Raw genomic sequence first — 53,640 nt, forward strand, 5'->3', positions numbered from 1 at the left:
CCGTCACGAAGATCCAGTACGTCTCCACCGGTGCCCGGGGCGACCGGACGGCGGTCACCGGCACGGTCATCGTCCCCGACGCCGCGTGGAAGAAGGGCGGCGAGCGGCCGATCATCGCGGTCAGCCCCGGCACCCAGGGCCTCAACGACAAATGCGCGCCCAGCAAGCTGATCGAGACCGCGAACCTCTACGACGGCAACTGGATCCGCAAGTTCTACGAGGCCGGGTACGCCGTCGCCCTCACCGACTACGAGGGCCTCGGCACGCCGAGCACGCACCCCTACGCCAACAACGTGGCGCTCGGACAGAACGCGCTCGACGTCGTGCGGGCCGCGCAGAACCTCGGCTTCTCGAAGACGGCGCCGGTCTTCCTGCAGGGCTTCTCCGAGGGTGGCGGCGCCACCGCCGGTGCGCTCGAGCTGGCACCGACGTATGCGCCCGAGCTGAAGATCAAGGGCGCGCACGCGACGGCCCCCACGGCCGACCTCGCCGCCATCGGCAAGAACATCGAGAGCAGCATCTACCAGACGTTCCTGCTGTTCGCGGTCAAGATGCTCGACGTCACCTACCCCGAGCTGGGCATCCGCGACCTGGTCAACGACAAGGGCGCGGCCCTGCTCGACGAGGCCGACACGGCGTACGGCTGCCTCCCCGAGAGCCTGCCGAGCGGCTGGCTCGACACCCGCAAGCTCACCAAGGAGGGCAAGACCATCTCCTCCTACCTGACGCGGCCCGACATCGCGGCGCAGCTGGCTGAGCTCAAGCTCGGTCAGAGGAAGATCGGCGTGCCCTTCAAGGTCACGTCGTCCTGGGCCGACGACGTCGTCCCGAACGCCTCGGTCAAGCAGGCCGCGAAGGACTGGTGTGGCAAGGGCTCGGCGATCTCGTACAGCACCCTGTGGGCGCCGACGCACGTCGCCTCGGGCTACGAGGGCAGCGGTCAGGCCGTCGGCTTCTTCAACGACCTCGTCGCCGGCAAGGCCTTCACGTCCAACTGCGGCTGGCTGTTCTGATCTTCCCCCGAGGTGGTCGAGTGCCCGCCGCCCCCACTGGGCACTCGGCCACCGGGTGAGATCCACCGCCGCGGACGTGACCGGGTGCGGCACCATGGACGCATGACCCCGACCGCGCGCACGACGGACGCCGCCGCGCTCGCGCTCGAGTACAGCGACCGGCTGGTCCTGGGCACGGTCCGCGACGTCCACACGGCGATCGCGCGGCGCGGCTTCGCGGCCACCCGCCTGCTCGGCAGCCGTGTGCCCGAGGTCGTGCACGACGCCGTCGCCGGCACGGTCTACGGCTCGCTCTCGTCGGTCCTGCGGCACTCGGGGCGGGCCGCGAGGTCGCTGGCCGAGCGCGGGGTCGGCGCCCCCGTCGACAGCACCCGGCTCGGCCGCCAGGTGCGCTCGGCGGTGAACGGACTGGTCGGCGACGAGCTGCGGCTGCTCGGCGACCCGCACGCCATCACGATGTCGCTGCGGCACGAGGGCGCCGACGTGCCGGCCACCCCGTGGAAGCTCCGCCAGGCGTACCCGGGCGCCACCGGGCACCTGGTCGTCTTCGTCCACGGTCTGTGCGAGAACGAGGAGTCCTGGCTGCGCAGCCACCGGCAGCGGCCCACGTATGCCGACCGGATCGCCGCCGACACCGAGGCCACGCCGGTCATGCTGCGCTACAACACGGGCCTGCACGTCTCCGAGAACGGGCAGCACCTCGACGAGCTGCTCGAGCAGCTGGTCGAGCACTGGCCGGTGCCGGTGCACCGCATCACGCTGGTGGGGCACTCGATGGGCGGCCTCGTCGTCCGGGCCGCCACCAACCGCGCCACCGTCGCAGGCCACCTCTGGTCGCACCTGGTCGGCAACGTCGTGTGCCTCGGCACGCCGCACGCGGGCGCCAACCTCGAGAAGGCCGCGCACCTAGGCTCGCGCATGCTGCGGTTCTGGCCGCAGTCCACGCCGTTCGGCGCCATCCTCGACGCCCGGTCGGCGGGCATCGTCGACCTCCGCCACGGCTACATCACCGCCGACGAGTGGGAGGGCCAGGACCTCACCGCACGATGGGGCCTGGACCGGATCGCCGCCGCGCCGCTGGCCCACGCGGAGTACCACTTCGTCGCGGCCACGGTGGGTGCCAGCCGCCGCCACCCGGCGAGCGCGCTGCTGGGCGACCTGATCGTGCACTTCTCCTCGTCGTCCGGGATCGGGCGGCAGGGACCCGTGGTGTCGCACGCCCGGTTGGAGTACCTGCCGTCGGCGCACCACTTCGTGCTGCTGAACCACCCGCGGATCGGTGACTGGCTCGTGGCGTGGATCAACGCCCGGCCGCGGCACACGCGCCGCCTCGGCTCCTGACGCTCGGACGTGACCCGGGTCACCCCATGTGACACCCCGGGTGTCACGGTCGGTTACCCTCCGAAGTCCAGGACCGAACGAGGAGACGACTGTGGCCAACCGTGACGAGATCTCGGCGACGATCGACATTCAGGCGCCCCCGGAGCGCGTGTGGGAGCTGGTCAGCGACCCGGCCCAGATGCCCCGCTGGAGCCCCCAGTGCCGCAAGATGATCGTCCGCGGCAAGGGCCCGGTCGGCGTCGGCACGACGACGATCAACATCAACCGCCGCGGCCCGCTGTTCTGGCCCACGCGCTCCAAGGTCAAGGAGTTCGTGCCTGGCCGGCGGTTCGCCTTCAAGATCGCCGAGAACGGCACGATCTGGTCGTACGACCTGGAGCCGACGGCCACCGGCACGCGACTGACCGAGAGCCGCCACGCCCCGCACGGCGTCTCGGCCGTCTCGAACTTCCTCACCCGCACCGTGCTCGGCGGCACCGACAACTTCGAGGTCGAGCTCGAGGCCGGCATCCGCCAGACCCTCGAGCGCATCAAGGCCGCCGCCGAGAGCGGTGACCGCGCGGGAAAAGTCTGAGCGGGGGAGTCCCTCCGCTCGAGGCGTCGACGTTCCTGCCGGCGACACCGGAGCAGGTGTGGGACGTCCTCCAGGACCAGACCCGCATGCGGCGGTGGAGTCCCGAGACGTGGGCGCAGCTGTTCTACCCGCGCCGACTCAGCCACAACCAGGTGTCGCTCAACCTGAACAAGCGCGGCTGGTTCGTCTGGCCGACGGTGAGCCGGTACGTCGACGTCGCGCGACCCCAGCGGCTCGCGTTCCACGTCTACGGTCCGGCCGCGCGCTGGTCGTACCGGCTCGACCCCGAGGGAGACGGCACGCGCCTGACCCTGCGTCGTGACCTCGCCGGCGGGCGGCGCACCCTGCTCAGCCGCGTCGTGGCGACGCTGGCGCTCGGCGGGATCGCCGGCCACGACGAGGAGCTGCGCGAGGGCATGAGTCACACGCTCGCGGCGATCTCGGCCGAGGTCCGCGCGTCCGGTGACTGACGGACGGTCCCGGCACCCCTGTACGCCGATGGCGAACACGGGTGCCGGGCGCGTGTCTGCGTCGGTTCCGCGGTCTAGGGTCGGTGACGTGAACGCACCCATGAACCCCCAGATGGCCGTCGAGGCGGGTCCGTCCGACCTCGACGGGCACATCTACAACCGTCTGCTGAAGGAACGCATCGTCTTCCTCGGCTCGGAGGTCCGCGACCAGAACGCGAACGCGATCTGCGCGCAGCTGCTGCTGCTCAACGCCGAGGACCCCGAGGCCGACGTGTACTTCTACATCAACAGCCCCGGCGGCTCCGTCGACGCGGGCATGGCGATGTACGACACGATGCAGTTCATCTCGAACGACGTCGTCACCGTCGGCATGGGCCTGGCCGCCTCGATGGGCCAGTTCCTGCTCGCCGCGGGCACGGCCGGCAAGCGCTTCGCGCTGCCGCACACGCGCATCATGATGCACCAGCCCTCGGGCGGCATCGGTGGCTCGGCGTCGGACGTCCGCATCCAGGCCGAGCAGTCCATCCTGCTGAAGAAGCAGCTCAACGAGCTCCAGGCCCAGCACACCGGCCAGAGCGTCGAGCAGATCGAGGCCGACGCCGACCGCGACCGGTGGTTCACCCCGGCGCAGGCCAAGGCGTACGGACTGATCGACGAGATCGTCAACACGGCAGGAGACGTCCGATGAGCTACTACATGCCCCAGTGGGAAGAGCGCACGTCCTACGGCTTCCGTCGGATCGATCCCTACACGAAGCTGTTCGAGGACCGCATCATCTTCCTCGGCACGCCGATCAGCGACGACGTCGCCAACGCGGTCACGGCCCAGCTGCTGTGCCTGCAGTCGATGGACCCCGATCGCGACATCAGCATCTACATCAACAGCCCCGGCGGCTCGTTCACCGCGCTGACGGCGATCTACGACACGATGCGCTACATCAAGCCGGACGTGCAGACGTTCTGCCTGGGCCAGGCCGCCTCGGCCGCCGCGGTGCTGCTGGCCGCCGGCACGCCGGGCAAGCGCTTCGCGCTGCCGAACAGCCGGATCCTGATCCACCAGCCCTACACCGAGGGCACGGGCGGCCAGATCTCCGACCTGGAGATCCAGGCCAACGAGATCCTGCGCATGCGCGAGCTCCTCGAGAAGATGCTGGCCGAGGCCTCGAACAAGACGCCCGAGGAGGTCAGCCGCGACGTGGAGCGCGACAAGATCCTGACGGCCGCCGGCGCCGTCGAGTACGGGATCATCGACCAGGTGCTCGAGACGCTCAAGCTCCCGGTCTGAGCGACACGACCCGACGCAAACGCCGGTGACGGGTCCCCCACGGTGCGCACGTGTGGCATCGTGGGGGGACCGTTCGGAAACGACAGGAATACACACGCATGGCACGCATTGGTGAGACCGCCGACCTGCTGAAGTGCTCGTTCTGTGGCAAGAGCCAGAAGCAGGTCAAGAAGTTGATCGCCGGCCCCGGCGTCTACATCTGCGACGAGTGCATCGACCTGTGCAACGAGATCATCGAGGAAGAGCTCGCCGAGGGCGCCGAGGTCAGCCTCGGTGAGCTGCCCAAGCCCGCCGAGATCTACGAGTTCCTCAACACGTACGTCGTCGGCCAGGAGGGTGCGAAGAAGTCCCTCGCGGTCGCGGTGTACAACCACTACAAGCGTGTGCAGGCCCAGGCCTCGGGCCGGATCAACAAGGACGAGACGGTCGAGCTGGCCAAGTCCAACATCTTGATGGTCGGCCCCACCGGCTGCGGCAAGACCTACCTCGCCCAGACGCTGGCGCGCATGCTGAACGTGCCGTTCGCCATCGCCGACGCCACGGCCCTCACCGAGGCCGGCTACGTGGGCGAGGACGTCGAGAACATCCTGCTCAAGCTCATCCAGGCCGCCGACTACGACGTCAAGAAGGCCGAGACGGGCATCATCTACATCGACGAGATCGACAAGATCAGTCGCAAGAGCGAGAACCCCTCGATCACGCGCGACGTGTCGGGCGAGGGCGTGCAGCAGGCGCTGCTGAAGATCCTCGAGGGCACGACCGCCTCGGTCCCGCCGCAGGGCGGTCGCAAGCACCCGCACCAGGAGTTCATCCAGATCGACACCACCAACGTGCTGTTCATCGTCGGCGGCGCATTCGCGGGGCTGGACCAGATCATCGAGCAGCGCAGCGGCAAGAAGACCCTCGGCTTCAACTCCGACCTCGCGCAGGCCGAGGAGAAGGACACCGAGAAGCTGTCCAAGGTCGTGCCCACCGACCTGCTCAAGTTCGGCCTGATCCCCGAGTTCATCGGCCGCCTGCCGGTCATCGCGGCGGTCAACAAGCTCGACAAGCCGGCCCTGATCTCGATCCTCACCGAGCCGCGCAACGCGCTCACCAAGCAGTACGTGCGGCTGTTCGCGATCGACGACGTCGAGCTGGAGTTCACCGAGGACGCCTGCGAGGCCATGGCCGACCTGGCGCTCGAGCGCGACACCGGCGCGCGCGGCCTGCGCTCGATCGTCGAGGACGCGCTCCAGGACGTCATGTACGAGATCCCCAGCCGCGAGGACGTCGCCAAGGTGATCGTCACGGCCGACACCGTCCGCAACCACGCGGCGCCCACGGTGCTCACGCACGACGAGGCCGACAAGAAGGCCAGCTGACACCGCGGTAGCGTCGACCCATGGTCGACATCACGCTCTTCGGGGCCACCGGATTCACGGGTGGACTCACCGCCGACTACCTGTCGGTCCACCTGCCGGACGACGCGACCTGGGCGATCGCCGGGCGCACGCGCGCCAAGCTCGAGCAGGTGGCGGCCCGGATCGCCGCCACCGGCCGCGAGGTCCCCGAGATCGTCGTCGCCGACCTCGCCGATCCTGCGTCGATGGCCGCGATGGCGGCGGGCACGCGGGTGCTGATCAGCACGGTGGGCCCGTACCTCGAGCACGGCGAGCCGGCGGTCAAGGCCGCCGCGGAGGCCGGCATCGACTACGTCGACCTCACCGGTGAGCCGCAGTTCGTCGACGAGATGTGGCTGAAGTACCACGAGACGGCCGTCGCCACGGGCGCGCGGCTGGTGCACGCCTGTGGGTTCGACTCCATCCCGTACGACCTCGGCGTGCTCTATACGGTCGACCAGCTGCCCACCGGTGTCCCGCTCACCGTCCGGGGCTACATCCGCGCCAAGGCGACGTTCTCGGCCGGCACGTACCACTCGGCCCTGGGCCAGATGGCGCAGTTCCGCCAGTCCCAGGCGGCCGCCAAGCAACGACGTGCCCGCGAGGGACGTCCCACCGGTCGTCGGGTGCGTGGCGGGGCCAAGGTCGGTCGCGCGGTCGAGCCGGTGAAGGGCTTCGGCGTCCCGCTGCCCACGCTCGACCCGCAGATCGTGCTGCGCTCGGCCCGCGCCCTCGAGCGCTACGGACCCGACTTCACCTACGAGCACCACGCCCACTTCAAGACCCGCCGGATGCTGGCGCTCGCGGGGCCGGTGCTCGCGGCGGTCGCCGTGGGCGCGCAGGTCCCCCCGGTGCGGGCGGCGCTGCTGAGGTTCAAGGCCGCCGGCGACGGCCCGAGCGAGGAGCAGCGCGCGAAGTCGTGGTTCACGCTGACGCTCGTCGGCGAGGGCGGCGGCACGAAGGTCGTCACCACGGTCCGTGGCGGCGACCCGGGCTACACCGAGACCGCCAAGATGCTGTCGGAGTCGGCCATGTGCCTGGCGTACGACGAGCTCCCGGAGGTCAGCGGTCAGACCACCACGGCGGTCGCGATGGGCTCGGCCCTGATCAACCGGCTGCAGAACTCCGGCATCGACTTCTCCACCACCGTCGCCGACTGAGCCGGGCGGCGAGGGGGGTCAGGCGACGACGACCTCGACGCCCGCGTCCTCCAGCATCGCCCGATCGGCGGCGCGGACGCCGTCATCGGTGACGACGGCGGTCGCGTCCGTGAGATCGGCGAACGAGAACACCTGGTGGGGACCGAACTTCGTGGAGTCGGCCAGCACGACGCGGGTGCGGGCGGACTCGACGAGGGCGCGCTTCACGGCCGCCTCCTCGGAGTCGGGCGTGCTGAAGCCGTGGTCGGGAGTGACCCCGTTCGTGCCGAGGAAGGCCACGTCGACCCGGGTGGCGCGCAGGGCGTCCACGGTCGACTGCCCCACCGCCACGCCGGTCACCTCGCGGACGCGACCGCCCAGGAGGTGCAGCGCGATGGCCTCGTGGCCCAGGAGCACGTGCGCGATGGCCACGCTGTGGGTCAGCACCGTGAGCCGTCGGTCGCTCGGGAGGACCTCGGCGAGGTGGGCCACCGTGCTGCCGCCGTCGAGCAGGATGCTGCCGCCGGCGTCGGGCAGGAACCGCAGCGCGGCCTGGGCGATCCGCGCCTTGAGGTCAGGCCGCTCACCGGTGCGCTGGGCGAGGCTGGCCTCGATGCGTGCGTAGGTGGAGGAGAGCACCGCGCCGCCGTGCACGCGCGTGGCCGTCCCGGCGCGCTCGAGGACGTCGAGGTCGCGGCGGATCGTCTCGGTCGAGACCGAGAGCTCCCGCGCCAGTTCGTTGACCGACAGGCGGCCGTGACGGGTGAGCCGCTCGGCCAGCAGCACCTGACGTTCGGCGGCGTACACATGACCTCCCGGAGATGCGTGTGGAACTCTGTGGCATTCGGTGCGAGTTTACGCGGCCGGGCGCGCCGTGGGAGGTTTCCCGCGATGCGGTCAGGCGTCGGCGAGCGTGGCGTCGACGACGAGCGGGCCGTCGGCGGCCGTCGTGACGACGTCGCCCACGATGCGTCCCGCGGCGCGCACGTCCGGCAGCGCCGAGGTGAGGAGCTCGATCGTGCCCGCGTCGCCGGAGATCGCGACGTGCGTGACCTCCGTGCGCTGGCTGACCTTCGCCGTCGACTTCGCGCCGCGGATGCCGGCCAAGGCCTCACCGGCGATCGTCAGCAGGCGCCCGTCGAACTCGTCGACCGCGAGGTCGTCGTGCGTCGGCCAGGCGGCGCGGTGGATCGAGCCCTCCTGCCACCACGACCAGACCTCCTCGGTCACGTACGGCAGGAAGGGCGCCAGCAGCCGCAGCTGCACCGACAGGGCCAGCACGAACGTGGCCTTGGCCGACCGGCCGGCCGCGTCCTCGCCGCGGGCGCGCTCCTTGACCAGCTCGAGGTAGTCGTCGCAGAAGTCCCAGAAGAACTTCTCGGTGACCTCGAGGGCCGACGTGTAGTCGTAGGCCTCGAAGTGCGACGTGGCCGCCTCGACGACGCCTCGCAGGGCCGTCAGCAGCGCCCGGTCGAGCGGCTCGGTGACCAGCGCCGGGTCGAGCAGGGAGGCGTCGGCGCCCAGACCGTACTGGTCGACCGGCGCCACGACGAACTTGCTCGCGTTGAGCACCTTCATCGCGAGGCGGCGGCCGACCTTCATCTGGGTCTCGTCGAAGGGGGAGTCGGCACCCGCGCGGGCGCCGGCGGCCCGCCAGCGGACGGCGTCGGCGCCGAACTTCTCCAGCACCTCGTCGGGCACGACCACGTTGCCCTTGGACTTGCTCATCTTCTTGCGGTCGGGGTCGACCACGAAGCCGGAGATGGCCGTGTTGGTCCACGGCACCTGGCCGAACTCCTGGTGGGAGCGCACGACGGTGGAGAAGAGCCAGGTGCGGATGATGTCGTGCGCCTGGGGACGCAGGTCCATCGGGAAGGTCCGCTCGAACAGGTCGAGGTCGCGCTCCCAGCCGCAGGCCAGCTGCGGCGTCAGCGAGGACGTCGCCCAGGTGTCGAGCACGTCGGGGTCGGCCACGAAGCCGCCCGGCTTGCCGCGCTGCGACTCGTCGAAGCCGGCCGGCGCCTGCGAGGCGGGATCGACGGGCAGGTCGTACTCGGGCGCGAGGATCGGGTTCTCGTAGTCGGGCTCGCCGTCCTCGTCGAGCAGGTACCAGACCGGGAACGGGATGCCGAAGAACCGCTGGCGACTGACGAGCCAGTCGCCGTTGAGGCCCTCGATCCAGTTCGCGTACCGCGACTGCATGTAGCCGGGGTGCCAGTCGATCCGGTCGCCGAGGCCGACCAGCTCCTGGCGCAGCTCGGCGTCGCGGCCGCCGTTCTTGATGTACCACTGGCGCGTGGAGACGATCTCGAGCGGCTTGTCGCCCTTCTCGTAGAAGTTCGCCATGCGCTGGGTGGCCTTCGGCTCGCCGTCGAGGTCGCCGGAGGCCTGCAGCGCGGCGGCGATCGCCTCGCGGGCGCTGAAGGTGGTCTTGCCGGCCACCTCGGTGTAGAGGGCCTCGCCGGGTCCGCCCGCGATCCACTCGGGCGTCTCGCGCAGGATGCGGCCGTCGCGGCCGATCACGGTGCGGTTGGGCAGGTCGAACTCGCGCCACCACTGGACGTCGGTCAGGTCGCCGAAGGTGCAGCAGTGGACGATGCCCGAGCCCTTCTCGGGGTCGGCCAGGGTGTGCGCCAGCACGGGAACCTCGACGCCGAAGATCGGCGAGCGGGCGGTCGTTCCGAACAGGTGCTGGTAGCGCTCGTCGTCGGGGTGGGCGATCAGCGCCACCGCGGCGGGGGTGAGCTCGGGGCGTGTGGTCTCGATGAACACCTGCTGGCCGTCGGCCAGGTGGTAGGCGACGCGGTAGTAGTGGCCCGGGTAGTCACGCGCCTCGAGCTCGGCCTGGGCGACCGCGGTCTGGAACGTGACGTCCCACATGGTGGGGGCGTCCTGGCTGTACGCCTCGCCGCGCGAGAGGTTGCGCAGGAACGCGCGCTGGCTCGTGGTCTGCGCCTCGCGGCCGATCGTCGTGTAGGTCTGTGCCCAGTCGACCGACAGGCCGAGCGTGCGCCACAGCTTCTCGAAGACCTTCTCGTCCTCCTGCACCAGCTCGTTGCACAGCTCGATGAAGTTGCGCCGGCTGATCGGGATCTGCTTCTTGGCGTCGGGCTTCTGCGGCGGCGTGAAGTCGGGGTCGTACGGCAGCGACGGGTCGCAGCGCACGCCGTAGTAGTTCTGCACCCGGCGCTCGGTGGGCAGGCCGTTGTCGTCCCAGCCCATCGGGTAGAAGACCTCGAACCCGCGCATGCGCTTGTAGCGCGCCATGAGGTCGGTGTGCGTGTAGCTGAAGACGTGACCCACGTGGAGGGAGCCCGAGACGGTCGGCGGCGGGGTGTCGATCGAGTACACCTGGTCGCGCGTCCTGCTCCGGTCGAACTCGTACGTGCCCTGCTCGGCCCATACGCCCACCCACTTCTCCTCGAGACCTTCGAGGACGGGCTTCTCGGGAACGCGGTTCTGTGTGGTCACAAGCGTCGATTCTACGGGGGTCGCCGGGCTGTCGGTGGACCACGGGCCCGGGCAGGCAGGATGGCCCCGTGAGGACATCGCATGGGTGAGACCGAGCGGCCGACGATCCACGTGGTGGCGGCGTTCACGACCGACGCGGCGGGCCGGATCCTGATGGTGCGCAAGCAGGGGTCGGAGATCTTCATGCAGCCGGGCGGCAAGCCCGAGCCGGGGGAGGAGCCGGTCGCCGCGCTCGTGCGCGAGCTGGCCGAGGAGCTGCTGATCGCGGTCGATCCCGACGACCTCGTGTCGTGGGGCCGGTACGAGGCGGACGCCGCCAACGAGCCCGGCCACCACCTCGTGGCCGACGTGTTCGCCCTGCGGCTCGACGGCGACGTCACCGCCGCCGCGGAGATCGCCGAGGCGCGCTGGTTCACCCGCGCCGAGGCCCGCGCGCTGGGTGCGCGGTTGGCGCCGTTGGCGCGCCGGATGCTCGAGCTGCCCGAGGTGCGCACGCAGTTCCGGCCGTTCCGCTTCACCGAGCCGATCGAGACGGCGCGGCTGCGGCTGCGGCCGATCACGGTGGACGACGTGGACGCGTTCCACGCGTACCAGTCCCGCGAGGACGTCGCCCGCTACATGCTGTTCGAGCCGCGCAGCCGCGAGGAGATGGCCGCGAAGGTGGCGGAGTGGTCCTCCCACACCGTGCTGGAGCGCGACGGCGACTACCTGGAGATGCCCGTCGAGCTCCTCACCGACGGACGCATGATCGGACACCTCTACCTGAGCCTGCGCAGCGTCGACCACCTCACCGCCGAGATCGGCTGGGGCCTCCATCCGGACTTCCAGGGGCAGGGCTTCGCCGAGGAGGGCGCCCGAGCGCTCATCCGGCTCGCCTTCGAGCGGATGCACCTGCACCGGGTCGTCGCCGAGCTCGACCCGCGCAACACCGCGTCGGTCCAGCTCTGCCTGCGCCTCGGCATGCGCGAGGAGGCGCACTACCGCGAGGACCTGTGGTTCAAGGGCGCCTGGGCCGACACCGGGGTCTACGCGATGCTCGCCAGCGACTTCTCCTCGCGCTGAGCCTCCTGCGGCCGTGACAGGCGGCTCGGCCACCAGATCCGGCGGCCGATGTCGAGGTTGAGGGCGGTCACGAGCACCGAGCGGACGATGATCGTGTCGAGCAGCACGCCGATCGCCACGGTGAAGCCCAGCTCGGCCAGGAACACCACGGGCAGCGTCGCGAGCGCGGAGAACGTGCCGGCCAGCACCAGGCCGGCGGACGTGATGACGCCGCCGGTGGCCGCCAGCCCGATCAGAGCGCCGCGCCGGGTGCCGTGCACGATCGACTCCTCGCGCACGCGGGTCATCAGGAAGATGTTGTAGTCGATGCCCAGCGCCACGAGGAACACGAACGCGAACAGGGGGAACGACGAGTCGGCCCCCTCGAAGCCGAACACGTAGCGGAACACCAGGGCACTGATGCCCATCGCCGCGGCGAACGACAGCACCACGGTGACGAGCAGGATCAGCGGAGCCGCGATCGACCTCAGCAGGAGCATCAGCACGAGCAGGACGACCACCAGGATGATCGGGATGATCAGCCGGTTGTCGGCGGACGAGGCGTTCTGCACGTCGAGGTTGAGCGCGGTGTTGCCGCCCACCAGGGCGTCCGCACCGTCGACCGCGTCGACGGCGTCGCGGATCTCCCCGATGGCGGTCCGGGCCGCGGCCGAGTCGCTGGAAACGGTGAGGGTCGCCTCGAAGTAGGCCAGGTCGCCCTTGGTCTGGGGCGGGGTCACCGAGGCCGTGTCGACGCCCTCGAGGCCGGCCACCACCGACCGGACCTCGGCGGCGCCGTCGGCGTTCGCGATGACCTGGACCGGATCGCCCGCGCTCGCCGGGAAGTGCTCGGCGATGCGCTCCTCGGCCACGACCGACGGTTGGGTCGTCGTGAACGACTCGGCGTTGCTGAGGCCCGTCGCGTCGAGCTTGACCACGCCGAAGGACAGGGCGAGCAGGACGAGCGAGGTGACCACCCAGACCACGCGCGGGGCCTTCGCGATGCCCCGGCCGACGCGCGCCCAGATGCCGACGTCCGTCCGCTCGGGGTCGCCGAAGTGCGGGATGAACGGCCAGAACACCCACCGGCCGAAGATGACCAGCAGCACCGGCAGCAGGACGAGCATGAGCAGCAGCGCGACCGCGATGCCCGCCGCGCCGACGGGTCCCAGCCCGGCGGTCGAGTTCATCTGCGCGAACACCAGGCACAGCAGGCCGATGATCACGGTGCTGCCACTGGCGAAGATGGCTGGTGCGGCCCGGTGCAGGGCGTGGGCCATCGCCTCATGGCGGTCCTCGTAGTGGCGCAGCTCCTCGCGGTAGCGCGCCACCAGCAGCAGCGCGTAGTCGATCCCGGCGCCCAGGACCAGGACGCTGAGGATGCCCGCGCTCTGGCCGTTGACGGTGAGGTCGGCGTACTTCGCCAGCAGGTAGACCAGGCCTTGGGCGGCGAAGACGCTCATCAGCCCGCAGAACAGGGGGATGAGCCACAGCAGGGGGCTCCGGTAGGTCAGCAGCAGCATCACGACGACCACGCCGACGGCCGACAGCAGCAGGATGCCGTCGATGCCGGCGAACGACTCGGCCTGGTCGGCGCCGAGCGCCGCCGGACCGCCGAGGTCGACCCGCAGGTCGGTGTCCGCGACGGCGGACTTCGCGGCGTCCCTCACCTCGTCGATCCAGCCGGGCAGCTCCTCCCAGCCCTCCTCGTCCAAGGTCATCGGGACGATCAGCTGGAGCGCCTGCCCGTCCTCGCTCGGGATGGGCCCGACGACCTCGCCGACGGGGACGTCCTCGAGGGCGCCGATGTCCTGGACGGCGGACTTCGCGGCGGCCAGGTCCTGCGGGCCGACACGGTCCGGCGCCGTGAGCAGGACGATCGCCGGGGCGGTGTCCTCGTCGTAGAACGCGCCCGCCTTCTCGATCACCCGGGTCGACTCCGCGTCGTCGGGAAGCCACGACGCGATGTCGTTGTCCTGGACGCTCGCGAGCTTCCCGCCGAACGAGCCCAGGCCGGCGACGATCACCAGCATGAGGGCCAGCACGGCCCACTTGACCCACCGATGGGTGATCCACCCAGCCACCTGACGATTCATCCGTCCAGTTTCCGCCCGCGCCGCCGATCCTGGCCATGGGTGAGATCCCCCATCTTGCCGCCCATTGCGCCGCACGCTTCACGCCCGTCACCGCGCCCTCGTCGGTCACTCCCGTGGCGTGGCGGGCGGGTCGTCGCGCGGTGGGATACTGGAGGCGATGAGGCCCACGTACCCCGATGTCGAGCTCGCCCTGCTGTCCCGTTGGCCCGAGACCCGGCTCGAGCCCTCGCTCGACCGGATCCGCGCCGTCTGCGAGCTGATGGGCGACCCGCAGCACGCCCAGCCGGTCATCCAGCTGACCGGCACGAACGGCAAGACCTCCACCAGCCGGATGATCGACGCCCTGCTGCGCGCCCTGGACCTGCGCACGGGCCGGTTCACCAGCCCGCACCTGCAGCGGATCAACGAGCGCATCTGCATCGACGGCGAGCCATTGAGCGACGACCTGTTCGTCGACGCCTACGCCGACGTCGCGATCTACGCCGACCTCGTCGACCGCGACCAGCCGCACCCGCTGAGCTTCTTCGAGATGCTCGTGGCGATGGGGTACGCCGCCTTCGCCGACGCCCCGGTCGACGTCGCCGTGGTCGAGGTCGGGATGGGCGGCGCGTGGGACGCCACGAGCGTCGCCGACGCGTCGGTCGCGGTGATCACCCCGATCGACGTCGACCACGCCTCCTACCTCGGGGACACGCCCGCCGACATCGCGGTCGAGAAGTCGGGCATCATCAAGCCCGGCAGCCGCACGGTCCTGGCCTCCCAGCCCGAGGAGGTGCTGGAGGTCATGATGCGCCGCGCCAACGAGGTCGGCTCGATGCTCGTCCTCGAGGGGGCCGACTTCCGCGTCGAGTCGCGCACCGCGGCCGTCGGCGGCCAGCTGTTCACGATCGAGGGCGTCAAGGGCCGCTACGAGGACATCCTGCTTCCCCTGCACGGAGCGTTCCAGGCACGCAACGCCGCGCTGGCGCTGGCCGCCGTCGAGGTGTTCACCGGCGACGCCCAGCTCGACCCCGACCTGATCCGCGCGGGCTTCGGCGCGGTGACGTCGCCCGGCCGCCTCGAGGTCGTCCGGCGCAGCCCCACGGTCGTCCTCGACGCGGCGCACAACCCGCACGGCGTGCGCGCGATGGTCGAGTCGGTCAGCGAGGAGTTCGCCTTCAGCCCGCTCATCGGCGTCGTCGGCATCATGGCCGACAAGGACGCCGAGGAGATCCTGCGCGAGCTCGAGCCCGTCGTGGCCCACCTGATCTGCACGCAGAACAGCACCGAGCGGTCCCTGCCCGCCGCCGATCTGGCCCAGGTCGCGGCCGGGGTGTTCGGCCTCGACCGGATCGAGGTCGTGCCCCGCCTCGACGACGCACTCGAGCGCGCGATCTCGTTCGCCGACGCGCCCGGCGAGGAGTTCGGCGACTCGATCGGGTCCGCCGGCGTGCTCGTCACCGGCTCGGTCGTCACCGTCGGTGAGGCGCGCACGCTGCTGCGCGGCGCGGAGGGCGACCCCGCATGAGGCACATGTGCGCGGCGATGCTGACCCTCCAGGCGATCATCCTGGGCCTGTCGATCCCGGTCATGATCGCCGTCCAGGACGTCGACCCGCTCGTCGCCTCGCTGCTCGGCGGCGGCCTCGCGGTGCTGTGCCTCGTCACGACCGGCCTGCTGCGCCGGCCGTGGGCGTACTGGCTGGGCCACGCCATCCAGGCGGCCACGATCGCGCTGGGGCTCCTCGTGCCGATCATGTTCTTCATCGGGCTGATGTTCGCCGCCCTGTGGCTGGGCGCCTTCTTCCTCGGCCGCAGGATCGAGGCCGACAAGGCTCGCTGGGCCGCGGCGGGCGAGTAGGCGCGCCGCTTCGTCACCCGCTCCATCGCCGGGATGTGACCTGAGTCACCCCTGCCCCGGGTACGGTGGAGCCATGGCTCGGGTCCTCGTGGTCGCAGACGAGATCTCGCCGGTGATCCACGACGCCGGCGTGCGTCGGCTGCGCCCCGACGTGGTCCTGGCCGCCGGCGACCTGCCGTGGGACTACCTGGAGTTCCTGTCCTCGATGCTCGACGTCCCGGTGGTGTTCGTGCCGGGCAACCACGATCCCGAGGTCGAGGCGCCGTTGTCGGGCTTCCGCGGCTGGTTGACCAGCAACGGGATGCCCCAGGAGGACCCGCGGCCGCTCGGCGGCACCAACGCGGACGAGTCGATCGTCGACGTCGCCGGGCTGCGCATCGCCGGCCTCGGCGGCAGCATCCGCTACAACGACGGCCCCAACCAGTACACCCAGGACGAGTTCGCCAAACGCGCCAGGCGCCTGCTCAAGGTGGCCGCCAAGCGTGGGGGAGGGGTCGACGTCCTGCTGACCCACTCGCCTCCACGCGGCCTCGGCGACGGCGACGACCCGCCGCACCACGGCTTCGAGGCGCTGCACGAGGTCCTCGAGACCCTGCAGCCGCGCTGGCACCTCCACGGCCACATCCACCCGTACGGCCAGGCCCAGCCCGACCGCATGATCGGGGACACCACGATCCGCAACGTCGTGCCCTACAAGCTGATGGAGATCGCGACGGCCCTCGACCCGGACCCGGTGGGCGGTCATGGCTGATTCGGGATCCCCCCGGATCGACGCCGAGAGCGACTTCATGCGGGCTCGGCGCCTGCAGACGCTCTCCGCGCTCGCGGCCCGCCTGCGCGGCGAGGGCGGCGGCAGCACCCAGGCCCTCTCGTTCGACGAGGTCGTCGACGCGCTGGGCCGCCGCGGTGAGCGTCGCATCGGCCTGCACCTCATCCCGCTCGACGCGATCATCGGGTCGGTCGACAAGGTGCGCGACTTCGACCGCCGGTTCCGGCCCACGTCCGACAAGAGCCGGGCCCGCTGGGAGCGGATCGCGCGGGCCAGCCGCGTGGGCGAGGAGATCCCGCCCATCGACGTCTACAAGCTCGGCGACTACTACTTCGTGCGCGACGGGCACCACCGCGTCTCGGTGGCCCGCGCGCTGCGGCTGCGGCTCATCGAGGCCGAGGTCACCGAGGTGCAGACCCTCCTCGAGCCGCGCGACATCGGCCGCCGCGAGGATCTCGAGATCAAGCACTGGCGCAAGGTGTTCATCCAGCGGGTGCCGCTCACGCCGTCGGTGCGCGAGCGGGTGCGGGTGACGCGCCCCCACGCCTACGGGATGCTCGCCGAGATGGTCGAGGCCTGGGCGGCGCGCACGATGCAGTCCGAGGGCGAGCTGATGGACAAGAAGACCATGGCGCGCCGGTGGTACGACGAGGAGTTCCTGCCCGTCCTCGAGCTCGTCAACGAGGCGGGCCTCAAGGGCGAGGACGAGACCGACGGCGACGCGTACATGCGCGTCTCGGGCGAGCGGTACCGCCTCATCCGCGAGCACGCGTGGAACCGCGAGATCATGCGCGACGTCGCCGCCGGCAAGCGGCGGCGACGCAAGCCGCGCTGACCGTCAGGACGTCCGGCTGATGTTCTCGCCGCTCTGGGCGTCGAAGATCTGGACCTTGGCGGTGTCGATGTAGAGCTCGGCGGTGTCGCCGGCCTTGACCCGCGACTCGGCGCTGAGGCGCGCGTTGATCTGCGTGCCCTCGCCCGTCATGTCCTGCCCGGTGTCCTTGGCCAGGTCCTCCAGGTCGGCGTTCGCGGCACCGCCCTGCACGGTGAAGTACGCGTAGACGTCCGAGCCCATCTGCTCGACCAGGTCGACCGTCACGCTCGTCCGGGCCCCGTGGGCGTCGTCAGCCATGAGCGACGCGTCCTCGAAGTGCTCGGGACGGATGCCGACGATCACCTCGCGGTTGGCGCTGCCGGACCGCAGGGCCTCGCGGGCCGTGTCGGGCACGGGCAGGTCGCCCAGCGGGGTGTCGAGCGTGTCGCCGTTGATCGTGCCGGGCACGAAGTTCATCGACGGGCTGCCGATGAAGCCGGCCACGAAGAGGTTGTTCGGGTGGTCGTACAGGTCGGTGGGGGAGCCCACCTGCTGGATCTTGCCGGCGCGCATCACGACGACGCGGTCGCCGAGGGTCATGGCCTCGGTCTGGTCGTGCGTGACGTAGACGGTGGTCGTGCCGAGGGTCTTCTGGATCCGCGCCACCTGCGTGCGCATCTGCACGCGCAGCTTCGCGTCGAGGTTCGACAGCGGCTCGTCCATGAGGAACGCCTTGGGGCTGCGGACGATCGCGCGACCCATCGCGACGCGCTGGCGCTGACCACCGGAGAGGTTCGAGGGCTTGCGGTCGAGGTGCGCCTCGAGCTCGAGCATCTTCGCGGCTTCCTGGACCTTCTGGTCGATCGTCGCCTTGTCGGTGCCGGCCAGCCGCAGCGGGAACGCCATGTTCTCGTAGACGGTCATGTGCGGGTACAGCGCATAGGACTGGAACACCATCGCGATGTCGCGGTCCTTCGGGGCCTTGTCGTTGACCACCGAGCCGTCGATCCTCAGGTCGCCGGTGGTGATGTCCTCCAGCCCCGCGATCATGTTCAGGGTCGTCGACTTCCCGCAGCCGGACGGGCCCACGAGGATGATGAACTCCCCGTCCTCGATGTGGAGGTTGAAGTCCTCCACCGCCACCGCGCCGTCGGGGTACCGCTTGACCACGTGGTCCAGAACGATTTCAGCCATGATGAGTTCCTTTCAGCCCTTGACGGCGCCGCTGGTGAGGCCGGCAACGATCCGGCGCTGGAAGAAGAGGACGAAGATGACGATCGGGATGGTGATGACCACCGCGGCGGCGGCCACCGTCTGGGTCGGTTTCTCGAACGTCGTGGCGCCGGTGAAGTAGCTCAGGGCGGCGGGCACGGTGCGGGAGCGCTCACTGGAGGTCAGCGACAGCGCGAAGAGGAAGTCGTTCCAGCAGGTGATGAAGACCAGGATGGCCGTGGTGAACACGCCCGGCATGGCCAGCGGGGCGATGACCTTGCGGAACGCCTGGTACGGCGTGGCGCCGTCCATCTTGGCGGCCTTCTCGAGCTCCCACGGGATCTCGCGGAAGAAGGCGCTCAGGGTGTAGATCGCCAGCGGCAGCGCGAAGGTGATGTACGGGATGATCAGGCCGAGCCAGGTGTCGAACAGGCCGATCCCGGTGAGGATCTTGAACAGCGGCGTGACCAGGGCGATCTGCGGAAACATGGCGATCATCAGCGAGACGCCGACCACGAGCGACTTGCCCGGGAAGTCCAGGCGGGCCACCGCGTACGCGGCCATGGTGCCCACGATCAGCGCGATGAACGTCGCGATCAGGCAGATGCCGATCGAGTTGATCAGGGCCCGGGTGAAGCTGTCGTTGGCGAAGATCGCCTCGTAGTGCTCGCTGGTGACCTTGGTGGGCAGGAACGAGCCGTCGTTGAGGGTCGCGTCCGGCTTGAGAGACAGCGAGATGATCCACACCACCGGGATGAACGCGTACAGCAGGACGATCGCGTTCACCACCCACCAGATCGACTTGGTCTTCGTCGTCTCCGTCGTGGTGCTCATCGTCACCGCCTCCCTTCGTCGGAGCCCGGAGCCGCGGCCCCGAACAGCTTGATGAAGATGAACGCGATGATCGCGATCGCCAGGAAGATCAGCACCGACATCGTCGAGCCGATGCCGAGGTTGAGGCCTCGCATCAGGTTGTTGTAGGCGACGATCGAGACGCTGGACGTCTCGTTGGCGCCGCTGGTCAGCACGTAGATGTTGTCGAAGACGCGGAAGGCGTCGAGGGTGCGGAACAGGACGGCGACCAGGATCGACGGCTTGATCAGCGGGACGGTGACCTTCCAGAACCGCTGCCACGCCGACGCGCCGTCGATGGAGGCGGCCTTCAGCAGGTCCTCGGGCACGAGCGCGAGTCCGGCCATCAGCAGCAGCGCCATGAACGGGATGGTCTTCCAGACCTCGGCCAGCACGATGATCCAGAAGGAGCTCCACTGCCCGGTCAGCGGTGCACTGTCGCCGGCCAGCCAGCCGATGCCTTGGCTCCAGGCGAAGCGCCAGCTGAAGGCGGCGACCACGGTGACGATCGCGTACGGCACGAGGGCCGAGGTGCGGACCAGGCCGCGACCGACGATGGTGCGGTGCATCACGATCGCCAGCGCCATGCCGAGGATGAGCTCGAAGACGACGCTCACGACGGTCAGCAGCAGGGTGAACCCGAAGGCCTTCCACCAGATGTCGCTGGACAGGACCGTGATGTAGTTGTCCAGGCCGACGAACTCGTTGTCGTCGGGCGTGCGCAGGTCGGCACGGAAGAACGACAGCCACAGGGCGTAGCCGATCGGGTAGGCCGTGACGGCCACCATCAAGATGGCGGCGGGTGCGACCAGCATCAGGCCCAGGCGGCGCTCGGCCTTCTTGCCCTCGCTGTGCCGCTGGCGGGCGATCGCGGCGCTTTCGTCCTCCGTGCGCTCGTCGACGGGAGCGGTGACGCTCATGGCAGGATCCCCTTCCCCTCGATGGCGTCGTTGATGGCGCCCTCCAACTCCTTGGTCGTCGCCTCGGGATCGATGCTCGTGGGCGGCGAGAGCGTCGACGAGATGATCGTCGAGATGTTCTGGTAGACCGGCGAGATCGGTCGCGAGCTGGCGGCCTCGAGGGACTCCAGCAGGACCGGGCCCTGCGGGTAGACCTTCTTGAACTCCGGCTCGTCGAAGACCGTCTCGTTGACCGGCGGCTCACCGGCGGTGATCGCGTGCTTGAGCTGGTTCTCGGGGGAGCGCAGGCACATGGCCGCGTCGAACGCCTCCTCCGGGTGCTCGCTGAACTTGCTGATCGCGAAGTTCATGCCGCCGACCGTGACCTTCGACGGTTGACCCTCGACCGCGCTCGGGAACGTGGCGAAGCCGAGGTCGTCGGCGATGTCGGGGGCCGCCTCGCGCATCGCACTGCCGACGTAGGGCCAGTTGAGGCTGAAGGCCGACTCGCCGTTCTGCAGCTGCGCGAAGACCTCGGGCTCCTGGGAGTTCGAGAGCGAGCGGCTGGCCAACCCGGACTCGGCGAGGCGGCTCAGCAGGCCGAGGGCCTCGGTGGTCTTGTCGTCGATCGTGGACTTGGTGCTGTCGTCGTTGACGATGGTGCCGCCGAAGGAGGACAGGATCGTGTTGAAGCCGACCACCAGGCCCTCGTAGCGGGCTCCGGTGAACCCGATCTGGTACGGGTCGCCGTCGGCCTTGAGCTTCTCGGCCATGTCGAACATCTCGTCCCACGTGGCGGGCGGCTTGCCGTTGCCGGCCTTCTCGACCAGGGACTTGCGGTACCAGAGGATCTGGGCGTTGGTGTGCTTCGGGATGCCGTAGAGCTTGTCCTTCCACGTCGCCGTCTCCAGCGGGACCGCGAGCGTGTCCTCCGACGCGGCGGCGGCCTGCTCCTCGGTCAGCGGCAGGATCCAGCCCGCCTCGGCGAACTCGGCCGTCCAGACGACGTCCATGCCGAGCAGGTCCATGCCCTCGTCGCCGGCGGCGAGGCGGCGGACCAGCTGCTCGCGCTGACCGTCCGCGTCGCTCGGCACGAGGTTGCCCTCGATGCGGTAGGCGCCGTCGGCCTGTTCGTTGCAGCCGTCGATCAGGTCCTGGAAGCCGGTGGCGGACGCGCCGCCGAACAGGTTGATGACCGGTGTACCGCCTTCGTCGCCTCCGCCGCAGGCGGCCAGCGACAGCAGCAGCGTCGCGGCAGCGGCCAAGCCGACTCCTCGGCGGGACATCCTCGTTCGCGTCGTCACGTGCACCACCCGACCTTCCCCCGAGAGTCTGCGGCGTGCGACCTGTGGAAATGTGACGCCGCTCACATGAAACTACGGCGGGCGGAAGAAACCCGCAAGTCCCGGGGAAGGACGGTGGCTCAGCCGGGAGCGACCCAGGCCGTCGTGTCGGTCGGCAGGCGATGCCCGTCGAGCGACCCGCTGACCACCAGGAGCTCGCCGTGGGGCAGGTCGATCGACGTGTCCCCGAAGTTGGTGACGACCTGCACCCGACGCCCACCGTCGGCGGTGATCGTGAAGGCGAGGACGTCCTCGCCGAGGTCCTGCCAGTGCAGCTCGCCGCAGCCCAGGCCGTACCGCCGCCGCGTGGCCAGCACCCGGCGGTAGAACTCCAGGGTGCTGCCGGCCACCCCGTCCTGGCGGTTGGGGGCCAGGTCGCCGTAGACCTCGGGCTGGGGCAGCCAGCTCTTGCCGGTGGTGTTGAAGCCGAAGGCGGGCTGGTCGGCGTGCCACGGCACCGGCACGCGGCAGCCGTCGCGGCCCACGTCCTCGCCGTGGGTGCGCGCGAACGTGGGGTCCTGGCGCACGTCGTCGGGGAGGGTCGTCGCCTCGGGCAGACCCAGCTCCTCGCCCTGGTAGAGGTAGGCCGAGCCCGGCAGCGCGAGCATCACGGCCGTGGCGGCACGGGCGCGGCGCAGGCCCACGGTGGCGTCGGGCTGAGGGTCGTCGGGGCCGATGCCCAGGATGCGGGTCGGCCTGTCGATGTCGTACGACAGCCGCGAGGCGTGCCGGGGGACGTCGTGGTTCGACAGCACCCAGGTCTGCGGCGCACCGACGGCGGCGGTCGCCGCGAGCGCGTTGGTGATCGACTCGCGCTGGTGCCGCTGCGTCCACGGCGTCATGAGGTAGCCGAAGTTGAACGACTGGTGCAGCTCGTCGGGGCGCACGTACTTCGCCAGGGAGTCGTCGGGGACGACCCACGCCTCGGCCACGAGGATCCGGTCGGCGTCCTCGCCCTCGACGCGGTACTCGTCGACGAGGCGGCGCCAGTCGCGGTAGACCTCGTGCACCTCGGGCTTGTCCCACATGGGCTGCACGGAGGTGGCGTGGGTGGCGATGTCGTACTCGGCGGGGGCGTCGGGTAGGCCGGCCTCCTTGTGCAGGCCGTGCGCCACGTCGATCCGGAAGCCGTCGACGCCGCGGTCGAGCCAGAACCGCAGGATCGAGCGGAACTCCTCCTGCACCTCGGGGTTGTTCCAGTCGAAGTCTGGCTGCGTCGGGTCGAACAGGTGCAGGTACCACTGGCCGGGCGTGCCGTCGGCCTTCTCGGTGCGGGTCCACGCCGGGCCGCCGAAGGTGCTCTGCCAGTTGTTGGGCGGGAACTCGCCGTCGTCGCCGCGGCCGTCGCGGAAGATGTACCGCGCGCGCTCGGGGCTGCCGGGCTCCGCGTCCAGCGCGGCCCGGAACCACGCGTGCTCGCTGGAGGAGTGGTTGGGCACGAGGTCGACGATGACGCGCAGGCCCAGCTCGTGGGCGCGGTCGGTCAGCGCGTCGAAGTCGGCCAGCGTGCCGAACAGCGGATCCACGTTGCGGTAGTCGGCGACGTCGTAGCCCGCGTCGTTCTGCGGACTCGTGTAGAACGGCGACAGCCACACCGCGTCGACGCCCAGCGCGGCCAGGTGGTCGAGGTGGGACGTGATGCCCGGCAGGTCGCCGATCCCGTCGCCGTCGGAGTCCGCCCAGGACCGCGGATAGACCTGGTAGATCACGGCGTCACGCCACCAGGCGTCCGGCAGGGGGCGGGTGCTGTCGACCATGGGAACTCCTCGAACAGCGCGCGGGATAGGTTGTGCTCATGACGCAGCGCACGCTTGTTCTCATCAAACCCGATGCCGTCGCGCGCGGCTTGGTGGGGGCGGTGACGTCGCGCTACGAGGCCAAGGGCCTGCGCATCGTCGCGATGCAGCACCGCGCGATCGACGCCGAGATGGCCGACGCGCACTACGCCGAGCACGTCGAGCAGCCGTGGTACCCGCCGCTGCGCGAGTTCGCGACGTCCGGCCCGCTGGTCGCGATGGTGCTCGAGGGCGACGAGGCCATCGACGTCGTCCGCGCCCTGAACGGCGCCACCGACGGCCGGAAGGCCGCACCCGGCACGATCCGCGGCGACCTGTCGCTGTCGAACCGCGAGAACCTCGTGCACGCCTCGGACTCCGAGGAGTCCGCGGCGCGCGAGATGAACCTCTGGTTCCCGGGACTGTGACCCCATGGGCGGGCCGATCACGATCCAGGCCTGCCTGAACGGCGCGCGGCCGCCGGCCGCGCACCCGGCCCTGCCGGTGACCCCCGAGCAGATCGCCGACGACGTCGCCGCGGTCGTGGCGGCCGGTGCCGACTGCGTGCACCTGCACCCGAAGGGCGACGACGGGCTCGACACGCTCGCTCCCGACTTCGTCGACGCCCTCATCGCCGCGGTGCACGTCGCCGCGCCTGCCCTGCCCATCAGCGTCACGACGGGGGAGTGGGCGCTGCCCGACCCGACCGAGCGCGTGGCCGCGATCCGCGCGTGGGGACTGGTCCCGCACCTGGCGTCGGTCAACTGGCACGAGGCCGGCTCGGCCGCGGTCGTGGAGGCGCTCTTCGAGCAGAGCGTCGGCATCGAGGCCGGGCTGTGGTCGCTCGACGACGTCCGCGACTGGGCCGAGTCGCCCGTCCGCGACTCGGTGACGCGGGTGCTGCTCGAGCTCCCCGACCGCATCGGCGAGGAGCAGGTCACCGTGCTGGGCGAGGAGATGGTCCGGGCGGTGCGCGCGCAGGCTCCGGACGTCCAGATCCTCCTGCACGGCGAGGGGGAGTCGGCGTGGCCGGCGCTGCGCCTGGCGGTGCGACTGGGCCTCGAGACCCGGATCGGGCTGGAGGACACCGTGCACCTGCCCGACGGAAGCATGGCGCCCGACAACGCGTCGCTCGTCCGGGCCGCGCGCGACCTGGCCGCCCGCCTGGGCTGAGCGGACCTCAGTCCAGCAGCTCGCCGTCGAACCAGGCGACGCGGCGCTCGATCCAGCGGCGCAGCAGGTCGACCTCGTTCTGCCAGCCCTCGCGCACCTCGACCGTGGGGTCGTCGTTGGCGAAGACGTAGGTGACGGGGTCGTTGTCGAAGGCGCTGGCGGTCAGCGGCAGCCCCGGGCCGTCGACCTCCGGCGGGCTGAAGTTGTCGGCGGCGTCGTCGGCGATCACGGCGGCCCGCTCGTCGATGAAGTCGCCGATCGTCGCCATGTCCTTCGAGACCTCGGCCCAGCGGTCGGCCACGCGGCGCGCGAACCACGGGTCGGACATGAGCACGGTGAGGTAGTGGCCCTTGCGCTGGTTCCACAGCTGGGTCGGCGAGAACGCCTGGCGCCAGCCCGGGTCGTCGCTGATGTCGTACCAGGCGCGCTGGAGCCACCAGCCCTTCGGATGGTCGAGGCGCCACGAGCCGTTGCTGCGGTTGCCCTGCGACGCGTCGAAGGCCCACGGCGGACCCATCGCCACGGTGTCGTCGCCGCGCAGCACCATGAGGACGTCGTCGTCGAACGGGCTGCCGAGGTTCTTGGTGAGCTCGTTCAGCAGGTACCAGTCGACGAACGAGGCGACGTCGATCCGGTCGCGGTAGCCGTTGTCCGGGAACTCGCGGTCGTAGAGCAGATCCTCGATCCGCTGGAAGCGCACCGCGGCCTCGGACGCGCCGCCCTCGCTGCCGGGCAGGTAGAGCTGCAGTCCGCGGTCGGTGCGGAACCGCGGGTGGTCGAGGTCGCGGCTGTCGGCCAGGAGCAGCACGTCGTCGTCCTCGAGCTCGGCGCGACCCTCCTGGGCGGTGGGGCGCTCGCCGAACGAGTACAGCCCGCACGGGGCGCCGTTGATCTCGAGGTTGGCCGGCACCAGCCGGGGCACCCAGTCGAAGCCGAGGCGTCGGGCGATCTCCATCGCGCCGGCGGTGCGCAGCAGCGACCGGTCGGCGAAGTGGTCCAGCAGCACCCAGTCCCGCGAGGCGGGCAGGCCCAGGACGGAGGCGGGCTCGGCGAGCTCGAGGTCATAGGGCCGCTTCAGCCCGAGCCACGGGTTCGCGGTCTCGGACACCCGCACGTCGGCGTCGAGCTCCTGCTCGTCACCGGCGGGGTCGCGCACCGTGAGCTCGACCGAGGTGGGGTCCTCGATGCTGGTGATCAGCTCGGTGCACGCCGCCGGGGGCTCCTCGGCGAGGTCGTCGGTGGGCACCTCCAGCCGGACGGTCGTGACGCCGTCGACCTCGACCGGCGGCTGCTCGGCCTGTGACGCGGGGGTGTTCGGGGCCTCGGCATCGGGCGCGGCACGGACGTTGACCAGGACCAGGAGGGCCAAGAGCCCCAGGGCCAGAACCGCGATCAGCGCCACCGAGATCCTGCGCGACCGACTCATGCTCGAACACTACGTCGTGGGACACCCCCGGGCGGGGCAGACCGCGCCGTGGGACGTCGTGCCGAGAGGACGCAACGTCGGGTTACCGCCCGGTACGGTGTCGAGCGTGAAGCGATGGATGCCGTGGGGCTGGGCCGTGGTCGTCGGAGTGCTCTACTCCCTGATCTCCCTGTTGTCCTGGCGCCGGCTGACGGTCAACTCCTGGGACAACGCGATCTTCGAGCAGGCCGTGAAGGCGTACTCGCGGTTCGAGGCACCGATCGTCCCGGTGAAGGGGCCGGACTACAACATCCTGGGCGATCACTTCTCGCCGATCGACGCCCTACTCGCGCCGGCCTACTGGCTGTTCCCCTCGGGGCAGACGCTCCTCGTCGCCCAGGGGGTGCTGATCGGCCTGTCGGTCGTGCCGGTGACCAAGCTCGCCGTCGAGCGCCTCGGCGTACGCGTCGGGTGGACCATCGCGCTGATGTACGGGCTGGCGTTCGGCTTCGGCAACGCCGTCGTGGCCGACTTCCACGAGGTGGCGTTCGCCGTGCCGATCTTGGCGATGGCCGGCGTCGCGTTCGTCGAGCAGCGCTGGAGCGCGGTGGTGTGGTGGTCGCTGCCGCTGCTGCTGGTGAAGGAGGACATGGGCGTCACCGTCGCGGCCGTGGGCGTGGCTCTGTGGCTGGCGGGCGAGCGGCGCCGGGGCCTGCTGCTGGCGATCGGCGGCGCGGTCGCGCTGGTGCTGGTCGTCTGGGTCGTCATCCCGTCGTTCAACACCGGCGGCGGCTACGACTACACCGACAACCTCGGCGGCGAGGTGGGCCTGTGGGAGACGCTGACGACCGAGGCCGACCGCAAGCTCCTCACCCTGCTGCTCACGCTCGGCGTCACGGGCTTCGCCGCGCTCTGGTCGCCGTGGGCGGTCGTGGCCGCACCGACGTTCGTGTGGCGGTTCTTCGGCGACGTCGAGTACTACTGGGGCACCGAATGGCACTACTCGATCGTGATCATGCCGATCGTGTTCGTGGCGATGATCGACGCGATCGGCCGACGTCGCTGGCTCGAGTGGCCGGGCGTGGTGCTGGGAGCGGCCGTCGGCGGCTACCTGCTCGCCGGTGGACCTCTGGTGAAGCTGCTGGAGCCGACGACGTGGGACGCCTCGCCGCGGCGTGAGGCGCTGCAGGACGCGATCGGGACCATCCCCGAGGACGCGGTGGTCGAGACCGACATCGCCGTGCTGAAGTACCTCACCAGCAGTCACGACGAGGCGTACTGGGAGGGCACGATCGGCGACGTGGTGCCGGACTACCTGATCTTCGACCGCAACCTGATGCCGCGCGACCCGCTCGAGCACGGCGCCCAGCACGGCGGCACCTACCGGATCGTGTTCGACCGCGACGGCTACGTCGTGGCCGAGAAGGTCGGCTGAGACGAGCACGCCGCCCGTCCCCGAGGGGAGAGGGCGGCGTGAGGACCGGAGCCCTTACGGGTGGGTCATGCTCATGACGTCGAGGGCGCTGTCGAGGTCGGCCTCGCTGATGTCGCCGCGCTCGACGTAGCCCTCCTCGATCACGACCTGGCGGATCGTCTTGCGCTCCTTGACGGCCTTCTTCGCGATCGCCGCGGCGTTCTCGTAGCCGATGTGGCGGTTGAGCGGCGTGACGACCGAGGGGCTCGACTCCGCCAGCTCGCGGCAGCGGTCGACGTCGGCGGTGATGCCGTCGATGCAGCGGTCGGCGAGCGTCGTGGAGGCGTTGGCCAGCAGCCGCATCGACTCGAGGATGTTGCGGCCGATGACCGGCAGCATCACGTTGAGCTCGAACGAGCCCGAGGCGCCGGCGAACGCGATGGCGGCGTCGTTGCCGATGACCTGGGCGCACACCATGAGGGTGGCCTCCGGCAGGACCGGGTTGACCTTGCCGGGCATGATGCTCGACCCGGGCTGCAGATCGGGCAGGTGGATCTCGCCCAGGCCGGTGCGCGGGCCCGAGCCCATCCAGCGCAGGTCGTTGTTGATCTTGACCAGGCTCACCGCGATCGTGCGCAGCTGGCCGGACATCTCGACCAGGCCGTCGCGGGCGCCCTGGGCCTCGAAGTGGTCGCGCGCCTCGGTCAGCGGCAGGCCGGTGCGCTCGGCGAGGATCTCGATGACCCGCTGCGGGAAGCCCTGCGGGGTGTTGATGCCCGTGCCGACGGCCGTGCCGCCGAGGGGGACCTCGGCCGTGCGCGGCAGCGATGCCTCGACGCGCTCGATGCCGCGGCGGATCTGGGCGGCGTAGCCGGCGAACTCCTGGCCGAGGGTGACCGGGGTGGCGTCCATCAGGTGGGTGCGGCCGGACTTGACGACCTCGGCGAACTCCGTGGCCTTGGCCTCGAGGCTCTTCGCGAGGTGGTCCAGCGCGGGGATGAGGACCGTGAGGGCCGACTCGGTGGCCGCGACGTGGATCGAGGTCGGGAACACGTCGTTGCTGGACTGCGAGGCGTTGACGTGGTCGTTCGGGTGCACCTCGATGCCCGAGTTCTTCGTCGCCAGCGTGGCCAGGACCTCGTTGGTGTTCATGTTGCTCGACGTGCCGGACCCCGTCTGGAAGACGTCGATGGGGAAGTGCGCGTCGTGGCGACCGGCGGCGACCTCGTCAGCGGCGGCGACGATGGCGTCGGCCATGTCCTGCTCGAGGATGCCCAACTCGGCGTTGGCGGTGGCACAGGCGGCCTTGATCTGGGCCAGGGCCCGGATCTGCGCCGACTCGATCGGCGTGCCGGAGATCGGGAAGTTCTCGACGGCGCGCTGGGTCTGGGCCCGCCACAGGGCGTCGGCGGGGACCTTGACCTCGCCCATCGTGTCGTGCTCGATGCGCCATTCGGTGTTGTTTTCGGTCATGGCCCGAACCCTAGTAGGCGCAGCGGTTGCTGCCCATTTCGGGTCAGCGGGCGCGGGCGGCGGTCGCGACGATCGCGTCGGCGAAGGTCTCGTACAGCTGGGCCGGCAGGTCGTGGCCCATCCCGGCGATCTCGAGCAGCGTGGCGCCGCGGATCGCGTCGGCGGTGGCGCGGCCGCCGGACCGGTGGACCAGCAGGTCCTTCGACCCGTGGATCACCTGCGTGGGCACCGAGATGACGCCGAGGCGCTCGGTGCGGTCCGACTGGGTGAGGACCGCCATCATGTGGCGCAGGACGCCGCTGCCGATCCAGCCCCGGTCGTACGTCTCGAGGGCGCGGGCGTAGGCGACGTCGTCGTCGGTGGGGAACGCGGGCGAGCCCAGCACCTTGCCGTTCTGGACCGAGACCTCGGCGAACTCCGGGCGCGTGCGACCCGCCTGGGCGAGCATCGTGCGGACCACCCGCGGGTGGATCCAGCCCACCTTGCGGCGGCCGGTCGTGGACATGATCGAGGTGAGGGAGCGGACGCGGTCGGCGTGCTCGACGGCCAGCGTCTGGGCGATCATGCCACCCATCGAGACGCCGACGACGTGGGCGGCGTCGACCGAGAGGTGGTCGAGCAGGCCCGCCGCGTCGTCGGCCAGGTCGTCGATCCCGTACGGCGCCGTGCCGCGGCCGAGGAAGGCCTTGACGACGTCGGACCGCGACACCCGGTGGTGCCGGAGCTTGGTCGATCGGCCGGTGTCGCGGTTGTCGAACCGGATGACGTGGAACCCGCGCCGGGCGAGCAGCTCGCAGAACTCGGCGGGCCACCACGTCATGGGACCGCCGAGCCCCATGATCAGCAGGACGGACTCGTCCTGGGGGTCACCGAAGGTCTGGTGGCACAGGTCGAGGCCGCTGGGCAGGTGCGCGAAGAGCTCGTCGGAGACGTCGACGGTCTCGTCGCGAGCCTGCCCGGCGTCCATCGATCGGGTCTCAGTGCTCGTAGTCGACGGAGGAGTACGCGCGCAGCTTCTCGAGGCGGTGCTCGCTGCGGATCGTGCGGATCGTGCCCGAGCGCGAGCGCATGACGATCGACTCGGTCGTGGCGCTGCCGGCGCCGTACCGCACGCCGCGCATCAGGTTGCCGGTGGTGATTCCGGTGGCCACGAAGAAGCAGTCGTCGGCGGTGACGAGGTCCTCGGTGGTGAGGATCCGGTCGAGGTCGTGGCCGGCGTCGATCGCGCGCTGGCGCTCGTCGTCGTCGATCGGCGTGAGGCGGGCCTGGATGACGCCGCCGAGGCACTTCATCGCGACGGCGGTGATGATGCCCTCGGGGGTGCCCCCGATGCCCAGCAGCAGGTCGACGCCGGAGTCGGGACGGGCGGCGGTGATGCCGCCGGCGATGTCGCCGTCGGTGATGAGCTTGATGCGGGCGCCGGTCTGGCGGATCTCCTGGACCAGCGCGTCGTGGCGCGGCCGGTCAAGCACGCACACGGTGACGTCCTCGACGTCGAGGCCCTTGGCCTTGGCGACGATCGCGATGTTCTCGGCGGCGGGGAGCCGGATGTCGACCTTGTCGGCGGCCTCGGGGCCGGCGATGAGCTTCTCCATGTAGAAGACCGCGGAGGGGTCGTACATCGAGCCGCGGGGCGCGACGGCCATGACCGAGATCGCGTTGGGCAGGCTCTTGGCCGTCAGGGTCGTGCCGTCGATGGGATCGACGGCGACGTCGCACTCGGGGCCCGTGCCGTCGCCGACGTGCTCGCCGTTGTAGAGCATCGGGGCTTCGTCCTTCTCGCCCTCGCCGATGACCACGACGCCGTCCATCGCCACGGTGTTGATCATCGAGCGCATGGCGTTGACCGCGACGCCGTCGGCGCCGTTCTTGTCGCCGCGCCCGACCCAGCGGCCGGCGGCCATGGCCCCGGCTTCGGTCACACGGACGAGGTCCAGGGCGAGGTTGCGGTCAGGGGCGGCCTCGGCGGGCTTCAGTCGGTCCACGCGGTCATCCTACTGGTTGCGAAGGTTAGGCTGGCCGCGACGACTGATCGGTCGGCGCAGGTGAGGACAGGAGCACGATGAGCGGCTATTCCCGGGGCAATCCTGCGATGGGCGACGTCCTGCGCTCGGTGCTGGTGCTGGGGGTCGGCGTGCTGGTCGTGTGGCTGCTCGGCCGGCTGCTGACGGTGACCCCCGAGAACCCCACCTCCGAGGTCGACTGGCGTGCCGCGGCCGGCGTCGTCGAGAGCCGCGCCGGCTTCGTCCCGCTGGTGCCCGCCGAGGTGCCCGACCGCTGGCGCGCCACCCGCGCCGAGCTGATCGACGGCCGGTGGCAGCTGAACCTCGTGACCGGCGACGACGAGTACGTGGGGCTCAGCCAGCGACGGGGCGACGCCCAGGGCCTGGGCACCCTCGTGGAGGACCGCGCCCCCGGCGGCGAGGAGGCCGGCACGGTGAAGATCGCCGGGCGCGCCTGGCAGGTGCGCACCGGTCCGGAGGACACCACCACCTTCGCCGGCCTCGTCGGTGAGGAGGCCGTCGTGGTCACCGGCAGCGCCGAGCGCGACGTGCTGGAGGACTACGTGGCGTCCTTGGAGCCCTTCGCCTCCTGAGCGGGATCGAGCCGGGCGCGCGCGCCGTCGAGCCAGCGCTGGCACGCCTCGGCGAGCGCCTCGCCGCGCTCCCAGAGGGTCAGCGACTCCTCGAGCGTGGTGCCGCCGGTCTCGAGCCGCTGCACGATCGTGACCAGCTCGTCGCGGGCCTGCTCGTAGGACAGCTCGGACGGATCGGGGGCGGTGGGCTCACTCATGCGGGTGCTCCTGCAGGTCGGTGACGCGGACGGTGGCCTGCCCGTCGGTCAGGTGGAGGACGAGCTCGTCGCCCGGGGCCAGGGGGTCGATGGACGTGACCGCGCGGCCGGCCCCGTCGAGCGCCACCGCGTAGCCCCGGTGCATCGTCGCCAGCGGCGAGAGCGCCCGCACGCGGGCGAGGTGGTGCCCGACCTCGTCGTGGGCGCGGTCGAGCCGGGCCGCCATGGCGCGACGGGCGCGCTCGCGCTGGCCCGAGACGTGGTCCTGCTGGGCATCGACGAACGCCGACGGCGAGCGCAGCACCGGCCGGCTGCGCAGCGCGGCGAGCCCCGCGGCCTCGCGGTGCAGCTGGGCCGCGACGGCCTGGCGTGCGCGCTCGCGGGCGGCGGTGAGGCCGGCCAGCTCGTCGCCGACGTGCGGCACGACGCGCTTGGCGGCGTCGGTGGGGGTGGAGGCCCGGAGGTCGGCGACCAGGTCGAGCAGCGGCACGTCGGGCTCGTGCCCGATCGCGCTGACCACGGGGGTGGCGGCGGCGTGCACGGCCCGGACGAGAGCCTCGTCGGAGAAGGGAAGCAGGTCCTCCATCGACCCGCCGCCGCGTGCGATGACGATGACGTCGACGTGGCTGGCGGCGTCGAGCTCGCGCAACGCCGCGATGACGGCGGTCGCCGACTGCGACCCCTGCATCAGGGCGTGCCGGATCTCGAGGGAGGCGCCGGGCCAGCGGTCGCGGACGTTCTCGACGACGTCGCGCTCGGCGGCCGATCCCTTGCCGGTGACGAGGCCGATCGCCGTGGGCAGGATCGGCAGCCGCTGCTTCCACCGATTCTCGAACAGGCCCTCCGCCGCGAGCAGCTGGCGGCGGCGCTCGAGCTGGGCCAGCAGCTCGCCCTCGCCGGTGGGCCGGATCTCGAGCAGCTTGAGCGAGAGCCGGCCGTTGGGGGAGTAGAACTCGGGCTTGGCGTGGACGATGACGCGGGTGCCGTCGGTGATCGGGCTGGCGCTGGACTCGACCACGGCGCGGAACGCGATGGCGCTGATGCTGAGGTTCGCGGCGAGGTCGCGCAGGGTCAGGTAGTAGGTGTTGCCACTGAGCTTGGGCTGGACCACCTCGGCCTCGACCCACACCGCGCCGAGCTTGCCGATCCACCCCTGGAGCGCGAGCGAGATGCTGCGCAGCGGCGCGGGTGAGTCCGCGCTCGTCTCGAGGGCCATGCGCCCCACCCTATGAGGCGACTCCGACGGTGTGACCGGTCATCGCCGGGTCGGTAGGCTGGGCGCCATGTCCACCCAGGTCGAACTCGGCATGCCCGCAACCTCCGGTCAGGTCCTCCTGGCCGACCCGCGCGGATACTGCGCCGGCGTCGACCGCGCGGTCATCACCGTCGAGAAGGCGCTCGACCTCTATGGCGCACCCGTCTACGTGCGCAAGCAGATCGTGCACAACAAGCACGTGGTGAACGACCTCGCGGCGCGCGGCGCGATCTTCGTCGAGGAGCTCGACGAGGTGCCCGTGGGCGCCACCGTCGTCTTCAGCGCCCACGGCGTCTCGCCGGCGGTGCACGCCGAGGCCGCCGAGCGCAGCCTCAAGACGATCGACGCGACCTGCCCGCTGGTGACGAAGGTGCACCACGAGGCCCGCCGCTTCGCCCAGGAGGACTACCGCATCCTGCTGATCGGCCACGCCGGTCACGAGGAGGTCGAGGGCACCGCGGGCGAGGCGCCCGAGCACATCACCCTCGTCGAGCGCCCGAGCGACGTCGATGCCCTGGAGTTCCCCGAGGGCACCCGGCTGAGCTGGCTGAGCCAGACGACGCTGAGCGTCGACGAGACGATGGAGACGGTCCGCCGCCTGCGCGAGAAGTTCCCGCAGCTGGAGGATCCGCCCAGCGACGACATCTGCTACGCCACCCAGAACCGTCAGGTGGCGGTCAAGGAGATCGCGAAGGACGCCGACCTGGTGATCGTGGTCGGCTCGGCGAACTCGTCGAACTCGGTCCGGCTGGTCGAGGTCGCACTCGAGGCGGGCGCCAAGGCGTCCTACCGGATCGACGACATCAGCGAGATCGACGAGGCGTGGCTCGACGGAGTCAAGACCGTCGGCGTGACCTCGGGCGCCTCGGTGCCCGACGACCTCGTCCAGGACGTGCTCGGCTACCTCGGTGAGCGCGGCATCGGCGACGCCCGGGCGATCCGGACGGCCGACGAGACGCTCATCTTCGCCCTGCCGCCCGAGCTGCGCCGCGACATCAAGGCCGCTTCGAAGGCCTGACCACCAGGCCGGTGCCGCCGCCCCGTCGCTGCGGCTCGGCGGCGGCGATCATGCGCCCGCGCCGGTCGACCTCGATCGTGGCCGCGGCCCCGATCTCGGCCGCCGAGGTGAACGTGTCGCCGGACGGCACGAGCCGCTGACCGAACGGCGCCAGGTCGTCCGCGTACTGCTCGATGAACGCCGGCTCGGCCGGGGTCGTGGCGGCGTTGCGCTGCGAGGCCCGCGGGGCCGCGACGGCCTGCGGCAGGGTCATGCCGAGGTCGATGCGGTTGATCAGGATCTGCAGCACGGTCGTGATGATCGTGGCGCCGCCGGGCGAGCCCACCACGAACCGGACCTTGCCGTTCCTCGTGACGATCGTCGGCGACATCGACGAGCGGGGCCGCTTGCCCGGCTCGATGCGGTTGGCGTCCGCGGCGTTGTAGACCGTGTTGAAGTCGGTCAGCTCGTTGTTGAGCAGGAACCCTCGCCCCGGGACGGTGATGCCCGAGCCGCCGGTCTGCTCGATGGTCAGGGTGTAGGCGACCGCGTTGCCCCACCTGTCGACGACCGACAGGTGCGTCGTGGAGATGTTCTCGGTGTCCCGGGGCTCCTCGTGGGCGACGGTGGCACAGCCGGTGGCGTCGAGCGCACCGGCCGCGACCGGGCGCTCGGAGGCGCGCTGCGGGTCGATCGTGCAGTCGCGGGCGTCGGCGAATCCCTGGCTCAGCAGGGTGCGCGTCGGGACGTCGACGAACGCCGGGTCGCCGACGTACGCGTTGCGGTCGGCGAACGCCCGGGCCGACGCCTCGAGGTAGAGGTGCAGGCTCTGGCCCGTCCTCGCCCCGCCGCCAAGCCGGTGGTTCTCGAGGATGTTGAGCGCCTCGCCCACGGCGATGCCGCCGGAGGAGGACGGCGCCATCCCGTAGACCTCGTGGCCGCGGTACGTGACCTTCGTGGGCTTCTGGAGACGGACGGAGTACCGCGCGAGGTCGCGGGTGGACATCGACCCGGGTGGCACGGGGAGCGTGGTGTCCGCGGCCTTGGGCGGGTTCTGCACGGTCTGCGCGATGTCCTCGGCGAGGGCCCCGCGGTAGAAGGCCTGCGGTCCACGACGTGCGATCAGGGCGTAGGTCCGCGCCAGGTCGGGGTTGCGGAACCGCGTGCCCACGGCGGGGGCGTCGCCGCCGGGCAGGAAGAGCTCGGCCGTGTCGGGGAACGCCGCGAAGCGCTGGGCGTTGTCGAGGGTCTGGCTGCGGAACGTCTGGTCGACGGTGAAGCCGCGGGCGGCGAGCCTCCTGGCCGGCGCCAGGTTGCGCGCGAGGGAGCGCTTGCCGAACAGCCGGGTCGCCTTCGCCCACGTGGCCACGGTGCCGGGGACGCCGACGGACACGCCGGACGACACGAGGTCGGCGAACGGTCGCGGCTGGTTGGTCGCGGGGTCGTAGAAGGTGGTCGGCGTGACGCCGGCGGGTGCGGTCTCGCGGCCGTCGATCGTGGTGACCTTGCCGGTGCGTCCGTCGCGGAAGACGAAGTACCCGCCGCCGCCGACGCCGGCGCTGTAGGGCTCGGTGACGCCGAGGGCCGCCGCGGTGGCGACGGCCGCGTCGGCCGCGTTGCCGCCGGACTTCAGCACGGCGAGGCCGACCCGGCTCGCGTCGCGATCGACGGAGGCGACTGCGCCGCCCGACCCGTACGCGGTCGGACCGCTCGGGGACGGCCGGTGGTGGTCGCCGCGCGCCTGGGCGGGCGACTGCAGGGCGACCGCGCCGGCGGCCAGGGTGAGGGCCGACAGGGCGGCGATGGAGCGTCGGACGAGCATGGTTTCCCCCCGGAAGTCGTCGTCCTGCCACCGTAGGTCGGCGCGGCAGGACCGGCAAGCGTCGCGTGATGCTCGGTTATCGTGGGACGCCGCCCCGCGGAGGGCGGCCGACGATCCACCAGGGGGACCTCATGCGCCGGGACCAAGCGTTGCTGCTGACCAGGGTCGTCGCGAGTGTCGTGGCCGTCGGGGTGCTGTTGTACGTGCCGGTGCTGATCGAGGAGACCGACGAGTTCGAGGGCGGACTGCTGTTCCTGACGCTGCTCCTGACCGGATTCATGGCCGGGTTCCCGGTGCTGGTCAGTGCCGTCGTCCACGGGTGGGCCGGGCGTACCGACACCTGGACGCCCGTCGTGGCGATGTCCTCCGCGGCGGTCGCTCACGTCATCTACATGATGGAGGGCGGTCGGCCGGGGAACCTGATCCCGACGGCGCTGCTCCTGATCCTGATCTACGCCGCGCTGATGTTCGTCGGTGTGTGGCTCGCCCGCCGCGCGACCGGCGACGACGCGTAGCGCCTCAGCGCCGGACGGTGAGGATCCGCCACACGATGACGGCGATCGCCCCGGCGTGACCGATCAGCAGCGGGACGCCGTGGGCGATCGTGGCCGACAGCGTCAGTCCGAAGACTCCCGCCGTCTCGGGGAGGCCCTCGATGACGATGGCCTCGGGCGCGGTGGCCGCGACGATCAGCAGCGCGGCGACCAGCAGGACCGGCGGCATGACCCCCGTGGTGAAGAGTCCGCGATCCTGCACCGCCGTGGCGGCGCTGACGACGACGAGGACGAAGCCGACCGAGAAGGCGATGCCGAGCCGGTCGTCGAGGAGGTCGAGTCCGGTGACGGCGGCCAGCACGAGGGCGGAGCACACGACAGTGGCACGCGGCGTCAGGTCGTACCTGGCAGCCGCGGCCGGGGTCCTGGCCAGGGCCATGATGGCGCCGGCGGCCGGCGAGCTCATGGTCATGAACGTAGTTCATCGAGCAGCTCGGGCGCGGTCATGACGCGGGGTGTCGCCTCGATCACACGCGGGTGGAACGGCGGGACGTCGTCGACCTGGAGGTCGTGCAGCCGCCGCGCGCTGACGAGCAGCCGGGACTCGACCGACGCGACGGTGTCGTTGTAGGAGCGGACGGCCCGCTCGAGGGACGAGCCGAGCTTGTCGACGTGCCCGGCGACGGTGCCGAGGCGCTCGTACAGCTCGACGGCCGCACGGTGGATCTCGCGGGCGTTCTCGGCGACGGACTCCTGGGTCCACGCCAGCGCGACGGTGCGCAGCAGGGCGACGAGCGTGGTGGGGGAGGCCAGCACCACCTGGCGCTCGGCCGCGTGCTCGAGCAGCGCGCCGTCGGCCTCGAGCGCGGCGGACAGGAACGACTCGCCGGGCACGAACAGGACCACGAACTGCGGCGCCGACTCGAACTGGCGCCAGTAGGACTTGGCGGCCAGCTGGTCGACGTGGGTGCGCAGCTGGCGGGCGTGACGAGCCAGGTGGGCGTCGCGGGACGTGGGGTCGTCGGTGGCCGTGGCGTCGAGGAACGCGTCCAGCGGCACCTTGGAGTCGACGACGATGTGCCGGTCGCCGACCAGCCGGACGACCATGTCGGGACGCAACCGGCCACCGTCGGTGGCGACCTGGAGGTCGAAGTCGCAGTGCTCGGCCATGCCGGCGAGCTCGGCGGTGCGGCGCAGGTGCAGCTCGCCCCAGCGGCCACGCACCTCGGGACGTCGCAGGGCGGTGGACAGCGAGGCGGTCTCGCGCCGCAGCGCCTCGCCCGTGACGCGGACGGACTCGACCTGCTCGCGCAGCTGGGCGTGCCACTCGATGCGGCTGGACTCGAGGTCGCGCAGCCGCGAGTCGAAGCGGTCGAGACTCTCGCGCACGGGGGCGACCGCGCGCGAGGTGGCCGCCGCGGCGACGTCGACGTCCTGCGCGGAGGTGGGGCGGCTGCGGGTGCCGAGGACGAAGCCGAGCACGCCGGCGAGGGCGGTGACGAGCAGCAGGACGAGCAGCGCGGTCAGGCTGGGGAAGGTGGCCATGCGGCCATGGTGGCGGCGGGCACCGACACTTCCGTGGGGCGGTGGACACCGCGGGTCGCTCGCGGAACGATCGAGGCACACGCGACCGACGAGGAAACCCCATGACGAAGCTGGCGCTCACCCTGACCACGACGCTCGAGCCGCGGGGCCGGGCCGCCGCGGTGATCCTCACCGACGATCAGGTGGAGTCCCTCGGGGCCGGCAAGGCGTTCCCGGTGCGGGTCACCATCGGCGACGTGACCGAGGCCGCCCGGCTGGCGCGCATGGGCGGCGAGAACCTGATCGGGTTGAGCAAGGCCAAGCGCCAGGCGCTGGGCGTCGACATCGGCGAGCAGGTCGAGGTGCGCATCGAGGTGGACGCCGCGCCTCGGAAGGTCGAGGTGCCCGACGCGCTGGCGGCCGCGCTGGACGAGGCCGGTCTGCGCGCGGACTTCGACGCCCTGGCCTACTCGCACCGCAAGGAGCACGCCCGCTCGGTGGCCGAGGCGAAGAAGGACGACACGCGAGAGCGCCGGGTGCAGAAGGTCGTCGAGGCCATGCGTGGGGCGTGAGTCAGCCCTGCGAGAGGTCGGCGACCTCGTAGCTCCACACCTCGCTGTGGGTCGACACGGGCTTGGGCGCCTCGCCGCCGGACCGCTCGGCCTCGGAGCGGTGCCCGTGTCCGAAGGCCGGCGAGCTGAGCCAGGCCTGGAAGGACTCCTCGTCGCTCCAGCGCGTGACGACGAGCCACTGCTCGCGGTCGTCGGTGGGCTTGAGCAGCTCGAACCCCTCGAAGCCGGCCTGGCCGTCGACGGCTCCGGCGCGCTTGGCGAAGCGGTGGGCCAGCTCGTCGCCGGCGTCCTTCGGCACGGTGATGGCGTTGATCTTGATGACAGTCACGAGGCCCAGTGTCCCATCGTGCCGGGATGGAGGGCGACCACCGCGTCCTCGTCGTCGGCGTGCAGCACCCGCCCCGGCACGTCGGGCGCCTGGCCGGCGGAGAGCAGGGTCACGAGGGCACCGTCGGGGCTCAGCCAGTCCGTGAGGGGAGCGGCGACCGCGCGCAGGTGGTCGAGGCCCGTGGCGCCGCCGTCGACCATGTGACGCGGCTCGTGGGCGCGGAAGTCGGCGTGGATCTGGTCGACCCGGTCGGTGGGGACGTGCGGGAGGTAGCCGACCGCGAGGTCGACCCGGCCACGCAGGGACGAGGGGAGTCCGTCCCACCACGAGCCGTGGTGGGCGTGGAAGCCGAAGCGCCGGCCGTTGACCCGAGCCACCACCACCGAGGCGGGGTCGACGTCGACGCCGTGCACCTCGGCGCCGGGCAGGCGGGTGCTGAGGGCGGCGGCGAGGGCGCCGCAGCCGCAGCCCAGGTCGACGACCACGCGCGCGTCGGGGCGGTGCGTGCTGGCGACCTCGGCCATCACCTCGGCACGACGCCGGGGGACGAAGACCCCGTCGGCGACCGCAACGACGAGGCCGGCGAACTCCGCGACTCCCACCGCGTGCTCCAGCGGCATGCCCGTGACGCGGGCCTCGACGGCGCGCTCGATGTCGCCGGGGTCCGACAGGTGGCGGCGCACGAAGGCGGCCTCGCGCTCGGCGAACACGCACCCGGCAGCACGGAGCCGGGCGACGATCGGGTCGTGGTCCACGACTCGATCATCACCCGGCTCGGTCATCGTGCGGCCGTCAGGGCAGCAGCCACAGGGAGCTGCAGTTCGAGCGCACCGACTTGCCGGTGAGGCGGTCGGCGAGCCAGTCGTGGCTGGGTCCGAGGCGCGTGATCATCGGGGTGAGGTGGTTGAGTGCGGTGCCGCCGGTGCCGATGGGCTGGACGACCGGCACGTAGGTGACGTTGACGCCCTTCGCGCACCAGTCCTTCGCCAGCTGCTTGGCCTGGGCGTGGTCGACGATGTCGTCCTTCGTGCCCGTGAGCACCTGGACCGGCACGGCGGGCTTGAGCCGTCCGATGCGCTGCTCGTCGACCGGGGCGCGCAGGGCGGGATCGGCCTTGACCGTGTCGTAGAGCGACTTGCCGTTGGTGGTCCACTTCGACGTCTTCTGGAAGCCGTAGGAGAACAGCGTGCTGCCGATGCACTGGGTCTTGACCTTCTCCAGCGCCTCCTTGCCGGCCGGCGTGGCGAGCGTGTCGAGCGCGCCCTGCAGCTCGGGGTTGTAGGGCGTGATGCCGTTGATGGCGTAGGCGATGACGCCGGTCAGGTCGGTGCCGTCGGCGGACTTCAGCACCTCGATCAGGTTGGCCGGGGGAGCGCCCGCGAAGGCGCCCTTGATGTTGAGCTCGGGGGCGTAGGTGGGCGCCAGCTCGGCGGCCGAGGCGGCGGCGCCGCCGCCCTGGGAGTAGCCGTTGAGGCCGATCGGGGACGACGCGGTGACCGAGGTGTTCGGGAGCTTCAGTGCGGCGCGGGCGGCGTCGAGGAGGGCCTGTCCCATGTCGAGGCGGTTCGTGTACGTGTGGACGCGATCGGTGGTGCCGAGGCCGATGTAGTCGGTGAGGACGACCGCGAACCCGCGGTTCAGGAAGTCGAGGATGCCGGGGAGCTCGTAGCCGATGCCGACCTCGTCGCCGTCCAGGTTGATGAACGTCTCGAGGGACTTGGACGGGGCGCACGCGTCGCCCTGGCCCTGGGTGCCGGCGGCGACCGCGACGAGCGGGCGGGGCCCGGAGCCGGTCCACTTTTTCGTCGGCTCGATGTAGGCGCCCGTGACGGCGGCCTTCTTGCCGGCCTGGTCGGTGGACGTGTAGAGCAGGCGGGTGGCCGTGCCGGGCATGTAGATGCCCTTCAGCGTGAGGCCGAGCTTCATCGGCTCGGTGCGCACGACGGTGCCGTTGCCGGCGGGCAGGTCGGCCGGCGGGTCGTAGAAGCCGGCGGACGGCGCAGCGGTGGCGGACGGGGCGGCCGACAGGCCGATGGCAAGGGCCACGGCGGCCGCCGAGGCGAGGAGGCGGGCAGAACGAGACACGGGAGCTCCCAAAGAAAGTGTGACGAGGGTCACGCGGAATGTATCACGGAGTTACACCCGCGGGATACGGGGGAATCGGCGGTCGAGGAACACGCCAGTAGGCTGGGCTCCCGTGGCCCTCACCATCGGAATCGTCGGACTTCCCAATGCCGGCAAGTCGACCCTCTTCAACGCCCTGACCAAGAACGACGTCCTCGCGGCGAACTACCCGTTCGCGACGATCGAGCCGAACGTCGGCGTGGTCGGCGTGCCCGACCCGCGGCTGGAGAAGCTGGCCGAGATCTTCGGGTCCGAGCGGATCCTGCCGGCCACCGTCGAGTTCGTCGACATCGCCGGCATCGTGCGCGGCGCGTCCGAGGGCGAGGGCATGGGCAACAAGTTCCTGTCCCACATCCGCGACTCCGACGCGATCTGCCAGGTCACCCGCGTCTTCCGCGACGAGGACGTCACGCACGTCGACGGCGAGGTCAACCCCGGCAGCGACATCGAGACCATCTCGATCGAGCTGATCCTGGCCGACCTGCAGACCGTCGACAAGGCGCTGCCTCGGCTCGACAAGGAGTCGCGCAAGGACAAGTCCCTCGTCGCGCAGTTCGAGGAGGCGAAGAAGGCCAAGGAGGTGCTCGAGGCCGGCACCGGCGTGCTCAAGGCTGGACTCGACCTCGAGGCGCTCCGCGACCTGCACCTGCTGACCGCCAAGCGCTTCCTCTACGTCTTCAACTGCGACACCGACGAGCTGTCCGACGAGGACCTCAAGGCCAAGATGCGCGAGCTCGTCGCCCCGGCCGAGGCCGTCTTCCTCGACGCCAAGAGCGAGGCCGAGCTGGTCGAGCTGGGCGATGACGAGGAGGCCGAGCAGATGCGCGCCGAGATGCTCGCCGACCTCGGCATCGACGAGCCGGGCCTCGACCAGCTGGCGCGCGTCGGCTTCACGACGCTCGGCCTGCAGACCTACCTGACCGCGGGCCCCAAGGAGTCGCGCGCCTGGACGATCAAGAAGGGCGCCACCGCCCCCGAGGCCGCCGGCGTGATCCACACCGACTTCCAGAAGGGCTTCATCAAGGCCGAGATCGTCTCCTTCGACGACCTCGTCGCTGCGGGCTCGATGGCCGAGGCCAAGGCCGCCGGCAAGGTGCGCATGGAGGGCAAGGAGTACGTCATGGCCGACGGCGACGTGGTGGAGTTCCGCTTCAACGTCTGAATCGGTGCCTCGATGATGAGTCACTCAAGCCCATATACGGGCCAGAGCGGCACATCGTCGCGGCACTGAGCCCCAGCCGCGCGGCCCCCTTGGCGTGGGTACTGACAGGCTTCTGTCATGGGTCACGTCGACGTCGCACACCTTGAATACGTCCTGCCGGACGGGCGGTTGCTGCTCGGTGACGTGTCCTTCCGTGTGGGAGAGGGGTCCGTGGTGGCGCTGGTCGGGCCGAACGGGGCCGGAAAGTCGACGCTGCTCAGGCTGATCGACGGCTCTCTGACGCCCGACTCGGGCACCGTGAACGTCTCCGGTGGTCTGGCCGTGATGCCGCAGTTCGTCGGCACGGTGCGTGACGGGTCGTCGGTGCGCGACCTGCTGGTGAGTGTGGCACCCGACCGCATCCGCAACGCCGCGCGAGCGGTGGACGCCGCCGAGGCCGCGCTGGCCTCGAACGACGACGAGGCCACGCAGATGGCCTACGCCCAGGCGCTCTCGGACTGGGCCGAAGCCGAGGGCTACGACTACGAGAACACCTGGGACATGTGCACGATCGAAGCCCTGGGTGCCTCGTACTACTCCGTCATGGACCGCGAGGCCGTGACGCTGTCGGGCGGTGAGCAGAAGCGGGTCGTGCTGGAGGCGTTGCTGCGCGGACCGGCCGAGGTGCTGCTGCTCGACGAGCCCGACAACTACCTGGACGTCCCCTCCAAGCGCTGGCTGGAACAGCAACTGCGCGAGACCCGCAAGACCGTGCTGCTGGTCTCGCACGACCGCGAGCTGCTGTCGGAGGCCGCTGACAAGATCCTCTCGGTCGAGCCGTCGCCGGCCGGAGCCGACGTGTGGGTGCACGGAGGCGGTTTCGCATCCTTCCACGAGGCCCGCACGCAGCGGTTCGCGCGGTTCGAGGAGCTGCGCAAGCGATGGGACGAGCAGCACGCGCGGTTGAAGAAGCTGGTGGTGAGCCTGCAGCAGGCTGCCGCCGTCAGCCATGCGATGGCGTCGCGGTACGCCGCGGCGCAGACCCGGCTGAGGAAGTTCGAGGAGATCGGCCCGCCCCCTGAGCCACCGCGCGAGCAGGACATCACGATGCGCCTGAAGGGCGGCCGCACCGGCGTGCGGGCGATCACCATCGAGAAGCTGGAGCTGACGGGCCTGATGGAGCCCTTCGACCTCGAGGTGTTCCAGGGCGAGCGGGTGGCCGTGCTCGGCTCGAACGGCTCAGGCAAGTCGCACTTCCTGCGCCTGCTGGCGGGTCAGCCGGTCGACCACGCGGGCGCCTGGAAGCTCGGCGCGCGGGTCGTGCCGGGTCACTTCGCGCAGACCCACGCCTACCCCGAGCTCGAAGGCCGGACGCTGCTGGACATCCTGTGGGCCGAACATGCACTGCAGCGCGGGCCCGCGATGTCGTCACTGCGGCGCTACGAGCTGGAGCAGCAGGCCGAGACCACGTACGAACGGCTCTCGGGAGGGCAGAAGGCACGGGTGCAGATCCTGCGCCTCGAGCTCGGCGGAGCGACGTCGCTGCTGCTCGACGAGCCCACCGACAACCTCGACCTGGAGTCGGCCGAGGCGCTGCAGGCCGCGCTCGAGTCGTACGAGGGCACCGTCCTGGCGGTGACCCACGACCGTTGGTTCGCCAAGACCTTCGACCGATTCCTGGTCTTCGGAGCCGACGGCGTGGTGCGTGAGAGCTCGGAGCCCGTGTGGGACGAGGGACGCGTGCAACGCCACCGCTGAGGCACTGGACTGTTGAGCGGTGTTGTGCCGGTTCGGCCCGTATATGGGCCGAACCGACTCAAGATCGGGCCGGTCCGGGACTGGCTGCACGGCCAGCGCGGTCCGAGAGCACCTTGAGCGCCTCCTTCAGCTCCCGCGGGCCCACGACGTCGAGGTCGGCGTCGAAGCGACACAAGGACGCCGCGAGGGAGGGCCACGACCAGGAGCCCTCGCCGAGGCGGGTGCGGTCGGTGCCGACCTGCTCGGCGAATCCGGTGCTGGTGAACGGTCGCACGCGGTCGAGGGGCAGGTGGACGACGACCTCGCCGGTGCAGGGCCAGCCCGCGGTGGCCTCCGACCCGCGGAACCGTCCCGTCACGAAGGTCGCGACGTCGCCGCCGGGCAGCTCGCGGTCGCCGAAGCGCGGGCCGTTCGGCACGCGCGGGCTGATCCGGTCGACGCGGTAGGTGCGCCAGTCGTCGCGGTCGAGGTCCCAGCCCACGAGGTACCAGCGGCCGCGCCAGAGCACGAGGTGGTGCGCCTCGGCCCGCCTCGAGTCCTCGCCGTAGTCGAACCGCAGCACCTCGCGCGCGTGGACCGCTCCGCCCACCGCGAGCAGGACGCCGCGGTCGACCTCGTCGGCGTCCGCACGCGGCTCGACGACGGCCAGCGGCAGCGCGTCGAGCCGGTGCCGCACGCGCGACGGCATGACCTGACGGAGGGTCGTCAGCGCACGCAGCGCGGCCTCGCCGATCCGCTCGTCCAGGCCGGCGCCGGTGGTCGCGGTGACCTGCAGCGACACCGCCAACGCCACTGCCTGGTCGTCATCGAAGAGCAGGGGAGGCAGGTCGGCCCCCGCGTCGAGCCGGTACCCGCCGGCGGGCCCCTTGAAGGCGTCGATCCGGTAGCCGATCTCGCGCAGGCGGTCGATGTCGCGGCGAACAGTGCGAGGACTGACCTCGAGCCGGGTGGCCAGCACCTCACCGGGCCAGTCCCGCCGCGTCTGCAGCAGCGAGAGCAGGGACAGCAGTCGTCCGGACGTCGTGGTCACGTCTGCAGTCTGCCGACAATGGAGGACACATCCTGTCCTGTACGTCCGGGAGCCTCGGAGACGAGCGGCCACCGTGGCCGCCGGAATCGAGGAGCTCACGTGTTCACCGTCCTGGGAGACATCAACTGGATCGCCGTCGCGATCGCTGCCGTCGCGTCGATCGTGTTGGCCGGGGTCTGGTTCGCCGTCGTCATCGCCAAGCCCTATGCCGTCTCGCTCGGCCGCGAAGGCCAGGAGGCACCACCCGCCACCGCGGTGTCGGCGGCCGGCCCCGTCGTCTGCCAGCTCGTGACGCTGCTGACGAGCGCCGTGCTGATCGAGGCGCTCGACATCACCCGCATCGCGGACGCGATCGCCTTCGGCCTGGTCGTCGGCGTCGGGTATCTGACGGCGATGGCCTTCCAGATCGCCATCAACCCGAACGTGCCCCGGCCGGTGCTCTACGGCGCGATCAACGCGCCGTTCTTCATCGGGACGAGCGTCCTCAGCGCCGTGATCCTCGTGGCAATGCGCTGACGGCGGCCACGGTGCGATGCTGGGCGGCATGAGGTCTCGCCACATCAGCCGTGTCATCGCGGCGTCTCCCGAGAGCGTCTACGCCTACGCGGTCGATCCGGCCCACCTGCCGCGCTGGGCCGCGGGTCTCGCCCAGGCCGAGGTGGAGGTGCGTGGCGACGTCCTGGTCGCCCAGTCGCCGATGGGGGAGGTGACGGTGCGCTTCGTCGAGCGCAACGAGCTCGGGATCCTCGACCACGACGTCACGCTGCCGTCGGGCGAGACGGTCACCAACCCGATGCGGGTCATGGCCCACCCCGACGGCGCAGAGGTCCTCTTCACGATCCGTCAGCTCGAGCTCAGCGACGACGAGTTCGAGCGTGACTGCCAGATGATCGAGGACGACCTCGAGACCCTGCGCTCCCTCCTCGAGTGAGCGTGCACGTCGTCGAGCGGGGCACCGGCACCCCGCTCGTCCTCCTGCACGGCTTCGGGGTCGATCACCGGCTGTTGCTGCCGCTCGACCCGGCCGTCGAGGCCGCCGGCGGCTGGCGGCGTCTCTACGTCGACCTGCCGGGGCACGGACGGAGTCCGGCGGGGGACGTCGCCAGCACCGAGGGCGTCGCCGCCGCCGTGCGGGACGAGCTCGCTCGCCGGCTCGGGGACGAGCCCTTCGCGATCCTGGGCAACTCGTTCGGCGCCATGGTCGCGCGGCGCATCGCGCACGACCAGCGTGACCGCGTGCTCGGACTCGCCACGATCGCGGGGGCGTTCGTCGCCGAGCACGACCGCCGCACCGTGCCCGAGCAGCAGGTCCTGGTCGAGGACGCCGCCGTGGTGGCGTCGCTCGGAGACGCGGGTGCGGACTACGCCGAGGTGGCCGTGATCCAGACGCGGGAGAATGCTCAGGCCTACACCGAGCACGCCCTGCCGGGCGTGATCGCCGCCGACCAGGACGCGATGGAGCGGATCGCCCGCCGGTACGCGCTGGAGGCGGAGCCCGAGGAGGCGTCTCCCGAGCCGTTCGCTGCGCCGACGCTGATCGTGACGGCTCGGCAGGACCAGGTTGTGGGATACGAGGACGCGTGGGCGCGCGTGGAGCACTACCCGCGGGCGACGTTCGCGGTGCTCGACGCCGCCGGGCACAACGTCCACCTCGACCAGCCGGCCCTCGTGGCTGCGCTGGTCACGGACTGGCTGCGACGGGTGGACGCCGAGCGCCGCTGACCTTCAGTGCTGGTCGGGCAGCGTGCCGAAGCTGTTGCGATACACGACGCCCGGCTTGGGCCGGGTGAAGCGCAGGGCGCTCCACGTCGCGTCGATCGACAGGCAGGTGCTCTCGACGAGCCCGCAGTCGTAGCCGATCTCGATCACCGTCGGCAGCGTCAGGTCGGAGCCGAGCCCGCGTCCCTTCGGCCACGAGACCCAGAGCTTCCCCTGAGGTGCGAGGTGGAGTACGAGGTGCGGGAGCTCCTCGCGCATCCGTTCCTGCGTGGTGACGAACAGGTGGAGGTAGTCGACCTCTCCGTGTAGGGGCACGAGGTGCAGATCAGGCAGCCCCATCGACTCGGGCACGCCGTCGGGCGCGTCCACGAGATGGGCGGTCCAGCCGGCCTTGAGCCCCATCTTCTGGGCGACGCTACGAGCGACCACGGTCGCCTCCCGGATCGAGGTCAGCCTCGACGACCTCCCAGTGGTCGACGTGCTCGTCCTTCTCGACCAGCAGGTCGTCGTCGCCGGGGTAGAAGACCGCCCGTTCGGGCTCGTCCCCGGCGAACCTGCGGACGTCGTCCATCGAGTCCCACAGCGAGAGCGTGACCACCTCGACGAGATCGCCCACAGGGCGGCGCAACACGACGGCCCCGCGGTTGCCCGGCGTGGCCCGGTACTCGCGCACTCCGGTCTCGCTCTGGTGGGCCAGGTACCTCTCGGCGTGCTCGGCCCTGACGGCTCCACGCCAACGTCGCATGATCACGGTGACCACCCCCCACTACGAAGGATGATGCGTTCGGCCCCGCTGGGGTACCCCCATGCCTCATCGTTCGTCGCTGGGCATCGCCGCCTGCCGCAGGGTGGGAACGACCGAGCCCGTCAGGGAGCGACCGCGCGCTCCTCGGCGGCGTGGCCGGGCTCGAGGCCGTCGGCGTCCGACACGCGCAGCGGGGTGAACGGTCCGCTGGACACGGCCGAGACCACGCGCGTGGTGAGGCACACGTGATCGCCGCCGTCGTCCAGCACGGCGATCCGCTCGAGGAGGAGCCGGTTCGGGCAGTCGCGCAGCAGGGGCACGCCGTGCTCGTCGATGTCGACGGTCAGGTCGGCGAACTTGTCGGTCTCGGCGCCGCACCGGGTGCCGAACGTCTCGGCGAGCGAGAGGTCCTGCGCCGTGAGGAAGTGCACGGCGAAGCGCTGGGCGCGCAGGCCGAGGCGGTAGGTGTGGTTCGCCTTCGACAGCCAGACGCTGTAGTGCTCGGAGTCGATGCTGGACTGGGCGTGGAAGCCGACGAGGCACCCGCCTCGCTCGCCGTCGGCCGCGGTGGTCACCACCACGAGTGGCGGGTCCACGGAGTCCATCAGGCAGGAGAAGGCCTCGTCGTCCACGGCGGTCACCCACCCAGATTAGGGCGCGGGAGCGGCCCCCGCCTCGGCTAGCGTGGTGGACCATGACCGAGGAGCTCCTGGCACGCGTGGTCCTGTCGGCGGTGATGCTCGGAACGGGGTCGCTGCTGTGGTGGATGGCGCGCGCCGCGGCGAGCGGGAGGCTCAAGCGCAACGCGTACGCCGGCATCCGCACCGGGTCGACGATGGCCAGTGACGAGGCCTGGCTCGCGGCCCACCAGCGCGCCGAGCACCCGACCATCCGGGCTGCGGTGTGCGCGTTCCTCGCGGGCCTCGCGCCCGTGCTGCCGATCGGCGAGAACGTCCTGCTCGCCGTCGTGTTGGTCGGTGCCGCCCTCATCCTCGGCTTCGTGATCCACGGCGCGATCGTCGGCGGTCGCGCCGCCCGGGCCGCCTCCGGCCACTAGAGGTCGCCGGGGTCGGTGCCCTCCGGTGCCCAGTTGCCGTGGAAGCCCGCCGGCACCCGGCCGGGCAGCAGCACCGTGGCCACGTCCTCCAGGGTCTCGGCGTCCAGCACCCGCAGCTGGCTGCGACCGTCGGAGCGGTCGTGGACGTATCCCAGCAGCACGCCGTCGTCCTCGGCCGTGCCGTCCGGGTGGGGGACGAAGCAGAACTCGCTGGCCTCCATGTCCGCGCCCAGGTGGCGCGACGCGGTGGTGCCGGCGGTCAGGTCGTGGCGCAGGACCGAGTCGCCGGGCACGCCGTCCTCGAAGCCGACGGCCCAGCCGTACCGGTGGCGCCGCCCCGTCAGCCGCTCGTCGTGCCGTGGGAACTCCTGCGAGCGCTGGTCGAGGCTGCTCTCGCTCACCCGGCCGGTGCGCAGGTCGAGGGTGAAGCGGGTCATCGTCGCCGGACCCTCGTTCGGGCCGGTCAGCTCGGTGGCGAACATCCTCGCGTGCCGCACGACGTCGACCACCACGGTGTCGCCGTCCTCGTACGCGTTGAGCGTGTGGAACACGTAGCAGGGGTCGATCTCGAACCAGCGCACCGCGTCGCCCTCGGCATCGCGGGGGAGCAGGCCGATCCGGGCGGGGTAGTCCGGGTTCCAGTGGTAGGGCAGCGACGGGCCGCCGGCGCCGCGGGCGATCCTGGCGATCACCGGCTCGGGCAGGGGGTTGCGGCCGATGACGCGGTTGAGCACGCCCCGCACGAAGGGTCGCTGCAGCCGAGGAGTGTCGGCGGTGGCGGCCTTGATGTCGAACGTGACCGGCAGGTCGAGGATGACGGCGAAGTGCTCGGTGAGGGCGAAGTCGTGGACCATCGGACTGCCGTGAGCCTCGACGTCGACGCTGCGGCGGATCCGCCCGTCGGTGCCCAGGACCGAGTAGGTCAGGCGGTTGCCGCGCATCCAGCTGTAGGACAGGGCGTGCAGCTCGCCGGTGTCGGGATCGCGGTGCGGGTGGGCGGAGTAGCCCGGGCGCCCCGGGACGCTCGGGAGGGTGCCGTCGAAGTCGCACGGGCCGACCGTGTCGAGGTCGTGGGTCAGCTCGTACGGCGGGAGGCCCGACTCGACCAGCGCGAGCGTCTTCCCGTGGTGCTCCAGCACGTTGGTGTTGGCGGCGAAGTCGAGCTCGCCCGGGGTGCCGCGAACGGGCTCGCCCAAGGCCTCGGCGACGCCGGCCGCGCGGACCCAGCGGTTGCGGTACCACTGCGCCTGCCCGTCGCGGAGCCGGACGCCGTGCACCATCCCCTCGCCGAGGAACCAGTGGTGCTGGTCGCCGGGGTCGTCGATCGGGTTCGGCCCGATGCGCAGGTAGCGCCCGTCGAGGTGCTCGGGCAGGTGGCCGGTGACGGTGAGGTCGGTGGCGGTGAGCTCTTCGCGCACCGGGGCGAAGTTGTCGCGCAGGTAACGGTTGGCTGGTGCCTCGATGGGCACGGCGGTGTCGGTCATGGGGGATCTCCTGAAACGGGCGCCCGAGCCGCATAACACTGTTATCCGCGACCATAACGCTGTTATGCCATGCTGTCGAGCATGAGTTCTGTACCGGTGCCCGAGGCGTCGGCGGTGCGCGCGCGGTTGCTGGAGGAGGCGGCCCGGATCCTCGACGAGGAGGGCCCTTCCGCCTTGTCGTCCCGACGGCTCGCCACGGTGACGGGGACGTCGACCATGGCCGTCTACACCCACTTCGGGAGCATGGGCGCGGTGGTGGACGCCGTCGCGACCGAGGGCTTCCGCCGCCTCATCGATCGCGTCGGCGCGGTCGAGCTGACCGACGACCCGGCGGCCGATCTGCTGGCGGCGGCCGTGGCCTACCGCGAGAACGCACTGCAGAACCCCCACCTCTACGCGGTGATGTTCGGGGCGATCAGCGTGCGAGGCCTGGGCGGCAAGGGCCCCGACGCCGAGGTGGCCTACGCGGCCTTCCGTCAGCTCGTCGCCCTGGTGGAGCGGGCGATGGCCGCGGGACGACTCCGCCCCGGAGACGGCAAGGCGGTGGCGGCGCAGTGGTGGAGCGCGCTCCACGGCTACATGATGCTGGAGCTCGCAGGGATGGACCAGGTGGTGAGGGACCCCGAGCACCACGTCCTGTGGCAGCTCATGGAGAACCTGCTCCGTTCGCTCTCGACGTGAGGCGTCAGGCGCCTCGCGGCGCGTACATGATCACCGCCACGCCGACGAGGCAGACCGCGGCGCCGGCGAGGTCCCAGCGATCGGGTCGGAAGCCGTCGAGCAGCATGCCCCACGCCAGCGAGCCGGCCACGAAGACGCCGCCGTACGCGGCCAGGATCCGGCCGAAGTTCGCGTCCGGCTGGAGGGTGGCGACGAACCCGTAGAGCCCGAGCGCGACGACGCCCAGGCCCATCCACAGCACCCCGCGGTGCTCACGGACCCCCTGCCAGATCAGCCACGCGCCGCCGATCTCGGCGACGGCGGCCACGGCGAACAAGCTGATCGAGCGCAGGACGTCCATGCGGCGATTGTGCCGTGACAGGCTGGGCGCATGACGGACGAGCCCCGCACCGCCGAGGAGCTGATGCGCTCCCGGTTCGCCGCCTTCCAGCGCGCCGACCGTGACTGGCTGCTCCGGACGTGGCACCCCTCAACGCGGCCGGTCGACCTCGACCTGTCCGACAACCCTCGCTGGCGAGGGCTCCAGGTCCTCGACACAGAGGCCGGTGGACCCGAGGACGACCAGGGCGTGGTGGAGTTCCGCGCGAGCTACGTCACCGACGGCGAACTCGGGATCCTGCACGAGCGGTCGAGGTTCGTCCGCGAGGACGGGCGCTGGTTCTACGTGGACGGTGATCTCCTCTGACGGCCGGCAACCTGCCCGCGGCGATCGGGCGGCCGGCGACGCGTGCTCTCGTGGATGCCGGGCTGACCACGATCGATCTCGTGGCGGGTCGGACCGAGGCGGAGGTCGCGGCCCTGCACGGCGTGGGCCCGAAGGCGGTGCGCGTCCTGGCGCAGGCGCTGCGCGAGCGCGGCCTCTCGTTCCGAGGGCGCACGGATGGTGTCGGCGACCGGTCCTAGGCTCGGGGTCATGAGTGAAGCCAAGGGACCCCGGTCGTACTTCCCGGCGATCGAGAAGAAGTACGGCGAGCCGATCGAGCACTGGATGCGCCAGCTGGAATCGGTGGTCACCGACACCCACATGCAGCAGGTCGGCTTCCTCAAGAAGCAGTTCGGCTTCGGACACGGTCATGCCAACGCCCTCGTGGCGGTGTTCCGCGCGGAGCGAGACCTCTGATGCCGGAGCAGCGCATCGCCTTCGCCACCTGCGCCAAGCATGCCGACGGGTTCGAGGACGACCGCGAGGCCGCCCGGCTGGTCGGCGCGGAGTTCGCCGTGTGGAACGACCCGGCCGTCGACTGGTCGGTGTACGACCTCGTCGTGATCCGCTCGGTGTGGGACTACACGATCCAGCGCGACGCCTTCGTCGCCTGGGCGCGCTCCCTCGGCGACCGCGTCGCGAACCCGCCCGAGCTGATCGCCTTCAACTCCGACAAGGCCTACCTCGGCGCGCTCGGCGTGCCCACGGTGCCCACGCGGTACGTCGTGCCGGGATCCGAGGCGCCCGAGCTGCGTGGTGAGGTCGTCGTCAAGCCCACGGTGTCCGCCGGCGGTCGCGACACCGGCCGCTTCGACCCCGACCACCACGACGAGGCGCGCGAGCTCATCGCGGCCATCAACGCCGCCGACCGCGTCGCGATGGTCCAGCCCTACGTGGCGGGCGTCGATGCGGCCGGCGAGACGTCCGTCGTGTTCCTCGGCGGAGAGCTGTCGCACGCGCTGCACAAGAAGCCGGTGCTGCGCGAGCAGGGCACCGCCGAGCTGCTCGACCCCGACGACCCGGCCTCGGAGGCCGCGATCATGCACGACGAGGACCTCGTCACGGCCCGGGAGGCCGCGCCGGAGTTCATCGACCTCGCTCTCGCCGCCCACGGCGAGCTGGCGGCCCGCTTCGGCGTGCCGCTGTACGTGCGCGTCGACATGGTGCCGGGCCCGGACGGACCGGTCGTCATGGAGCTCGAGGCGGTCGAGCCGTGCCTCTACCTCGACGTCACCCCGGGTGCCGCAGAGCGCCTCGCCGCCGCGGTCAGGTCGCGTCTGGAGCGCTGAGCGTGACGTTCGCGGGGTCGTTCACGGCGTGGCGACCCCGGAAACGTCACGCTCAGCGCTGACGCGGGTGGGCGCCAGCCACACCGCGATCGCGGTGGTGATCGGCACCGCCAGCACGAGACCGATCGCGCCGACCAGGGTGCGGATGACCTCCTGGGCGATCTGCTCGGTGACGGCCACCTCGAGCAGCGGGCGCTGGTAGGCCGAGATCAGCAGCAGCGTCGTCATCGCCGTGCCGGCGTACGCGAACACGAGCGTGTAGACGCTGGACGCGATGTGGTCGCGACCGATGCGCATCGCGGAGACGAAGAGCTCGGGGCGGCCCGCGGTGGGCTTGAGCGCCCGCATCTCCCACACGGCGCTGGCCTGCGTCACGGTCACGTCGTTCAGCACGCCGAGCCCGGCGATCACCATCGACGCGGCCACCACGCCGGAGAGGCTCATCTGGGGCGCCGTCGCCAGCAGCAGGTGGTCGTCCTCCGAGCCCACGCCGGTCAGGTGCGCCCAGTCGGTCGACGCCGCACCCACGGCCGCGGTGAAGGTGATGCCGAACAGCGTCCCGAACAGCGCCGAGGTCGTGCGGATCGAGACGCCGTGGGCGAGGTAGAGCACGGCCAGCATGATCACCGTCGATCCCGCCACCGCCACGGCGATGGGTGGCTGGTCCGACAGCAGGGCCGGCAGCACGAACCGCAGCAGCACGAGCAGCGTGATGCCGATACCCAGGAGCGCGAAGGCGCCGCGCCAGCGCCCCACCGCGATCACCAGCACCGCGAAGACCAGCGCGATGATCGCCAGCTGCGGGCGGCGCTGGTAGTCGTAGAACTCGTAGCTGGTGGCCTGGCCCTCGGGGGTGATCGCGCTCAGGCGGATCTCGTCGCCGGTGGACATGCCGCCCCCGACGTACCGGGTGGGGTCGAGCGTGAACGAGGCCGGATCGCCCTGCGCCGTCTCGGCGGACACCTGCGCGCACATGCCCTCGACCATCGGGACGTTGTCCGGTCCGGTGCCGGTGCTGCCGCAGTCGAAGGGGGTCACCTCGGTGACGGTGGCGTCCAGGATCTCGACGGCGCCGTACGGATCGGCGCCCTGGGGGACCTCGCTCCGGTCCGGCCACAGCATCGCGACGCCCGCCAGCGCGGCGAGGGCGACGACGAGGACGACGGCGGTCAGCGACCAGGCGAGGCGGGGACGCGGAGGTCCCTCGGGGGCCTCGATCCCGTGATGATGTGTCACGATGCCAGCGTGTCACGTGGTGAAGAGATCCCTGAGCACCTCCCCGGAGGATCCGGCGGCGTGTGGCGCGTCGGGCGCACCGTCCGCCGCCCCACCGGCCCCTGGACGC

General features: G+C 71.1%; 59 protein-coding genes (2 of these 59 running past the window's edge). 32 read left to right on the forward strand and 27 right to left on the reverse strand.

The window, feature by feature from the left end; genetic code table 11:
- The 8 genes from AFL01nite_RS09440 to AFL01nite_RS09475 all read left to right on the forward strand — a co-directional run.
- Positions 1 to 1,013 carry the 3' portion of a lipase family protein gene (locus AFL01nite_RS09440; RefSeq protein WP_186813886.1) on the forward strand. Its footprint begins 202 nt before the window's first position, so the window shows 1,013 of its 1,215 coding nt (coding positions 203–1,215); its start codon lies off the left edge, out of view; its stop codon occupies positions 1,011 to 1,013.
- A gap of 102 nt (positions 1,014 to 1,115) precedes the next feature.
- Positions 1,116 to 2,354 carry a lipase family alpha/beta hydrolase gene (locus tag AFL01nite_RS09445; protein WP_146827429.1) on the forward strand — a complete coding sequence of 413 codons (1,239 nt, stop codon included), beginning with the start codon at positions 1,116 to 1,118 and terminating at the stop codon, positions 2,352 to 2,354.
- Between the two features lie 91 nt (positions 2,355 to 2,445).
- Entirely contained in the window at positions 2,446 to 2,928 is a 483-nt protein-coding gene (locus AFL01nite_RS09450; RefSeq protein ID WP_146827430.1) for an SRPBCC family protein, read from the forward strand.
- A complete protein-coding gene (locus AFL01nite_RS09455) occupies positions 2,925 to 3,398 on the forward strand; it encodes an SRPBCC family protein (protein WP_146827431.1) in 474 nt (157 codons plus the stop codon). The genes AFL01nite_RS09450 and AFL01nite_RS09455 overlap by 4 nt, the downstream gene beginning before the upstream one ends.
- 112 nt (positions 3,399 to 3,510) lie before the next feature.
- Positions 3,511 to 4,086: an ATP-dependent Clp protease proteolytic subunit gene (locus AFL01nite_RS09460; protein ID WP_371862822.1), complete on the forward strand. Its 576-nt coding sequence runs from the start codon at positions 3,511 to 3,513 to the stop codon at positions 4,084 to 4,086.
- Entirely contained in the window at positions 4,083 to 4,682 is a 600-nt protein-coding gene (locus tag AFL01nite_RS09465; protein WP_146827432.1) for an ATP-dependent Clp protease proteolytic subunit, read from the forward strand. Before AFL01nite_RS09460 ends, AFL01nite_RS09465 begins: the two co-directional genes overlap by 4 nt.
- A 98-nt stretch (positions 4,683 to 4,780) precedes the next feature.
- Entirely contained in the window at positions 4,781 to 6,046 is a 1,266-nt protein-coding gene (gene clpX / locus AFL01nite_RS09470; RefSeq protein ID WP_146827433.1) for an ATP-dependent Clp protease ATP-binding subunit ClpX, read from the forward strand.
- A gap of 20 nt (positions 6,047 to 6,066) precedes the next feature.
- The gene (locus tag AFL01nite_RS09475; RefSeq protein ID WP_146827434.1) at positions 6,067 to 7,224 is read left to right on the forward strand and encodes a saccharopine dehydrogenase family protein; all 1,158 of its coding nucleotides are present in this window, start codon (positions 6,067 to 6,069) and stop codon (positions 7,222 to 7,224) included.
- A gap of 18 nt (positions 7,225 to 7,242) precedes the next feature.
- Here the strand turns inward: AFL01nite_RS09475 and AFL01nite_RS09480 are convergent, their stop codons facing one another.
- Together AFL01nite_RS09480 and valS are read right to left on the reverse strand one after the other, a co-directional pair.
- Complete coding sequence (locus tag AFL01nite_RS09480) at positions 7,243 to 8,010, reverse strand: DeoR/GlpR family DNA-binding transcription regulator (RefSeq protein WP_146827435.1); 768 nt, start codon at positions 8,008 to 8,010, stop codon at positions 7,243 to 7,245.
- A gap of 90 nt (positions 8,011 to 8,100) precedes the next feature.
- Complete coding sequence (valS, locus tag AFL01nite_RS09485; protein ID WP_246119665.1) at positions 8,101 to 10,674, reverse strand: valine--tRNA ligase; 2,574 nt, start codon at positions 10,672 to 10,674, stop codon at positions 8,101 to 8,103.
- A gap of 81 nt (positions 10,675 to 10,755) precedes the next feature.
- On the opposite strand from valS, the gene AFL01nite_RS09490 reads away from it, so the two are divergent.
- On the forward strand, positions 10,756 to 11,736 hold the full coding sequence (locus AFL01nite_RS09490) for a GNAT family N-acetyltransferase (protein WP_146827437.1): 981 nt from the start codon (positions 10,756 to 10,758) through the stop codon (positions 11,734 to 11,736).
- Here AFL01nite_RS09490 and AFL01nite_RS09495 read toward each other — a convergent pair.
- Positions 11,700 to 13,811, reverse strand: a complete 2,112-nt coding sequence (locus AFL01nite_RS09495) for an MMPL family transporter (RefSeq protein WP_146827438.1) — start codon at positions 13,809 to 13,811, stop codon at positions 11,700 to 11,702. The two genes, AFL01nite_RS09490 and AFL01nite_RS09495, sit on opposite strands and share 37 nt — an antisense overlap.
- A 157-nt stretch (positions 13,812 to 13,968) precedes the next feature.
- Between AFL01nite_RS09495 and AFL01nite_RS09500 the strand changes: the two genes are divergently transcribed.
- From AFL01nite_RS09500 to AFL01nite_RS09515, 4 genes are all read left to right on the forward strand, one after another.
- Complete coding sequence (locus AFL01nite_RS09500) at positions 13,969 to 15,318, forward strand: bifunctional folylpolyglutamate synthase/dihydrofolate synthase (RefSeq protein ID WP_146827439.1); 1,350 nt, start codon at positions 13,969 to 13,971, stop codon at positions 15,316 to 15,318.
- A complete protein-coding gene (locus AFL01nite_RS09505; RefSeq protein ID WP_146827440.1) occupies positions 15,315 to 15,650 on the forward strand; it encodes a DUF4233 domain-containing protein in 336 nt (111 codons plus the stop codon). Before AFL01nite_RS09500 ends, AFL01nite_RS09505 begins: the two co-directional genes overlap by 4 nt.
- Before the next feature lie 73 nt (positions 15,651 to 15,723).
- A complete protein-coding gene (locus tag AFL01nite_RS09510) occupies positions 15,724 to 16,401 on the forward strand; it encodes a metallophosphoesterase family protein (RefSeq protein ID WP_146827441.1) in 678 nt (225 codons plus the stop codon).
- A complete protein-coding gene (locus tag AFL01nite_RS09515; RefSeq protein ID WP_146827442.1) occupies positions 16,394 to 17,254 on the forward strand; it encodes a ParB N-terminal domain-containing protein in 861 nt (286 codons plus the stop codon). Before AFL01nite_RS09510 ends, AFL01nite_RS09515 begins: the two co-directional genes overlap by 8 nt.
- A gap of 3 nt (positions 17,255 to 17,257) precedes the next feature.
- On the opposite strand, the gene AFL01nite_RS09520 is transcribed toward AFL01nite_RS09515, so the two are convergent.
- The 5 genes from AFL01nite_RS09520 to AFL01nite_RS09540 form a co-directional block, all read right to left on the reverse strand.
- Positions 17,258 to 18,427: an ABC transporter ATP-binding protein gene (locus AFL01nite_RS09520; protein ID WP_146827443.1), complete on the reverse strand. Its 1,170-nt coding sequence runs from the start codon at positions 18,425 to 18,427 to the stop codon at positions 17,258 to 17,260.
- Positions 18,428 to 18,439: 12 nt separating this feature from the next.
- The gene (locus AFL01nite_RS09525) at positions 18,440 to 19,279 is read right to left on the reverse strand and encodes a carbohydrate ABC transporter permease (protein ID WP_146827444.1); all 840 of its coding nucleotides are present in this window, start codon (positions 19,277 to 19,279) and stop codon (positions 18,440 to 18,442) included.
- 2 nt (positions 19,280 to 19,281) lie between these two features.
- Positions 19,282 to 20,217, reverse strand: coding sequence for a carbohydrate ABC transporter permease (locus AFL01nite_RS09530; protein ID WP_146827445.1), 936 nt, complete (start codon positions 20,215 to 20,217; stop codon positions 19,282 to 19,284).
- A complete protein-coding gene (locus tag AFL01nite_RS09535; RefSeq protein WP_146827446.1) occupies positions 20,214 to 21,482 on the reverse strand; it encodes an ABC transporter substrate-binding protein in 1,269 nt (422 codons plus the stop codon). The genes AFL01nite_RS09530 and AFL01nite_RS09535 overlap by 4 nt, the downstream gene beginning before the upstream one ends.
- A gap of 137 nt (positions 21,483 to 21,619) precedes the next feature.
- Entirely contained in the window at positions 21,620 to 23,296 is a 1,677-nt protein-coding gene (locus tag AFL01nite_RS09540) for a glycoside hydrolase family 13 protein (RefSeq protein ID WP_146827447.1), read from the reverse strand.
- Between the two features lie 38 nt (positions 23,297 to 23,334).
- Here AFL01nite_RS09540 and ndk point away from each other — a divergent pair, with 38 nt between their 5' ends.
- Positions 23,335 to 23,742, forward strand: a complete 408-nt coding sequence (gene ndk / locus AFL01nite_RS09545; RefSeq protein ID WP_146827448.1) for a nucleoside-diphosphate kinase — start codon at positions 23,335 to 23,337, stop codon at positions 23,740 to 23,742.
- A gap of 4 nt (positions 23,743 to 23,746) precedes the next feature.
- A complete protein-coding gene (locus AFL01nite_RS09550) occupies positions 23,747 to 24,487 on the forward strand; it encodes a 3-keto-5-aminohexanoate cleavage protein (protein WP_146827449.1) in 741 nt (246 codons plus the stop codon).
- Positions 24,488 to 24,494: 7 nt separating this feature from the next.
- Here AFL01nite_RS09550 and AFL01nite_RS09555 read toward each other — a convergent pair whose 3' ends face one another.
- Positions 24,495 to 25,913 carry a CotH kinase family protein gene (locus tag AFL01nite_RS09555; protein ID WP_146827450.1) on the reverse strand — a complete coding sequence of 473 codons (1,419 nt, stop codon included), beginning with the start codon at positions 25,911 to 25,913 and terminating at the stop codon, positions 24,495 to 24,497.
- 106 nt (positions 25,914 to 26,019) lie between these two features.
- On the opposite strand from AFL01nite_RS09555, the gene AFL01nite_RS09560 reads away from it, so the two are divergent.
- Positions 26,020 to 27,327 (forward strand): DUF2079 domain-containing protein, encoded by a 1,308-nt coding sequence (locus AFL01nite_RS09560; protein WP_186813888.1) that lies wholly within the window; start codon positions 26,020 to 26,022, stop codon positions 27,325 to 27,327.
- A 54-nt stretch (positions 27,328 to 27,381) separates the two neighbouring features.
- Here the strand turns inward: AFL01nite_RS09560 and AFL01nite_RS09565 are convergent, their stop codons facing one another.
- The 3 genes from AFL01nite_RS09565 to glpX are packed head-to-tail and all read right to left on the reverse strand — an operon-like array spanning position 27,382 to position 30,764.
- Positions 27,382 to 28,779 carry a class II fumarate hydratase gene (locus tag AFL01nite_RS09565; RefSeq protein WP_146827452.1) on the reverse strand — a complete coding sequence of 466 codons (1,398 nt, stop codon included), beginning with the start codon at positions 28,777 to 28,779 and terminating at the stop codon, positions 27,382 to 27,384.
- A gap of 43 nt (positions 28,780 to 28,822) precedes the next feature.
- Complete coding sequence (locus AFL01nite_RS09570; RefSeq protein WP_146827453.1) at positions 28,823 to 29,746, reverse strand: alpha/beta fold hydrolase; 924 nt, start codon at positions 29,744 to 29,746, stop codon at positions 28,823 to 28,825.
- A 10-nt stretch (positions 29,747 to 29,756) separates the two neighbouring features.
- Positions 29,757 to 30,764 carry a class II fructose-bisphosphatase gene (glpX, locus tag AFL01nite_RS09575; protein ID WP_146827454.1) on the reverse strand — a complete coding sequence of 336 codons (1,008 nt, stop codon included), beginning with the start codon at positions 30,762 to 30,764 and terminating at the stop codon, positions 29,757 to 29,759.
- A gap of 77 nt (positions 30,765 to 30,841) precedes the next feature.
- On the opposite strand from glpX, the gene AFL01nite_RS09580 reads away from it, so the two are divergent.
- Positions 30,842 to 31,375, forward strand: a complete 534-nt coding sequence (locus AFL01nite_RS09580) for a DUF4245 family protein (protein WP_146827455.1) — start codon at positions 30,842 to 30,844, stop codon at positions 31,373 to 31,375.
- On the opposite strand, the gene AFL01nite_RS09585 is transcribed toward AFL01nite_RS09580, so the two are convergent.
- Together AFL01nite_RS09585 and xseA are read right to left on the reverse strand one after the other, a co-directional pair.
- Positions 31,342 to 31,572, reverse strand: coding sequence for an exodeoxyribonuclease VII small subunit (locus tag AFL01nite_RS09585; protein WP_146827456.1), 231 nt, complete (start codon positions 31,570 to 31,572; stop codon positions 31,342 to 31,344). The two genes, AFL01nite_RS09580 and AFL01nite_RS09585, sit on opposite strands and share 34 nt — an antisense overlap.
- Positions 31,565 to 32,788 carry an exodeoxyribonuclease VII large subunit gene (gene xseA, locus AFL01nite_RS09590; protein ID WP_146827457.1) on the reverse strand — a complete coding sequence of 408 codons (1,224 nt, stop codon included), beginning with the start codon at positions 32,786 to 32,788 and terminating at the stop codon, positions 31,565 to 31,567. The genes AFL01nite_RS09585 and xseA overlap by 8 nt, the downstream gene beginning before the upstream one ends.
- Positions 32,789 to 32,855: 67 nt before the next feature.
- Between xseA and AFL01nite_RS09595 the strand changes: the two genes are divergently transcribed.
- Positions 32,856 to 33,845, forward strand: coding sequence for a 4-hydroxy-3-methylbut-2-enyl diphosphate reductase (locus AFL01nite_RS09595; RefSeq protein ID WP_146827458.1), 990 nt, complete (start codon positions 32,856 to 32,858; stop codon positions 33,843 to 33,845).
- Here the strand turns inward: AFL01nite_RS09595 and ggt are convergent.
- On the reverse strand, positions 33,823 to 35,646 hold the full coding sequence (ggt, locus tag AFL01nite_RS09600) for a gamma-glutamyltransferase (RefSeq protein WP_146827459.1): 1,824 nt from the start codon (positions 35,644 to 35,646) through the stop codon (positions 33,823 to 33,825). The two genes, AFL01nite_RS09595 and ggt, sit on opposite strands and share 23 nt — an antisense overlap.
- A gap of 131 nt (positions 35,647 to 35,777) precedes the next feature.
- Between ggt and AFL01nite_RS09605 the strand changes: the two genes are divergently transcribed.
- Positions 35,778 to 36,161 carry a hypothetical protein gene (locus AFL01nite_RS09605; RefSeq protein ID WP_146827460.1) on the forward strand — a complete coding sequence of 128 codons (384 nt, stop codon included), beginning with the start codon at positions 35,778 to 35,780 and terminating at the stop codon, positions 36,159 to 36,161.
- Between the two features lie 4 nt (positions 36,162 to 36,165).
- Here AFL01nite_RS09605 and AFL01nite_RS09610 read toward each other — a convergent pair whose 3' ends face one another.
- The gene (locus AFL01nite_RS09610) at positions 36,166 to 36,606 is read right to left on the reverse strand and encodes a DUF6542 domain-containing protein (protein ID WP_146827461.1); all 441 of its coding nucleotides are present in this window, start codon (positions 36,604 to 36,606) and stop codon (positions 36,166 to 36,168) included.
- Positions 36,607 to 36,608: 2 nt separating this feature from the next.
- Positions 36,609 to 37,685: a DNA recombination protein RmuC gene (locus AFL01nite_RS09615; RefSeq protein ID WP_146827462.1), complete on the reverse strand. Its 1,077-nt coding sequence runs from the start codon at positions 37,683 to 37,685 to the stop codon at positions 36,609 to 36,611.
- A 101-nt stretch (positions 37,686 to 37,786) separates the two neighbouring features.
- On the opposite strand from AFL01nite_RS09615, the gene AFL01nite_RS09620 reads away from it, so the two are divergent.
- The gene (locus AFL01nite_RS09620; protein WP_146827463.1) at positions 37,787 to 38,236 is read left to right on the forward strand and encodes a YdeI/OmpD-associated family protein; all 450 of its coding nucleotides are present in this window, start codon (positions 37,787 to 37,789) and stop codon (positions 38,234 to 38,236) included.
- Position 38,237: 1 nt separating this feature from the next.
- On the opposite strand, the gene AFL01nite_RS09625 is transcribed toward AFL01nite_RS09620, so the two are convergent.
- The 3 genes from AFL01nite_RS09625 to AFL01nite_RS09635 are packed head-to-tail and all read right to left on the reverse strand — an operon-like array spanning position 38,238 to position 40,649.
- The gene (locus AFL01nite_RS09625) at positions 38,238 to 38,564 is read right to left on the reverse strand and encodes an antibiotic biosynthesis monooxygenase family protein (RefSeq protein WP_146827464.1); all 327 of its coding nucleotides are present in this window, start codon (positions 38,562 to 38,564) and stop codon (positions 38,238 to 38,240) included.
- Positions 38,561 to 39,319, reverse strand: coding sequence for a methyltransferase (locus AFL01nite_RS09630; RefSeq protein ID WP_186813889.1), 759 nt, complete (start codon positions 39,317 to 39,319; stop codon positions 38,561 to 38,563). Before AFL01nite_RS09630 ends, AFL01nite_RS09625 begins: the two co-directional genes overlap by 4 nt.
- Positions 39,320 to 39,356: 37 nt before the next feature.
- Positions 39,357 to 40,649 (reverse strand): lipase family protein, encoded by a 1,293-nt coding sequence (locus AFL01nite_RS09635; protein WP_146827466.1) that lies wholly within the window; start codon positions 40,647 to 40,649, stop codon positions 39,357 to 39,359.
- Between the two features lie 112 nt (positions 40,650 to 40,761).
- Here AFL01nite_RS09635 and ychF point away from each other — a divergent pair, with 112 nt between their 5' ends.
- On the forward strand, positions 40,762 to 41,850 hold the full coding sequence (ychF, locus tag AFL01nite_RS09640; RefSeq protein WP_146827467.1) for a redox-regulated ATPase YchF: 1,089 nt from the start codon (positions 40,762 to 40,764) through the stop codon (positions 41,848 to 41,850).
- Between the two features lie 117 nt (positions 41,851 to 41,967).
- Positions 41,968 to 43,587, forward strand: coding sequence for an ABC-F family ATP-binding cassette domain-containing protein (locus tag AFL01nite_RS09645; RefSeq protein WP_146827468.1), 1,620 nt, complete (start codon positions 41,968 to 41,970; stop codon positions 43,585 to 43,587).
- Positions 43,588 to 43,645: 58 nt separating this feature from the next.
- Here the strand turns inward: AFL01nite_RS09645 and AFL01nite_RS09650 are convergent, their stop codons facing one another.
- Positions 43,646 to 44,617, reverse strand: coding sequence for a helix-turn-helix transcriptional regulator (locus tag AFL01nite_RS09650; protein ID WP_146827469.1), 972 nt, complete (start codon positions 44,615 to 44,617; stop codon positions 43,646 to 43,648).
- A 99-nt stretch (positions 44,618 to 44,716) separates the two neighbouring features.
- Here AFL01nite_RS09650 and AFL01nite_RS09655 point away from each other — a divergent pair, with 99 nt between their 5' ends.
- The 3 genes from AFL01nite_RS09655 to AFL01nite_RS09665 are packed head-to-tail and all read left to right on the forward strand — an operon-like array spanning position 44,717 to position 46,339.
- Positions 44,717 to 45,133 carry a DUF1761 domain-containing protein gene (locus AFL01nite_RS09655; RefSeq protein ID WP_146827470.1) on the forward strand — a complete coding sequence of 139 codons (417 nt, stop codon included), beginning with the start codon at positions 44,717 to 44,719 and terminating at the stop codon, positions 45,131 to 45,133.
- Between the two features lie 28 nt (positions 45,134 to 45,161).
- Positions 45,162 to 45,548 (forward strand): SRPBCC family protein, encoded by a 387-nt coding sequence (locus AFL01nite_RS09660; RefSeq protein ID WP_146827471.1) that lies wholly within the window; start codon positions 45,162 to 45,164, stop codon positions 45,546 to 45,548.
- Entirely contained in the window at positions 45,545 to 46,339 is a 795-nt protein-coding gene (locus AFL01nite_RS09665; RefSeq protein WP_222593477.1) for an alpha/beta fold hydrolase, read from the forward strand. Before AFL01nite_RS09660 ends, AFL01nite_RS09665 begins: the two co-directional genes overlap by 4 nt.
- 3 nt (positions 46,340 to 46,342) lie before the next feature.
- On the opposite strand, the gene AFL01nite_RS09670 is transcribed toward AFL01nite_RS09665, so the two are convergent.
- The 3 genes from AFL01nite_RS09670 to AFL01nite_RS09680 form a co-directional block, all read right to left on the reverse strand.
- On the reverse strand, positions 46,343 to 46,765 hold the full coding sequence (locus AFL01nite_RS09670) for a hypothetical protein (protein ID WP_222593478.1): 423 nt from the start codon (positions 46,763 to 46,765) through the stop codon (positions 46,343 to 46,345).
- The gene (locus tag AFL01nite_RS09675) at positions 46,752 to 47,081 is read right to left on the reverse strand and encodes a hypothetical protein (RefSeq protein WP_146827472.1); all 330 of its coding nucleotides are present in this window, start codon (positions 47,079 to 47,081) and stop codon (positions 46,752 to 46,754) included. The genes AFL01nite_RS09670 and AFL01nite_RS09675 overlap by 14 nt, the downstream gene beginning before the upstream one ends.
- A gap of 122 nt (positions 47,082 to 47,203) precedes the next feature.
- Positions 47,204 to 47,722, reverse strand: a complete 519-nt coding sequence (locus tag AFL01nite_RS09680) for a flavin reductase family protein (protein WP_222593479.1) — start codon at positions 47,720 to 47,722, stop codon at positions 47,204 to 47,206.
- Positions 47,723 to 47,775: 53 nt separating this feature from the next.
- On the opposite strand from AFL01nite_RS09680, the gene AFL01nite_RS09685 reads away from it, so the two are divergent.
- Entirely contained in the window at positions 47,776 to 48,138 is a 363-nt protein-coding gene (locus AFL01nite_RS09685) for an SdpI family protein (RefSeq protein ID WP_222593480.1), read from the forward strand.
- On the opposite strand, the gene AFL01nite_RS09690 is transcribed toward AFL01nite_RS09685, so the two are convergent.
- Positions 48,135 to 49,622 (reverse strand): carotenoid oxygenase family protein, encoded by a 1,488-nt coding sequence (locus tag AFL01nite_RS09690; RefSeq protein ID WP_146827473.1) that lies wholly within the window; start codon positions 49,620 to 49,622, stop codon positions 48,135 to 48,137. The genes AFL01nite_RS09685 and AFL01nite_RS09690 overlap by 4 nt on opposite strands.
- 81 nt (positions 49,623 to 49,703) lie before the next feature.
- Here AFL01nite_RS09690 and AFL01nite_RS09695 point away from each other — a divergent pair, with 81 nt between their 5' ends.
- On the forward strand, positions 49,704 to 50,303 hold the full coding sequence (locus tag AFL01nite_RS09695) for a TetR/AcrR family transcriptional regulator (RefSeq protein ID WP_186813890.1): 600 nt from the start codon (positions 49,704 to 49,706) through the stop codon (positions 50,301 to 50,303).
- 4 nt (positions 50,304 to 50,307) lie between these two features.
- Here AFL01nite_RS09695 and AFL01nite_RS09700 read toward each other — a convergent pair whose 3' ends face one another.
- A complete protein-coding gene (locus tag AFL01nite_RS09700) occupies positions 50,308 to 50,643 on the reverse strand; it encodes a YnfA family protein (RefSeq protein WP_146827475.1) in 336 nt (111 codons plus the stop codon).
- Between the two features lie 30 nt (positions 50,644 to 50,673).
- Between AFL01nite_RS09700 and AFL01nite_RS09705 the strand changes: the two genes are divergently transcribed.
- From AFL01nite_RS09705 to AFL01nite_RS09720, 4 genes are all read left to right on the forward strand, one after another.
- Positions 50,674 to 50,988, forward strand: coding sequence for a YchJ family protein (locus tag AFL01nite_RS09705; RefSeq protein ID WP_146827476.1), 315 nt, complete (start codon positions 50,674 to 50,676; stop codon positions 50,986 to 50,988).
- Between the two features lie 80 nt (positions 50,989 to 51,068).
- Positions 51,069 to 51,206, forward strand: a complete 138-nt coding sequence (locus tag AFL01nite_RS15610; RefSeq protein ID WP_246119666.1) for a helix-hairpin-helix domain-containing protein — start codon at positions 51,069 to 51,071, stop codon at positions 51,204 to 51,206.
- A gap of 10 nt (positions 51,207 to 51,216) precedes the next feature.
- A complete protein-coding gene (locus AFL01nite_RS09715; protein ID WP_146827478.1) occupies positions 51,217 to 51,423 on the forward strand; it encodes a DUF4287 domain-containing protein in 207 nt (68 codons plus the stop codon).
- The gene (locus AFL01nite_RS09720; protein ID WP_146827479.1) at positions 51,423 to 52,295 is read left to right on the forward strand and encodes an ATP-grasp domain-containing protein; all 873 of its coding nucleotides are present in this window, start codon (positions 51,423 to 51,425) and stop codon (positions 52,293 to 52,295) included. Before AFL01nite_RS09715 ends, AFL01nite_RS09720 begins: the two co-directional genes overlap by 1 nt.
- A gap of 21 nt (positions 52,296 to 52,316) precedes the next feature.
- Here AFL01nite_RS09720 and AFL01nite_RS09725 read toward each other — a convergent pair whose 3' ends face one another.
- The gene (locus AFL01nite_RS09725; protein WP_146827480.1) at positions 52,317 to 53,531 is read right to left on the reverse strand and encodes a YibE/F family protein; all 1,215 of its coding nucleotides are present in this window, start codon (positions 53,529 to 53,531) and stop codon (positions 52,317 to 52,319) included.
- A 9-nt stretch (positions 53,532 to 53,540) separates the two neighbouring features.
- On the opposite strand from AFL01nite_RS09725, the gene AFL01nite_RS09730 reads away from it, so the two are divergent.
- On the forward strand, positions 53,541 to 53,640 hold the 5' portion of the coding sequence (locus tag AFL01nite_RS09730) for a phosphotransferase (RefSeq protein WP_246119667.1). The gene runs 671 nt beyond the window's last position; the window shows 100 of its 771 coding nt (coding positions 1–100); it begins with the start codon at positions 53,541 to 53,543; its stop codon lies beyond the right edge, outside the window.

Source organism: Aeromicrobium flavum (genome assembly GCF_007992115.1).
Lineage (GTDB): Bacteria > Actinomycetota > Actinomycetes > Propionibacteriales > Nocardioidaceae > Aeromicrobium > Aeromicrobium flavum.

Bases quoted from the DNA above. Each gene is read 5' to 3' on its own strand.
- AFL01nite_RS09595 (WP_146827458.1), top strand. From the start codon at position 32,856: ATGTCCACCCAGGTCGAACTCGGCATGCCCGCAACCTCCGGTCAGGTC.
- AFL01nite_RS09500 (WP_146827439.1), top strand. From the start codon at position 13,969: ATGAGGCCCACGTACCCCGATGTCGAGCTCGCCCTGCTGTCCCGTTGG.
- AFL01nite_RS09520 (WP_146827443.1), bottom strand. From the start codon at position 18,427: ATGGCTGAAATCGTTCTGGACCACGTGGTCAAGCGGTACCCCGACGGC.
- AFL01nite_RS09690 (WP_146827473.1), bottom strand. From the start codon at position 49,622: ATGACCGACACCGCCGTGCCCATCGAGGCACCAGCCAACCGTTACCTG.
- AFL01nite_RS09645 (WP_146827468.1), top strand. From the start codon at position 41,968: ATGGGTCACGTCGACGTCGCACACCTTGAATACGTCCTGCCGGACGGG.
- AFL01nite_RS09565 (WP_146827452.1), bottom strand. From the start codon at position 28,779: ATGACCGAAAACAACACCGAATGGCGCATCGAGCACGACACGATGGGC.
- AFL01nite_RS09705 (WP_146827476.1), top strand. From the start codon at position 50,674: ATGACGGACGAGCCCCGCACCGCCGAGGAGCTGATGCGCTCCCGGTTC.
- AFL01nite_RS09465 (WP_146827432.1), top strand. From the start codon at position 4,083: ATGAGCTACTACATGCCCCAGTGGGAAGAGCGCACGTCCTACGGCTTC.
- AFL01nite_RS09505 (WP_146827440.1), top strand. From the start codon at position 15,315: ATGAGGCACATGTGCGCGGCGATGCTGACCCTCCAGGCGATCATCCTG.
- xseA (WP_146827457.1), bottom strand. From the start codon at position 32,788: ATGGCCCTCGAGACGAGCGCGGACTCACCCGCGCCGCTGCGCAGCATC.
- AFL01nite_RS09490 (WP_146827437.1), top strand. From the start codon at position 10,756: ATGGGTGAGACCGAGCGGCCGACGATCCACGTGGTGGCGGCGTTCACG.
- AFL01nite_RS09715 (WP_146827478.1), top strand. From the start codon at position 51,217: ATGAGTGAAGCCAAGGGACCCCGGTCGTACTTCCCGGCGATCGAGAAG.
- AFL01nite_RS09685 (WP_222593480.1), top strand. From the start codon at position 47,776: ATGACCGAGGAGCTCCTGGCACGCGTGGTCCTGTCGGCGGTGATGCTC.
- AFL01nite_RS09510 (WP_146827441.1), top strand. From the start codon at position 15,724: ATGGCTCGGGTCCTCGTGGTCGCAGACGAGATCTCGCCGGTGATCCAC.
- ggt (WP_146827459.1), bottom strand. From the start codon at position 35,646: ATGCTCGTCCGACGCTCCATCGCCGCCCTGTCGGCCCTCACCCTGGCC.
- AFL01nite_RS09525 (WP_146827444.1), bottom strand. From the start codon at position 19,279: ATGAGCACCACGACGGAGACGACGAAGACCAAGTCGATCTGGTGGGTG.
- AFL01nite_RS09695 (WP_186813890.1), top strand. From the start codon at position 49,704: ATGAGTTCTGTACCGGTGCCCGAGGCGTCGGCGGTGCGCGCGCGGTTG.
- ndk (WP_146827448.1), top strand. From the start codon at position 23,335: ATGACGCAGCGCACGCTTGTTCTCATCAAACCCGATGCCGTCGCGCGC.
- AFL01nite_RS09615 (WP_146827462.1), bottom strand. From the start codon at position 37,685: ATGGCCACCTTCCCCAGCCTGACCGCGCTGCTCGTCCTGCTGCTCGTC.
- AFL01nite_RS09585 (WP_146827456.1), bottom strand. From the start codon at position 31,572: ATGAGTGAGCCCACCGCCCCCGATCCGTCCGAGCTGTCCTACGAGCAG.
- AFL01nite_RS09660 (WP_146827471.1), top strand. From the start codon at position 45,162: ATGAGGTCTCGCCACATCAGCCGTGTCATCGCGGCGTCTCCCGAGAGC.
- AFL01nite_RS09605 (WP_146827460.1), top strand. From the start codon at position 35,778: ATGCGCCGGGACCAAGCGTTGCTGCTGACCAGGGTCGTCGCGAGTGTC.
- AFL01nite_RS09610 (WP_146827461.1), bottom strand. From the start codon at position 36,606: ATGAGCTCGCCGGCCGCCGGCGCCATCATGGCCCTGGCCAGGACCCCG.
- AFL01nite_RS09475 (WP_146827434.1), top strand. From the start codon at position 6,067: ATGGTCGACATCACGCTCTTCGGGGCCACCGGATTCACGGGTGGACTC.
- AFL01nite_RS09720 (WP_146827479.1), top strand. From the start codon at position 51,423: ATGCCGGAGCAGCGCATCGCCTTCGCCACCTGCGCCAAGCATGCCGAC.
- AFL01nite_RS09445 (WP_146827429.1), top strand. From the start codon at position 1,116: ATGACCCCGACCGCGCGCACGACGGACGCCGCCGCGCTCGCGCTCGAG.
- AFL01nite_RS09570 (WP_146827453.1), bottom strand. From the start codon at position 29,746: ATGGACGCCGGGCAGGCTCGCGACGAGACCGTCGACGTCTCCGACGAG.
- AFL01nite_RS09675 (WP_146827472.1), bottom strand. From the start codon at position 47,081: ATGCGACGTTGGCGTGGAGCCGTCAGGGCCGAGCACGCCGAGAGGTAC.
- AFL01nite_RS09540 (WP_146827447.1), bottom strand. From the start codon at position 23,296: ATGGTCGACAGCACCCGCCCCCTGCCGGACGCCTGGTGGCGTGACGCC.
- AFL01nite_RS09530 (WP_146827445.1), bottom strand. From the start codon at position 20,217: ATGAGCGTCACCGCTCCCGTCGACGAGCGCACGGAGGACGAAAGCGCC.
- clpX (WP_146827433.1), top strand. From the start codon at position 4,781: ATGGCACGCATTGGTGAGACCGCCGACCTGCTGAAGTGCTCGTTCTGT.
- AFL01nite_RS09555 (WP_146827450.1), bottom strand. From the start codon at position 25,913: ATGAGTCGGTCGCGCAGGATCTCGGTGGCGCTGATCGCGGTTCTGGCC.
- AFL01nite_RS09550 (WP_146827449.1), top strand. From the start codon at position 23,747: ATGGGCGGGCCGATCACGATCCAGGCCTGCCTGAACGGCGCGCGGCCG.
- AFL01nite_RS09535 (WP_146827446.1), bottom strand. From the start codon at position 21,482: ATGTCCCGCCGAGGAGTCGGCTTGGCCGCTGCCGCGACGCTGCTGCTG.
- AFL01nite_RS09495 (WP_146827438.1), bottom strand. From the start codon at position 13,811: ATGAATCGTCAGGTGGCTGGGTGGATCACCCATCGGTGGGTCAAGTGG.
- AFL01nite_RS09620 (WP_146827463.1), top strand. From the start codon at position 37,787: ATGACGAAGCTGGCGCTCACCCTGACCACGACGCTCGAGCCGCGGGGC.
- AFL01nite_RS09515 (WP_146827442.1), top strand. From the start codon at position 16,394: ATGGCTGATTCGGGATCCCCCCGGATCGACGCCGAGAGCGACTTCATG.
- AFL01nite_RS09460 (WP_371862822.1), top strand. From the start codon at position 3,511: ATGGCCGTCGAGGCGGGTCCGTCCGACCTCGACGGGCACATCTACAAC.
- AFL01nite_RS09580 (WP_146827455.1), top strand. From the start codon at position 30,842: ATGAGCGGCTATTCCCGGGGCAATCCTGCGATGGGCGACGTCCTGCGC.
- AFL01nite_RS09700 (WP_146827475.1), bottom strand. From the start codon at position 50,643: ATGGACGTCCTGCGCTCGATCAGCTTGTTCGCCGTGGCCGCCGTCGCC.